Source organism: Gemmatimonadota bacterium (genome assembly GCA_009835325.1).
Lineage (GTDB): Bacteria > JAAXHH01 > JAAXHH01 > JAAXHH01 > JAAXHH01 > JAAXHH01.
This window is the reverse complement of record VXWP01000082.1, coordinates 1-57,671: the sequence shown is the minus strand read 5'-3', so window position 1 is coordinate 57,671 and position 57,671 is coordinate 1. Positions and strand designations below refer to the sequence as shown.

Here is a 57,671-nt window from a genome sequence, read left to right as displayed (position 1 = left end):
GCGGTTCACGGCCAGCATCACGCTCCGGTCGTAGCTCGCCAGGGCGGGATAGGCATCAACAAGCTCCGCAAAGGCCTCACCCACGGTGGTCCCCGCCGGGAGATCCACCTCGACCGACGCCGCGCCTACCGCGTCCTTGCATCCTGCGAAACATTTGACGATGATCCGCATGGCGGTCCTTTGCAGGCGTCAATCGTAGTCGGGAAAACCGTTACAGGATAAGGCAAAAACGCCCGAATGTCAAGCGGGGCGCACGTTTAGGATCGGGAAGACTCGCTGTCGCTGTAAGACTTAAAACGGAGTGTAGGCGAGGAATCGACACCGAGGGTTCGGGGGCGATCCTGAAGGCGAGGAATCGGAAATTCCGCCGGGTCTAATCCAACTTTCTTACCCGGTAAAAACAGACGGCGGTCAGGCCCGTGATTACAGTCCATGCGAGGATGAGAAAGACCCATCCGCCCGTGGTCAACTCGGTGGCTTGTTGTTCCATGGGAAGCAAACTCCAGGTTTCGTTCAGAGCATCAGGACCAACGGCGCTCGTGCGACGGCGTTCGTGCGAAGGCGCCGGCGCGAAAGCGGTGTGCAAGCTTACGCTAATCCAGGCGCCAGGCCGTGTCAAGTCTTTTGCCGGCGGGCCTCCCGGCATGGAACGCGGCTTCCCGTCATGGAACGCAAGGTGACCTTCAGTCGTCCTTCAGACGTACCAACAGGTATTGCGAGCGTCGCTCCCCAGGTTTATTTTCGTTAATCTATGAAACGCAATTTCACGATTTTCCTCAGCCTCGTGCTGGTATCCGCGTGGTCCTTCGCCGCGCAGGCGCAAGTGGAAGGCCCGACGATCCGGCTCGAAAGCGCAAGGCTGCACTTCGTAACGTTCGAAGAGGTTGACGAAATCGCCTACGGGCAAAGCAAGCCGCCATTGCGTACGCTTTCCGACACGCCGCGGCTATTCGGCGGCCGGACCGTCATCTATCCCGATCTACAGCTTCTGGCTTACATCGACGAGGAACGCGGACTCGGCCTGCGCGTGCCGCTGGTCCTGTCCTTTAACCAGTACTACCGGCTGCGCAGCGCGGCGCAATTCAGGGCAATGTGGCGGACGTCCGTGCTGTCCTACGTTTTCGACACCGAAACGCGACTCAGAGAGGAAGGCCTGCTGACCCTTGATGTGCCGGTGAACCTGCCTACTTTTCTCGGCGGCGGCTCGCCCGTCATCCGGATTCTCGGAAACCAGCGCATCGAAATGGACTTGGACAGCAGATGGACGGAGGGTAACGCGAGTACGGCGACGAACCGGGTGTCCCGGGCACCCAACGTTTCAATGAAGCAAAACCAGGAGTTCACCGTAACGGGGAACATCGGCGAGAAGATCGAGGTGAACATCAGGCAGAACAGCGAAGCGTTCACCGATCTCGACAACAGCCTCGCCATCCGTTACCAGGATGTCTTTGACGACGGACGGGAAGGAAACGGCATCCTGAAGAGTTTCGAGGCGGGCAACGTTTCCCTCGATCTGAAGAACACGGAGTTCACGGGCTATACGCAACAGCACACCGGACTGTTCGGGATCAAAACGACGGGCCAACTCGGCGGCTTCCACCTGACCGCGATCGCCAGCCAGGAGAAGGGGGAAGGTGAGTCGGCCACGTTCCAGGCGGGCTCGCAGGGTTCCAGGCGGGTGATCAGGGACCTCGACTTCAGGCGCAGGACCTACTATTTCATCGACGGCAATTTCCGTCGGGACTTCTCGCAGCGAGACGAAAACGGAAATCGCGTCGCGGCCGAGGACTCGGTCCGGTCGATCCAGGTCTTCGTGTCTGGGCAACTCACCCCGACCGACGAGCCGAAGCTTGTCCTTGCCAATGCCTATCCGGATCCCCCGGTGTACGACGCCGAGGGCATGCTCATCCAGGGATCGGAGGAAGGTGATTTCGTGAAAGGCAAGTTCAGGTACCTGGAATCCGACGAATACTACGTAAACGAACGTTTCGGCTACATCGCTTTGAATAAGCCGCTGCAGCAAGACGACATTCTTGCGGTTTATTACGAGACCGTTGGCCAGGACGGAGAAGTCAAGAGGTACGGTCGCCTGGACGGCGACACCCCACTGTTGCGCCTGCTCAAACGGCAACAGGAACGCGCTCCGGACAATCCGGACGATCCCGAGCAATGGGGTACCTGGCAGTACGAGTGGCGAAACGTGTATTACCTCGGTCAGACGGATATCGATCCGAATAGCTTCGACCTGAGGATCTACCGCATCGTGTCCGAAGGCGAACACAGTGAGATCGACGAGAACGGGACGCCCTACGTCCAGCTGCTGGGGCTCGACCGAAGGGGAGTGGACGCCCACTCAGAACCCGACCGGCGTGTCGATATCGACTACTCGCTGATCAATTTCGAGCGGGGCGAACTGATCTTCCCCGACCAGTATCCCTTCGCGCCGATGCTGACCCGGAATGCTGCCGGACAGCTGGCCTATCCGGATACCCAGGACGAAGGCCTTCCTGACGAAACGCCCGGGATATACAACCTGTCGAACGAACAGATCATCAGCGAGCACAGCAGGCTGCACAAGTACTTCCTGGAGGTCGAATACCGGAACCAGTTGTCCCAGTATGCGCTCGGTCGGACCAACATCATCGAGGGAAGTGAAATCGTCCGGTTGAACGGCCAGCAACTGCAGCGGGGAACGGACTACATCATACTGTACGAGGTCGGACAGATCCGCTTCACGAACGAGGAAGCCCTGACCCCGGATGCCGACGTGACCGTCCAGTTCCAGTTCGCCCCGTTCTTCAAGCCCGTGTCGAACACGCTGCTCGGGCTGCAGGGCGAATACCAGTTCAACGAACGGTCCTGGATAAAGGGCACCCTGCTGTACCGGTCCGACAAGTCCCTGGAACAGAAATCCCGGATCGGCCGCGAAACCGGACGCTACATGATGTGGGGGATCGATGCGCGCCTGGAATTCGAACCGGACTTTATGACTTCCTTCATGGATTACATCTCCCCCGCGGACCTCGGGGACGAGGCGTCCTCGCTGATCATCGAAGCCGAGCTTGCCCAGAGCGTGCCCAACCCAAATATCCTGGGCGACGGATTCATCGACGATTTCGAAGGGAGCAAGGAGGAAACCGACCTGGGCGTGCGCCGCAGCGGCTGGCGGCCGTCCAGTCCGCCTGATCGGCTCACGCACGGCCAGCGGGGCCGGTTGATCTGGTACAATCCCCTGGAGCAGGTCGACGTCCGCCAGATCTATCCGGCGCGTGAGGTCACGGGCCGCGACCAGCTGCAGCACGTGCTGATCATGGAATTCGATCCCACGGAACCGGACCTGCGCTGGGGTGGTATACACGCCGATTCCACCTTCAACGCGCCGGGGCAGCCAATGGGACCGGGTGACGTACTGAACCGTTGGGGCGGGTTGATGCATCCACTGGCCGGCGGCTACGTCGACCAGACGCGCAGCCGGTTCATCGAGTTGTGGGTGAATGGAAACCGGGGTGAACTGCACGTCGACCTCGGGGTGATCAGCGAAGACGTCAACGACGACGGGCGGCTGGATACGGAAGATGACCGGAGCGACGGTTTCGGTAACAATCTCCTGGAACCGGAGGAAGATATCGGGATGGACGGCCTGCGGGACGAGGACGAGACCGGTTTCGACCCGGTGACGAATCCGGACCCGCACGGGGACAACTTCGCCTTCGAAGGCACGCAGGGCGGCAACGTGCCGGTCGACCAGGTCGACTACAGCAAGATCAATGGACCGGAAGTCAATGCCAGCGATCCGGACCAGAACCGGCGTCCCGATACCGAAGACCTCGATTACTCCGGATTTCTCGATGTACAGAACGATTACTTCAAATTCGTCGTGAATCTGAGTCCGGACCACGAAGACACAATGTTCGTAGCCGGCGGCGACCGGGAGCGATCCAACTGGGAGAACCCGGACAGCTGGCGCCTGTACCGCATTCCGCTGGACACCGGACTATCCGAGGCGGATCCGCCCGGCACCGATCCGCAGGAGGGTGACGCGGGTGGCCAGGGCAGTGCGGAAACGATGGTGGGTGGTACCGCAACGACAAACCAGGCGTACGACGGTTCGGTAGGCATGCCGAGGTTCGACCGGATCGAAACGGTCCGGCTCTGGATCACGATGGTCAACGAACCGTTAAAAATGCGCATCGCCTCCATCAACATCGTGGGAAACCAGTGGCAGGAAGATTTTCAGGGGGCCATCACCGATTCCAGCGGTTTCCCGGTACCGGCCGAAAAGCTGGCGGAATACGAGGAGACTTTCGATGTGGCCGTGAAGAATACCTACGACAACCCTGGGGAATACACTACACCACCCGACGCGATCATCGAGTACGATCGGGTAACCGGCCTGCAAGTCAAGGAGCAGTCGCTGATCCTTACCTATACCAACCTGCAGCCACATCACAGCGCCCAGGCCTACCGAACGCTGTTTACCTTCCAGGACTATACGTTGTATAACACCCTGAGACTGTACATCCACGGTTCGGATCATTTCGAAGGAGGCGGGTCGCCCGACTTTTTTATACGATTCGGCAGCGGTGAAAACGACTATTACGAATACAGGACCCGTGTGGCCCCGGGCTGGGACGATGCGAATCATCTCAGGGTCGTTTTCGACGATCTGACGATTCTGAAAAGCGAAACAGAAGCCGCGCGGTTGACTGCGACGACGGCGGATACCACCTATTCGGTCATACTGAGCGATGGGAAGGAACGTCCCGTACGATTCAAGGAGGGACCGCCGGGCACGGGGCGCACGGTGGCCATTGCCGAGCTGGAAGGGAACAAGCAGTACAGGGTACTCGGAGCGCCCGCGCTGGCCCGGGTCCGCCATATTACAGTCGGGATCTACAACCCTTATGATAACGAACTCGAGGGAGGCGAACTCTGGCTGGACGAACTGAGGGCCGGTGACGTCAGGCGCGACCGGGGCCTGGCCGGCCGCTTGAAGATAGACGCCGATTTCGCCGACGTGTTCTCGCTGTTCGGGACCGTCAGAAGCGTGGGCAGCCACTTCCGCCGGATAGGCGGTCAAGAAGCGGGGAGCAGGACCACCGTGATGAACTTCTCCACCCTGTTGAACCTGGGAAACATGCTGCCGGAAAACTGGGGACTGTCCGTCCCGGTGCGACTCCGCTGGAGGAACGACCTCAGGCTGCCCAGGTTGCAGGTCGGCTCCGATATCGTACTGCTGAACAGTGAACAGCGCGAAGCCCAGCGCACGGAGAACACCGACCGGTCCTTCTCGACTTCAATCTCCAAGCGGATCGGTTCCACGAATCCCCTCGTCGCCTGGACCCTGGAACGCCTCCGGTTCGACTACACGTCGACCAACTATTTCCGGCACTCCGTTTCCAGGATCGATACGACCGGGGCCTACCGGGCCCGGCTGCAGTACAATCTGACTCCGCGTTCGAGGATCCAGTGGCCGATTCTCGGGTGGATGCCGCTGCCGGATTTCATATCGGGGCAGACGTTCAACCCGCTCCCCGTTCGACTGGAATTGTTCTCGGAGATCAACCGCGACAGGCGGATCTATCTCAACCGGCCGGGCCGGATCGTCGAAGTCGGGGATGCCAGTGAGACCCCTTTGGCCATTTCGGACCGGAGCGAACGCTTCACCCGGTATCTGAATCGGAATATCCGGGCGATCATGGAACCGTTCAGGTCCCTGAGAATGAACTACAACCTGGCCGTTTCCAACGACATGAAGTCCGATTCCACCGTATCCCTTTACCAGCCTGGAATTCGGACCGGAAACCAGCTTCCGACAGAACCTCGGTCTCGACTACCGGCCCGATATCACCACCTGGTTCCGGCCTTCCTACAACTTTACCACTTCATACGCGGAAAACCGGAATCCACAGCTTCAGCTTGTCGGCGGTTCTCCGGAAGCGAGGACCATCACGTTCAACAACCAGCAGGGCGTGCGTACCAACGTCAATATGGCCAGGATGGTATCCAACGTTTTCGGGAGCGCTTCCAGGCGATCGGAACCGGGAGATTCCGGATGGTTCAGGCGCAATGTGGCAGACCGATTTGTCACCGGCTTGGGCAATCTCTCGCCGGTCACACTCAATTTCACGGTCAGCCGCAATCAAAACTTCTTCAACGCGGTCGCCCGCCCGACCCTGCGGGAGCGCATGGGACTGTCGGACTATTTTTCCGTACCGTTCGACACCCTGGGGACCGGCGGCGGGGTTACCGGCATACAGCGCAACCAGGAATCGGAAGCGAACCGGTCGTCCTTCAACGTCAGCACGGGAATCAATTTCTTCGGAGCGTCCTTTTCCATCAGGCCTACATGGGTATCGACCCATAACCGATCCACGAACCTGAACCGGAAGCAGCGCAACACCACGTGGCCGGAAATGAACCTGCGCTGGAGTCCCAATCCCAGGAGCATGGGTGAATTCGGCCGGCTGTTTCGTCGGATCGAACTGTCCAGCGGTTACTCGAGACGCAACGGCAAGAGTACCGACCTGAAGCAGCAGGACCTGGCGGTCGCTCAGGGCGGCTTGACGGGTGATTCGGACCCCGGCGAATCCGGTATTACCCGGACGACCACGACGGCCCGGTCTCCACTGTTCGGTTTCGTTTTCGACCTGAACGCGGGCCTGGTGCTGAGAGGCAATTTCAATACGTCGGACGGACTGACCCAGTTCGGACGGAACGCGACCGATCAGAAACTGCAGACCAGGTCATTTACCGTAGCCGTAGACTACCGGCTCAGGCCCGGTGTCCGGATCTTCGGAAGAAGAACGAGCGGGGACATCAACGCCCGGCTGCAATTCACCCGGGACTCCAACAGGACACTGATTTCCCGGATAGGCGGCGATTTCCAGGCCAACAACGGTCAGAATCAGAACCGGTTCTCGGTTACGACGGATTACCGCTTCAGCAGGTATGTCCGCGGCGGCGTGACGCTCGAACTTACCAATACGCTGAACGTGATTACCCAGCAGAAGCGGCTTCGCCGAGGCGGCGGGCTGTGGACCGAGTTCGTCTTCAACTGATTGGCGCCGAGGATGATTATGACTAAAGGGGAGATACAGGCCGTCATCTTCGTCGCAGTCAGCATGCTGGCCGGCGCCGTTATTCTGTTGGTGAAACAGTATAACTCGGACTTCCTGCCCGATCTGGGACCGGCTCAGGCGCACGGACGGCTGAACGCAGGTATCGAGACGGCATCCGCCACGGCTAACGTGGACGATTCAAACGCGCGCGCCCCGTCCACCAGGGCGGACTCTGGACGCCTGTCCGCCGGGACAGACTCTGGACGCCCGGTCACCGGGGCCGCTGCGAAATCCGCTTCTTCCGCCGGCAACCTGCTGATACCGGTGAACACCGCCCCTGCGTCAGAACTTCAGAAACTGCCGGGGATCGGTCCGAAACTGGCGGAGGCGATCATCGAATTCCGGACACGGTCCGGACCTTTTGAGCGGGTCGAGGAGCTGCTCGAAGTGAAGGGGATCGGACCCGCCAAACTTGGCCGTATACGACCCCTGGTGAAGCTGAAGTGAATGGGCGGTCGCGCCTTGACGCGCCTGGACGCGCCTGGACGCGCCTGGACGCGCCTGGTCGGAAGCCATGCGACAACTTGCCGGAATACCCTGAAAACAGCCGGAAAACCGAGGTTTCCACACGGCCTTTTTTATTGACATGCACCCCCTGAAAATCTATTTTCGATGTGGTCCGAACGGTAATGGCCGGAGGTGGGGATCATGCTGCGAATCGGCACAGGAATCGCCAGGGGCCGTCGGCTGAAGTCCGTAACCGGAGACATCCGTCCCACCGGCAGCCGCGTACGCGGATCGCTGTTCGACATCCTGTCGGCACGAATCGTCGATGGTACTGTGCTGGACCTGTGCGCCGGCACAGGAAGCCTGGGTATTGAAGCACTTAGCCGCGGCGCGCGCTGCTGCCTGTTTGTCGACCGCGACCGGCGCGCCGTCCAATCGATAAGAGACAATCTCGCCCACTGTGGGTTTCGCGGAAGCAGCAGGATCTGGATGACAGACGCCGTTCGAGGTCTCGATCACCTCGCTGACCATACCTGCGCGGCGGACATCATACTCGCCGATCCGCCCTATGGCGATCCGGTTGCGCGGGAAATCGTCCGGACCGTCGGCGAACGGAACGCGTTGTCTCCGGGTGGCCTGCTCGTCCTGGAGCATCACAAAGACGATCAACCGGAATCCCGCGAAGGTCTCGACCTGGTGCGCAGCCGCACGTTCGGTGACACGGCGCTGTCTTTCTTTCGGGCCGATCAGCACGGTCCGGCGACAACCATGAGCCCGACGGAAGTCCTGCCCATCGATCTTCCACCTCCTTCATCGAGAACCCGGCGATGAAAGTTGCGGTGTATCCCGGTACTTTCGATCCTGTGACCAACGGACATCTGGATGTGCTGAGACAGGCGCAGACCGTGTTCGACCGGGTGGTGGTGGCCGTTGCGACCAACATGGAAAAGCACCCGATGTTTTCGGTGGAGGAACGCGTGGACCTTTTCCGGCAGGCCGTGGACGGCTGGACGGGAGTCGAGGTGATGTCGACGGATGGACTGACGGTCGACCTCGCCAAAAAGCTCGGCGCCCATGCTATCGTCCGCGGCGTTCGTTCCGCCGGAGACCTGGAAACGGAATCCCAGATGGCGCTCATGAACCGGCGCCTCGCCCCGTCGGTGACCACGGTATCGTTCTTTCCCGGTGAACCCTCGGTGTACGTGAGTTCTTCGCTCGTGAAAGAGGTCTTCCGCTTCGGTGGCGACGTAAGCCATCAGGTCCCGCCTCCCGTGTTAAAGGCGCTGTCTGAAAAGCGCGGCTCGATCGGCTGACCCCCGGTTATTCAAGGACTTCCCGACTCCACCCTCCGCCCCCTTCTCATGCCCGCTATTCGTCCACTTTCCCGAAAACTGGATCGCATCGCACCCTCCGCGACCACCGTACTCAACGAGCGGGCCATCGCGATGAAACGCGAAGGCGTCGAGGTTTTCAACTTCGCCGTGGGCGAACCGGACTTCCCAACGCCGGACCATATCAAGGAAGCCGGCATGGCGGCGATCCGGGACAACATCACCCGGTACACGCCCGCGACCGGCATCCTGGACCTCAAGGAAGCGATCTGCCGCAAGCTGGACAGGGACAACGGGCTCGAATACGCACCGAACCAGATCGCGACGACCTCCGGCGGCAAGCACGCCCTGTACAACCTGCTCTACGTGATCTGCGACGAAGGCGACGAGGTCCTCGTCCCGGCGCCTTACTGGGTCAGTTATCCCGAGATGGTCAAACTCGCGGGCGGCGTTCCGGTGGTGCTGGACACCGGACCGGGCGCTTCTTTCAAAGTGACGGCCGACCAGGTGCGATCCGCGATTACGCCGAAGACCAGGGCGCTTCTGCTCAACTCCCCCTCCAATCCCACGGGCATGGTGTACGCGCGGGACGAACTCGCCGCCATCGCCGAAGTGGTCGTGGATGCGGGGATATACGTCATAACGGACGAACTGTACGAGAAGATCCTGTATGACGGCCATCGCCACGTAAGCATCGCGGCCCTTCATCCGCAGATGAAGGAACAGGCGCTGGTGGTCAACGGTCTGTCCAAGGCGTACGCCATGACCGGCTGGCGCCTGGGTTACGCCGCCGGTCCCGCCGAGGTGATGGAGCTGGTCGTGAAATTCCAGGGGCAGACCGTCCTGCATCCGAGCGCCATTACCCAGCACGCGGCCATTGCCGCGCTGACCGGCCCCGAGGACTTCCTGCCCCCCATGATCAAGGCGTTCGACCGGCGGCGGAATTACATCATGGAAAGACTTCAAAACATGGAAGGCGTGGCGTGCGCCCGGCCCGGCGGCGCGTTCTACGTGTTTCCCGACCTGTCGGCGTATCTGGGCCGCACACGGCCCGACGGCAGCCCCATCGAAGGATCGCTGGACCTGGCCATGTACCTGCTCGAGGCGTACCAGGTGATTTCGGCGCCGGGCGCCGCTTTCGGGTCGGAGGGATGCCTGAGGTTTTCATACGCAACCACCCTGGACGTGATCGAAAGGGGCATGGACCGGGTAGAGGAGGGGTTGTCGTCCCTGGCGGGTTGACCGACCGCGAAGCTCAGCGGCAACCTGTCGAACGCACGCGAAGCTAAGCGGCAACCCGTCGAACGCACGGCGGAATCATGGAAAACTCGAAAACAGCCCTTGCGGATTACCGGCATCTTTTCAGCAGGATCGACGAAAAGGGGCTCGCCCGGGTCCTGGAACTCGCCCTCGACCGTCAACTGATCGTCAAGCTGCTGCACATCTGCGGACTGGTCCGGGACGGGCGGGACCTGGCGACTACGGCGATGCACACGCTCGCCGCGCAGCTCGCCGGGGACTGCTTCGAGCGGGAAGTCACGGCCGCGCAGGTCATCCGGACCCTGGTACAGACCAGTTCACGGGAGATCGAACAAATCGGTAGTTCGTCCCCCGAAGGCATCAACTCCCTGTTGAGTGACCGGACCGACGCCTATACCCGGGAGTGCGGACGGATGACCTTCGCCATGTTGCTGGACGAACGCGAGGCGGTTTACGCGCCGGCCATCGAACGCCTGAACCGGATACCGGCCTTTCAACCCCGGTCCGGCGTATCGGAGCAGACGGCGTCCCCCTACCTGCGGGACGATCCGGTCCTGAACGGCGGGCCGGAGGACGGGCGTCCGACGGAGGACGCGCGCCCGATGGAGGATACCGACCCGGCGTTGATCGAAGCCCGGCGGTACGGCGCGGACCTGGAAAAACGGAATCGGATCCTGGAAGACCGCGTCAGGGAGATGCAGCGGCGGATCGAACAGTTCAGCGAAGAAGGCGGCGCGGAATCTGAAAGGGTCGCTCTCTTCATCGACGTCCAGAACATGTGGTATGCCGCCCGGCAACAGCACGGCATGGCGGCGCGGGTGGATTTCGAGAAGCTCATGCAGGCCGCCGTGAACGATCGTCGGCTGATACGGGCCTACGCCTACGTGATCCAGACCCCGGAGGTGGACCAGAGCGGATTCGTCACCATGCTGGAACAGTTCAGCTACGAGGTGAAGCGGAAGGATCTCCGCAGGCGCAGCGACGGCTCGGCGAAAGGCGACTGGGACATGGAGATGGCCATCGATATGATCAGAATGGCCGAGAAGGTCGACGTCGTCATCCTGGCCAGCGGCGATGGGGATTTCGTGTCGCTGATCCAGTTGCTCAAGGAACTGGGCCCGCGCGTGGAGGTGTTCTCCTTTCCGCACAACACGGCGCGGGACCTGATGGAAACCGCGGACCATTACCATCCCATCGACGCGTCGCTGCTGATCGATATGGATCCGGCCCGCTAAAGTCGCAGGACATTCTAGACAGCGTTTATACATGGAGGAACAAATGGTAAAGATCGGCATTGTCGGTGCGGGAAACGTGGGCGCGACCGCTGCCCTGTACGCCGCGCAGAAGGAACTGGGCGACATCGCCCTGATCGACGTGGTGGACGGCATCCCGCAGGGCAAGGGACTGGACATGATGGAAGCCGGGCCGGTACTTGGCTATGATTCGGCGATCGAAGGCTCCAACGATTTCGCGGCCCTGGAAGGCGCGGCCCTCGTGGTGGTCACCGCCGGCCTGGCCCGCAAGCCGGGTATGGACCGGCTCGACCTGCTGAAGAAGAACGCGGAGATCATCACGTCCGTAACCGAAAACATAGTGAAGTACGCGCCGGATGCCCAGATCCTGATGGTCAGCAACCCGCTGGACGTCATGACCTATGTCGCCCTCAAGGTTTCGGGGTATGGGCGGAAACGCGTCTACGGACAGGCCGGCGTGCTCGACTGCGCCCGCTACCGCTCCTTCGTCGCCATGGAACTCGGCGTATCCATGGAAGACACGCAGGCGATCATTCTCGGCGGGCACGGCGACACCATGGTCCCCATTCCGCGGTACACCACGGTATCCGGCATACCCATCACCGAGCTGCTGTCCCGGGAAGCCATCGACCGCATCGTGCAGCGGACCCGCGACGGCGGCGCGGAGATCGTGAATTACCTCAAGACGGGCAGCGCCTACTACGCTCCTGCGGCCTCCGTCGTCCAGATGGTGGAATCGGTCCTGAAGGGCAAGAACCGCGTGCTGCCCGCCTCGGTCATGCTGGAAGGCGAGTACGGACTGCGGGACGTCTGCGTGGGGGTGCCCGTGAAGCTGGGCAGCGAGGGTATCGAGGAAGTGATCGAACTGGCACTATCGGAAGACGAACGGGCGGCGCTGCGTGCTTCCGCCTCGGTGTACCAGGAGAGCCTGGACGAACTGGGCATATAACATCCACATCAAATGAAAGAATGCATACGGAGGAGGAAGAACGCGACATGGCTGCAAAACCACCCGCTGGTGGAAAGCACATAACCATCGATGACCGGGGCGTGCTCAACGTCCCGGCCCAGCCGGTCATCCCGTTCATCGAAGGCGACGGCACGGGACCGGATATCTGGAGGACGGCTCAGCGCGTTTTCGACGCCGCGGTCGACAAGGCGTACGGCGCTGACCGCCGCATCGCGTGGCACGAGGTACTGGCAGGCGAAAAGGCCTTCAACCTTACGGAAAGCTGGCTTCCGGATGAAACGGTAGAAAGTTTCCGGGAATACCTGGTGGGCATCAAGGGGCCCCTGACCACGCCCGTGGGGGGCGGCATCCGCAGCCTGAACGTGGCGCTGCGCCAGATCCTCGACCTGTACGTATGCCTGCGGCCGGTACGCTGGTTCACCGGCGTGCCCAGTCCGGTGCGTCATCCCGATAAGGTGGACATGGTCATCTTCCGCGAGAACACGGAGGACGTGTACGCCGGAAAGGAACAGGAGGCCTACAGCGACGAGGCCGCCCGGCTGATCGCCTTCTGCAGGGAACAGTTCGCGTGGGACATCCGGTCCGATTCCGGTATAGCCATAAAGCCGGTGAGCGAAACCGGCAGCAAGCGGTTGATCCGCGCGGCGGTCGAGTACGCCATCGCGCGGAACCGCAAGAGCGTCACCCTGGTGCACAAGGGCAACATCCAGAAGTTCACGGAAGGCGCCTTCCAGAAATGGGGATACGAACTCGCGAAGGAGGAGTACCCGGACCGGCTGGTAAGCTGGGACGAATGCGGGGGCAACGTCCCGGAGGGCAAGATCCTGGTCAAGGACGCTATCGCCGACATCTTCCTTCAGCAGATCCTGACCCGTCCCGACGAGTTCGACGTCATCGCCACCATGAACCTGAACGGCGATTACATTTCCGATGCCCTGGCCGCCCAGGTGGGCGGTATCGGTATCGCGCCGGGCGGCAACATCAACTACAAGACCGGGCACGCCGTGTTCGAAGCGACCCACGGTACGGCGCCGAAATACGCCAACCAGGACAAGGTCAACCCGGGGTCCGTCATCCTCTCCGGCGAACTGATGTTGCGCTATCTCGGCTGGGACGAAGCGGCCGACCTGATTATCCAGGGGATCGAGAAAGCCATCGGGGGCAGGATCGTTACGTACGATTTCGCCCGCCTGATGGACGGTGCGCAGGAAGTCAAGTGCTCGGAATTCGGCACCGCCATCATCGAGCGGATGTAGTCTTCGGGTAACGCGGATCTTCGGGTATCCCTCATGTTCGTCGATTTCGCGAGAATCCACGTAAAGGCCGGACGCGGCGGCAACGGCTGCTGCAGCTTCCGCCGTGAGAAGAACGTGCCGCGGGGCGGCCCGGACGGCGGCCACGGCGGCGACGGGGGCCATGTCGTCCTGCAGGTCGACCCGGGCAAGCGCACGCTGCTCGACTTCCAGTACCAGCACCTGTACCGGGCCCGGAACGGCACGCACGGACAGGGCAAGGACATGCACGGCCGGAATGCCCCGGACCTGGTCATCGGCGTCCCTCCCGGGACCATCGTCAAAGACCGGGAGTCCGGCTCGGTGATTTCCGACATGGTCGGGGAGGACCAGACCCTGGTCATCGCCCGGGGAGGCCATGGCGGCCGCGGCAACTCGGCCTTCGCCACGTCCACCAACCGGGCGCCCCGGCGATGGGAGGAGGGCCAGCCGGGCGAGGAACGCCTGCTGGAACTCGAACTGAAGCTGATCGCCGACGTGGGGCTGGTCGGTCATCCCAATGCGGGCAAATCCACCCTGCTGTCCCGTCTCTCCGCCATGAGACCCAAGATCGCCGACTATCCCTTCACCACCCTCGAACCCAACCTGGGCATCGTCAAGCTGGGAGACTACGACCGCTTCGTCCTCGCGGACATCCCCGGCCTGATCGAGGGCGCCCACGAGGGCAAGGGACTCGGACACCAGTTCCTCCGCCACATCGAGCGGACCCGGATCCTCGTCTTCCTGCTCGACGCGAGCCAGCCTGATCCCGTGCACGATTACCAAGTGCTCGTCAATGAACTCCGCCAGTTCAATCCCGTACTCCTCTCCCGCCCCGCCCTGGTCGTCTTCTCCAAACTGGACCTGATCGTGGACCGTTCCGCCCTGGACGGCCTCGTCGTGGATCCCGACCGCGCTAAACACGCGGGCCAGCGCAACAACCCCGTGCTGGCGATCTCATCCGCCACCGGAGAAGGCATCCCCGACCTCCTCGGGGAAATCGGCCAGATTCTTCACGAGATCGGACCCGACTCGCCTGACTAATCTGTAAGAACCGCGTCGGACGGAGTTCCGTACCGACGGGTTCCCGGTTAGTCCCGTAACCTGCACCGAATGGCCGTCCCTCGAGGACCTGTCTATGGAGGACTCGCCTATGGCGGACCTGTCTCTGACGGACCTGGCATCCTGGCTGACCCTTTCGCGCGTGCCGGGCGTAGGCGCGTCGCGGTTCCACGCGCTGTTGAGCCGGTTCGGATCGCCCTCCTCGGCCCTGTCCGCCACCGTGGACGAACTGGCCGAGACCGACGGGGTGGGACCCCGGATCGCCCGGGCGGTGCGCGGCCACCGGGACCAGGCCTTCGTCGACCGCCAGTTACGCTTGCTCGATCGGCACGACGCGCGCATCGTCACCTACCGCGACCGGGACTATCCCGAACGGCTTCGCGATATCTACGATCCGCCGCCCCTGCTCTTCGTTTCCGGAGGATGGAAAGCGGAGGACGAACAGTGCATCGCCATCGTGGGGACGCGGTTCACCTCCGCCTATGGCCGAAAGATGGCCGAGTCCTTCAGCTCGGAACTGAGCGCATTCGGGTTCACCGTCGTGAGCGGCCTGGCGCGGGGCGTGGACACGCTCGCCCACCGGACCGCACTGCGCGGTAACGGCCGTACGGTGGCGGTGCTGGGCTCGGGCCTCGACCGGCCGTACCCCGCGGAGAACCGCAAGCTGATGGCGACCATCCGGGAACATGGCGCCGTGATGACGGAGCACCCCTTCGGAACCGGCCCGGACGCCGTGAATTTCCCCCAGCGAAACCGGATTATCAGCGGTTCGACGCTGGGAACGATCGTGGTGGAGGCCGGCAAGCGCAGCGGAGCGCTGATCACCGCGCGCTTCGCCCTGGACCAGGGCCGCGAGGTCTTTGCCGTACCCGGACCGCTGGACGCGGCGAGCAGCGAGGGGGTGAACCGGCTGATCAAGGACGGTACGGCCAAGTTGATCCAGCGGGTCGAGGACGTGATCGACGAACTGGCGCCCCGGTTGGGCTTCGACCCGATCCGGTCGGAACCGGAACCGGCCGGCCCGGCTTTCGAACTGCCGCCCGAAGAGGAATCCATGTACGGCCAGGTTACCTCGGATCCCAAACACATCGACCACCTGGCGTCCGCCCTTTCCCTTACGTCCTCCCAGGCGCTCGGCGTCCTGCTGGCGCTCGAACTGAAAGGCGCGGTACGGCAATTGCCGGGCATGATGTTCGTGAGATCCTGACCTCGTTCGTCCTGCCGCCTGCCCCTGGTTATTTAGGTTGACACGCCCCGCTCTCCCGATGTTACATCAAGGACAACTCGCTTGAATCGCCAATACGTACGCTGTGACCGGTTATGCACGATCAGCAGACCCGCGGTAAACTCCTCGAACGCGCTGAACTTGCGGCGGTCGTGGAGCGCGCGCGCCAGGAAGGCGCCACCGTCGTATTCACGAACGGTTGCTTCGATCTGCTCCATCCGGGCCATGTCCATCTCCTGCAGACCGCGCGATCGTTCGGCGACCTGCTCATCGTGGCCATAAACACTGACGCGTCGGTCCGGGCGATCAAGGACGAGGGCCGGCCGATCTACGGCGAAACGGAACGGGCCTACATGCTCGGCGCCCTGGCCTGCGTGGACCATGTGGTCCTTTTCAGCGAGCCAACGCCCATTCCGCTGCTCAACCTGCTCAAGCCGGACGTCCTGGTCAAAGGAGGTCACTACGGTCACGAGGAAGTGGTGGGCTGGGACGTGGTGGAAGCCTACGGCGGCCGCGTGGAGAGAGTGCCCGTGCTGGACGGCATGTCGACCACCGACACGATAGCACGCATCACCGGAAAGGGTTCTTAATGTCTGAAACACGCCAGAAACTGCTGGTGCTCTACCTGCGGACCCCCGACCTGCATGCCGGCGTCGTGGCCTGGTCCGAATTCGACGGCACCTCTGCCGCCGACGAACGCCATACATCGGGGGACGCCGCGGACTCGGGCGGCGCTACGGATCCGCCCTACGCGTCGGTAGTGGACGCCATGCGGGACGGCTGGCGGGTCGTCCAGTTTCCCCAGCAGTATCCTGCCTATCCGGGTACGGAATACCAGGTGTCCTATCTCAAGTACGAGTACATACTCGAAAAAATGGAGGTGGTCGATGGCTGACAGCACCCATCTGTTGAATTCGAAGCAAATGGCGCGGTTCGTCGCGGAGGGGTATCTCCGTTTCGACGAACTGGTGCCCGACGACCTCAACCAGGCCGTGAAAGCGGAAATGGATAACCAGGCCGTCCCCCGGGAAGAGGCGGGATTGCCGCTGAGCGCCATCTGGCCGGACGCGGCCGTGGGACGCGTTTTTCGGCTTCCGGAGATCGAAGGCATCATCCACAGCCTCGTGGGACCGGAACCGCTATACGACCACCACGCCGTGCACACCGTAGCGGCAGGCCACCATTTCGGACAGCACTGGCACGCGGACGCGATCATCGACACGCGGCTGCACTTCGACATCCAGTTCATGTATTTCGCCCATGACACGCCCAGGGAGATGGGGGGCACGCTGATCCTTCCCGGCAGCCACTACCGCCGCATCAGCGAATCCGACATCGCCCGCTACCACAATTTCGTGGGCCAGGTGCCGATGATCTGCAAGGCCGGGACGGTGATCGTGCTCCATCACGGCATGTGGCACTGCGCCCAGCCGAATCGCACCGACGAGATGCGGTACATGTTCAAGCTGCGCCTCAATCCGACCGTCAGGCAGCTCCGACTGTGGAACACGGAGGACATCGACGATCCGGAAGTCAGCCATATCCTGAGCACGAACCAGCCGTGGCATGGTAACGAAGAACGCATCGAACATGTCAACCGGATCCACTTCTGGCGGTTTCTGACCGGTGACGACCAGTTCGACAACCACTACTGGCTGAGCCGGATCGAAAACGAACCCGAACTGGTGTGAGACGAAAACGCGTTCATGACCACGGGTAACCTGCGCCGACAACTGGGAATCTGGCCGACCACGGCCATGGTGATCAGCGGGATGATCGCCGTGGGGATCTTCCTGGTGCCCGCCTGGATGGCCAAGTCGCTGGGATCGCCCCTGCTGCTGCTCGTCATCTGGCTGGCGATGGCCGGGATGGCGCTTTGCGGATCGCTGTGTTTCGGAGAACTGGCGTCAAGATACCCTCACGCGGGCGGCGGATACGTCTATCTCCGGGAAGCCTACGGCACGCCGACGGCCTTTATGTACGGCTGGATGTCCCTGATGGTGCTGGATCCGGGCATCACGGCGACCCTGGCGACCGGGTTGGCGAGCTACGCAGGCCATATCTATCCGATGGATACGGTCGCGATGAAGTTGCTGGCCATCGCCGTGCTGGCCGTCCTCACCGCCGTCAACATCTACGGCGTGCGCATCGGCGCCTGGATCATCGTCCTGCTGACCGTGTTCAAGGTCGGGGTGCTCGCGGTCATCTCCCTCCTGGGGTTCGGCCTGGGGCTCGGCGACTGGTCGAACTTCACGCCCTTCGTGGCGCGTCCTGCGGATTCCGGTCCGCTGTTCGGCGCCCTCGCCGGCGGCATCGTGGGCGCTTTCTTCGCCTTCGCCGGATGGTGGGACCTGAACAAGGTGGCCGGCGAGATCAAGGACCCGGCGCGTACCCTGCCCCGGGCGCTGCTGCTGGCCGTCGGCATCGTCGCGTTGACCTACATCACCACCAGCGCCGTCTTCATGTACCTCGTGCCCGTATCCCAGGTCACCAGCGACGAGACCTTCGCGGCGCAGGCCGGCGAGGTGCTCTTCGGCCGCAGCGGCGGCATCCTGTTTTCCTCCGTGGTCATCCTGTCCATCGTCGGCAGCCTGACCGGACTGCTGCTCATGGCGCCGAGGGTGTATTTCGCCATGGCCAGGGACGGGGTTTTCCTCCGCTTCGCCGGCGCGGTCCATCCCGCCTTCGGCACGCCCTACCGCGCGATCGCCATCCAGGGCGGACTGGCTTCGCTGCTGGTGTGGCTGGGGACCTTCAGCCAGATCCTGGATTACTTCATCTTCGTGGCCGTACTGTTCATCGCACTCACCGTGGCGGGCCTGTTCGTGGTTCGTCGCAGGTCGGCCGAGACACCACCCTACCGGACCCCCTTCTATCCCTTCACCCCGGTGCTGTTCCTGATCCTCGCCGCGGTCCTGCTCGTGCTGCTCTTCGGCAACAGTCCCGTGCAGGCCCTGCTCGGCGTCGGCGTGACGGTCCTGGGGATACCGGTGTACTTTCTCGTATTCAGAAACCAGACTTCGCAGCAAAGACCGTCAGGAGAAGCCCATGGCATGGATTAAGACCGTCTCCGCGTCGGATGGGGACGAACGGCTGCTCGCCGCCCTCGAGGCACAGCGCGCGCTTTATCCCGCGGAGTACGACACGCCGGTGCATCCCACCGACGACGGCACTTCCGGCATAGTAGCGTCGCATTCGCTGATCCCGGAGGCGCTGCATCACGCCTTCGCCACCTTCGGGGTGTTGATGTCGCCGGATCTCCCGTTGAGCCGCAGGCAGCACGAGATGATTTCGACCATTGTCTCGTCGAGAAACCGGTGTGTATACTGAATAGATTCGCACGCAGAGTTTCTGCGTCGGGTCACGTTGGACGGCGAACTGGTCGAAGCGATCAAGTACGACTACGACAAGGCGCCGCTGAACGCGCAGGACCGGGCGATGCTTGATTTCGCCATCCGGCTTACCGAGGATGCCACGCAGATCCGCAAAGACGATCTCGAAGGACTGCGGTCCGAGGGGTTCGACGACGTAGCGATCCTACAGATCACCCTGATCGCGTCGTGGTTCAACTACATCAACCGCGTCGCGGACGCCCTGGGGGTGGGACGGGACGCGGACGATTCGTAATAAGGCGACCGGGCCGATGGCGATCGTGACGCCGCCTTACGGGAGTATGGCGATGGCCCTTCCCGGTCCGCCGTGGTTGTTTTCGAGGTGTGGGCACAGGAAGATGAAGAAAGCGCCTTTCGGCGGAAGCTGCCCCACGCCAATCAGATACTCCGTGAAGATCATGTCGTGGTTCACCGCCGTCCAGTGCGTCTTCATGGATTCCACCGGGTCCACCGATCCCATGTCGGGCGTATCGATGCCCACGTGCTTCACGCCTTTCCCGGCCAGGTAGGCGATAACTTCCGCACCCGGAGCCGGCCATCCCTCGGACTGTCCGTCCAGGGGCGCTTTGACAGTCTGTTCCACCACAACCCGGATGAAGCGGCGGAAGTGGGTGTCCGTATGTCCCGTATGGAAGAGCACGACCTCACCGCCCTCGATCTCCCCGTACAGTTCCTCGTGTCTCCTGACATCGTCCAGCGTGATGGCCGGTGAGGCCGGCCAGTCATCCCGCGAGGTCCTCCCCACGCGGTGCTGCACGTTGACGACCCGGGCGGGCCCCATAAAGTGGTGCAACGGGACCTTTTCCGTCGTCATCTCCGTGCGCTTCAGCGGACCGTGCTCGGCCTCGAACTCCCTCAGCGCGGCGCGGACCGTTTCGTCATACCTGCCCGTGTCGAATCCGGGCGGAGGGCCGTAGTGCGCGGGCGGATCCACGTGGGTTCCGGTATGCGCATCCATGAAGTGGGTGTTGACCCAGTAGGGGCCGAAGGGACCATCGAAATAGTTCACCGGCTGCACCCTCGAATAGGGGAAGACGTGACGGCCCACGCCCCGGCCCGGCCACCAGACGGGGCGGTCCATGGACAGCGTTACGGAGAGGTCGACCACCCGTTTCGACTTTACGGCCTCGAGCAGACGGGCAGCCAGATCCGGATTGGTTATGGCCACCGCCCGCGTTTCCACCGTGGGTGAGTTCTCGTGTTTGACCGGCAAGGCAATGTACAGGGATCCGTTGGGCGTCCTGTCCAGGTTGATCAGTCCCTCCGTGTGCACGGCACCGTGCTTGAAATGGCCGAGATGGCTTTCCAGGGCGAGGGGATTTACGTACATGCCCTCTGGGCCCGACGCGATGTAGCGGGGCGGCCCCAGCCCACCCATGCTCGGACTGTCGATGCCCATGAGCCAGACTCCCCTGCTGCCCACGTATTCCGCCGCGTCGTAGTCCGGCGCGGGCCATCCAGGCGCCGTCCCCGCGACCGGTTCCACGATCAGGCGGCGGTCGTCCGGCGCGGGCCGGTCGTGAAGGTCGTCGTACCCGCTCCAGTACAGGACGGCGTCGCCCGGTCCCATGGGCCTGTGCGCCGCCTCGGCGGCCTTGACCACATCTATGGTGAAAAGGGGACTCACGCCCGGCGGGGCCTGATCCAGCATGGACCGGCCGTCGATCTTGTACACCTCGCCCACGAGTTGCCAGGCCGGGACTTTCTCCACCGTCAGGTCACCCCAGTAATGGGCGTTCGGCAGTCCGCTGTGCTGGGGCGGCATCATGTGGGCCGGCGTATCCGTCTGCGTCGCCGTGTTCTCGTCCAGGATGATCAGGTCCGACGCCCAGGGCCGGTCTCCATGGACGATATAGGGCACGACGAGGGGCTGGTGGTGTATCTGTCCGCCCGGCCAGTACTGGTAGTGGCGTCCGGAAATGACGGGCGAAAGATCGACCACGTCGTCGGGGCCCACCGGCGTGTACTGGGCGGCTGCCGTCAGGGTGATGCACTGGATGAGGACGATGAGGGCCAGGCCGCGGACCCGCCTGGACACGCGTGCTTGCTTACGGATCGGGTACATGGTGCGCTCCCTGGGATTTCGAATCTGTGTGGTCACGAAGTCAGGTGTGAATGGATGAAAAGAACACAGCATTCCGGGTGATATGTTCATGGTGATAGAAGTTTGGTGGTTTGTTTCCCTGTTGTCAACCTGTCAAAATCCTCTTGCTGAGTACGACGGGAGTAATGTCAAAGATGCCCCTTGATATACAGTTCGGTCCTGTGGTCAATGGTACAGTCGACCGCGAATAACGGTTGTCAACCAGCAGGCGACGAATTACCGTAATACAGTGACCGTTTAGTCTACCGTCGCGGTCTGAAGGCTCGCAACGCTGGGTGAATCGAGTAAGGCCGCCACGCCGTGTCTGGTAACAGGAAACCGGCGTTTGTCGTTCCTGTTGGAGGATGACATGGTGACTGATATCGACCACCGGGACCACTACCATTAGTGGTTTCGCTATCGGAATACGAGGAGAACGATGAAACTCAAAGTCATTGTACATCGAGCAGAAGAAGGTGGTTATTGGGCCGAAGTCCCCGCCATTCCTGGATGTGTGTCGCAAGGTGATTCGCTGGATGAGTTGCGCAGTAATATTCTTGAGGCGATTGACGGCTGTCTGTCCGTCGAAGTCGGTGACTTCGAAATCTCTGAGACCGATCGCATCATAGAAGTGGCCGTGTGAAAGCGATTACCGGGAAGCGCCGTTGCCGGTTGCTTGAATCTCACGGATGGCATCTCAAACGAGTAAGTGGCAGCCATCACATTTATGCCAAAGATGGGGAAGTCGCGCGCATTTCGGTACCGGTGCATGGGAATGCAACGCTCAAACGTGGATTGCAGGCACACCTGATGAGGATTGCACAGATTTCAGATAACGAATTGTGATCTAAAAGGCTAATCTCAAAGACAGACCCGACTGAAGGAGCCTCACCCGTGTCTAACTTGCGCGTCGGCATCATCGGACTGGGCGGCATTGCTCGTCCCCACTGCGAGGCCATAGCGAACCTGGACGGCGTGGAGATCGTGGCGGTTGCCGATCTACTCGAGGAAAAGCGCCGCGAATACATGGACAACTACGACATCCCCAGGGGGTATGCCACTCACACGGAACTGCTCGAGGACGACGAGATCGAAGCGGTGGCCATCGTCCTCGGCCACCAGCTGCACCACCGGCTGACCGTGGACGCCTGCAACGCGGGCAAGCACGTCCTGGTGGAGAAGCCCATGGCGATCAGCCTGGACCAGTGCGACGACATGATCGCCGCCGCCGCGGCCAACGACGTCAAGCTCATGGTGGGCCTGACGCAGCACTTCTACGGCACCAGCGTCAAGGCTAAGGAGATTCTCGATTCCGGCGTCCTGGGACCGGCCATCACGGGGGTGTGCTACATGTCCAAGAACTGGGGGTACGGCAGCCGCAGGCCCCAGTACCGCAGCCGGTTCCATGGCGGCGGCATGTGGATGACCAACGGGGTCCACGTGGTGGACCGGCTCTCCTGGGTCATGGGCTCGCAAGCGGTCTCGGTTTCCGCCACCATCGGCAACCGGGCGCACTACCAGGCCGCGGACGATTCAGCCACGGCCTTCATCCGCTACAAGAACGGCACGGCGGGCGTGGCGGTGGCCGTCGGGTACGCCGACGGCGGCCCCAATCACGAGTGCCAGGTGATCTGTGCCAACGGTTCGCTTCGCTTCAGCGAGTCCGGCGAGAAATACGTCAGGGTGGGCAAGGACAACCGGTGGGAAGACGTGCCCTTCGACGACCCGCCTAATCCCATGTACAACGAATGGAAGGGGTTCGTCGAGGCGATCTGCAAGGATATCGAGCCGCCCACCCCGGGCGAGTGGGGCCGCCACGTCATGGAGATCCTGTTCGCCGCGGAGCAGTCTTCCATTTCCGGCCGAGAGGTGCCGCTGGCCAGCGGGGGACAGTGGACCCACCAGCAGTCCGGCACGCCGGTGAACATCGATCACGGCTGGATCTGACGGATCTGTTGCCCCTATTCGCGCACCGTCGGACTGTCATCTCTTAAGAGGCGCACGGGGCCACGGCGCCGCACCGCCCCACGGCGGCTACTGCGTGCCGGTATGCTCCACCACGGCCAGGGTGACGTCGTCGCATTGCCTGGATCCCGCTGAAAACCCGAATACCGCCGCCATGACGGTGTCCTTCAATGCTCCCGCATCCTGGCCACTGTGCTTCGTTAGCAGGGATTCGAGTCTTTGTTCTTCGTACAGTTCGCCGTCGGCGTTGGCCGCCTCGGTGACGCCGTCGGTATACATGACCAGCTTGGTCCCGGGTTCGAACCGTACAGATTCCAACTCAAAGGCAACGTCGGCGATCCCCAGCGGCGGCGCGACTGAATGCAGCTTCTGAACCGGTCCATCCTGCGAAAGGAGCATGGGCGGGTTGTGCCCGGCGTTGCAGTACCGCAGGGTATTCGCCCGTGTATCGATATCGGCGTGGAAAAAGGTGATGAACTGGCTCACCGAGGAATGATGGAGTATGTACTCGTTCAGCCTGCCGACGCGTTCCACCAGCGGTACGCCGATGTCGATGAGGGTGGTCAGCATGGTCTTGCAGGCGACCATGAGCAGCGCGCTGGAAGGGCCGTGTCCGGTGACGTCGGCGATCGTCACCGTCAGGACGTCCTCTCCATAAGGAATGAAGTCGTAGTAGTCCCCGCCGATCTCCTCGCAGGAGACATGGGTGCCCGCGCAGGCCAGCGTGTTGAAGGCATAGCTTTCCCCCGGCAGCAGTCCGGCCTGGATCTCGCCGGCCAGGGCCAGTTCCTTGTCCAACGCGCTCTTGGCCACCGCGGCGTCGAAGAGGCGCAGGTTGTCGGTCTTGATGGCGGTCAGGTTGGCCACCGCGCTGGACAGGCCGAGATGGTCCACGGTAAACTCCACGGCCGGATCCGCGGAATCCAGGTATAGCAGGCCGAACACCCGGTCTTCATGCCAGAGGGGCACGCACAGGATGGACACCAGCCGGCGGACGATTACGCTCTGCCGGTCCCTGAACCGGTCGTCCCCCAGGGCGTTCGAGGTGATCGAGGCCATCCGGTTTTCCAGGGCCTGTTTCACCGCCGTCGTGCTGATCGAAATCGACCGGTCTTCGAATCCGGACCGGGAGGCCAGCGTCTGGATCTCGAAGTCGTATCCTTCCCCTGTTTCCATGGGATGGACGATCGCGCAGCAGTCCGCCTCCATCCATTCCAGCAGGCTCCGGGTCACGAGTGCACCCAATTCGGCCTCACTGCGGGCCGTCATGACTTCCTTGCTCAATTCCGTGAGTTTCAGCAGCCGTCCGTCGGTATCCTCGGGCCTCACGGCGGGTGTGCCGCCCGCCATGGTGTAGGGCAACTGGTCCGCCCGGAAGAGAGAGGCCGGCGCCTGCAGATCATCGGTGCGCTCTTCGGGTTCCCCCTCCTCGAAGACGAAAACCGATCGGCCGAGCCGGATACGGTCACCCGGCAGCAGCGGGGCGGGCTTGCCGCCGATCGGATGATCGTTGATATAGGTCCCGTTCCGGCTGCCCAGGTCCGCGATCATGAAGCCCGACGCCTCCGTTTCGATACGCGCATGAAGCTTCGAAACGCCCCGGTCGCCGCCTATGGCGATGTCGGCCTCGCCGGAACGGCCCAGGGTAGTGACATCCCTCGACAGGACATGGACTTGCGGGTCTTTTGCGTGCAACAACTTCAGGTAGGGCACGAGTGTGCTCCGATTCGCACGGTTACCGTTGAAACCTCGGCGCGGCCCCCACCGGACTTACGGCCCCGGCTCGTTTCTCAGGTCGAAGGCCACCTTGACGGCGCCGTGCCGGCCGGCTTCCAGGGCCCGGCCGATGGCCTTCCGGTATTCCTTCAGCGGGAAGAGGTCCGTCACGAGAGGCTTCAGGCCGACCTTCCCCGACGCGATCAGTTCCATGGCCAGGTCGAAGGTCCGGACGGACCGGCCTTCGTGCTTCTCCGTCCCGTAGGCGTAGGCTCCCTGCACCTTCAATTCCTTGTACCACACCGCCGTCCAGTCGATACCGGAAGGAATGCCCGGCATGCCCACGACGGTAACAGCGCCGCCGGAGCCGGTCAGCCGCAGCGCGTCGTCGATGGTACGCGACGATCCGACGCAGTCGAAGGTCCGGTGCACGCCGCCGATGAATACGGGCCGCCCGATCTCGGGCCGGTGGATCTCCGCTCCCGTCACTTCGCTGACCGTATCGTAGAGGTCTTCGCCCCGGCCGATGACGCGGTCGGCGCCGAGGGCGGCGGCCAGGGTCTGCTGATGGGGATAACGTGCGGCGGCGAGGATGCGGCACTTCCCGCCCAGTGCCCGGACGGCCGCTATGGTGAGAAGTCCGACGGCGCCGCAGCCGATCACCAGGATGGTCTCTTCGTCACCGGGGAAGGACTTGAGCACGGCGTGCAGGCAGCAGCTGAAAGGCTCGACCAGGACCGCTTCCTCGTCGGAAAGCCGATCGGGCACCCGGTGGACCTGGAAGGGGTGCGCCACCAGGGACGTACTCCATCCACCGCCCGTGTCCCTGCAGTACCCCGTCTGTATCCCTGGGGAAATGTCTCCGTGCATGACCATCTCGCACAGGCCGAAATCGCCTGCTGCGCACGACGGACAAGGAGGGTGGATGCCCCGGACGGCGCAGCAGAGGCCGGGTTCGATCACCACGCGGTCTCCCCGGGAAACGCTCCCGGCTGCCGAGCCGGTCTCCTCGACCTCGCCCACCACTTCATGGCCCAGGACGAATGGTGCCGAGATCATGGGCGAAAAATAGGGGCTGCCCTTCGCCCGTATGGTGGAAAGGTCCGATCCGCAGATCCCGCTCAGCAGCGGCCTGACCCGCATCCATTCAGGCGTCGGAAGGGCGGGGGGATCGACGTCTGCCATGCGGATGCACGACAGCGCGCCGGTGGCCGGGCCGGGCCGACGGTGGCCGAGGGTGCGGACAAACAGGTACCGGGGTACGCTCTTGATGTATTGTACGGCTTTCATACATGGGTCCAGTGCACGACTTCCCATCCGCCGGCTTCCGCGGCCTTCTTCAGCTTCCCGCCGGGGTTTACGGCGACGGCATGCCCTGCCACGCGCAACATGGGCTCGTCCGAACTGCTGTCGGCATAGGCATAGCACCGGGCCAGGTCGATGCCGCGGCGCTCGGCGTAGTCCCGGACGATTCGGGCCTTCGCCTCGTCACCGATAGGCGGCCCTTCCGTCTCGCCGGTCAGCCGGCCGTCCTCTTCCTTCATGGACAGGGCGATGAGGTCGTCCGCCTTGGTGTATTCCGCCAGCGGCTCCATGACGAAATCCAGGGACCCGGTGACCAGGACCACGCGCTCGCCCCGTTGCTGGTGCGCCCGAATGCGATCGACGGCCCCGGCGAACATGCGCGGCCGCATGACTTTCTCGAAAAGCTGCTCGCTCCTCGATACGCATTCCCCGCGACCGAAACCCCGGTACTGCCGGTAGAAAGACTGGATAAAACGGCTCCTGCTGATCTTGTCCAGTACGATGTAGTAGAGGACTTTCGGCAGGAATCCGATGGTCCAGAGGAGACGCCGCGGGGCGGAATACCCCCACGTCCGGTAAAAAGCGTAGTAGTGTACGATCGTCGCGTCCACGATGGTGCCGTCCACGTCGAAGAAGGCCGTCGCGCCGTGTTCCCGGCCACTACCGGCGCGTCCCGACCGCCGACCGGCCGCTCCTTCCGGTCCGCCTGGGCTTCCTTGCGCAGACCCGGCGGACACTACGGCTCCGGCGGACCCGGTTGCCTGGCCCAGGCGTTCGGAGATATACAGATAACCGTCCCGGTCGATGCGCCCGATGTCCCCCGTGTGAAGCCACCCGCCGCGGAGGCGGTTCTCCGTCGCCGTGGGGTTTCGGTAGTACCCCTGCATGACGTTGTTCCCGCGCACGATGATCTCGCCGTTGCCATCCGTGTCGGGGGCCTGGATTTCAACGTCTACCGCCGGCAGGGCCACGCCGACGGAGGAGGGCTTGCTTCGGTCCATGGGATTTACGGTCACGACCGGGGCCGCTTCCGTGAGCCCGTATCCCTCGTGGATCGTCAGGCCGATCTCCCGGTAGGCGTGGTACAGATCCGATTCGAGCGTGCCGCCTCCGCTGACCAGCAGCCGCATGCGGGAAACGACGCCTTCGCCGTTTTTTTCGGCCGTCTGTCGCAGTGACCCATGCAACAGCCCGAATAACCGGGGTGCCGCGATCAGGCAGTTGACCCCGGTTTCATCCATCAGGCCGACCAGGGACCGCGGCCGTACCGACGTGGTATAGGTAATGGTCGCGCCCGCGTAGAAGGGCATGAGAAATCCGCCCGTGAACTCCAGGGCCTGGCTCATGGGCAGCAGGGACAGGAAATGGTCGGTCCGGTAGGCGCGCAGGATCTCGGCGAGGGACAGCAGGTTGGAAACGAAGTTCCGATGGGTCAGCACGACACCGTGGGATTCGGCCGCCATGCCCCGGGTGAACATGATGGCGGCCGGAGAATCGGGTTCCACCGGCGCCCAGGGCGGCGGCTCCTCGTTCAGGGTGACAGGCGTCGCGGGCCGTTGCGGCGCGTCGAACGGCAGTCCGTGGTTTTCGATATTCCAGAACATGACGTCGCCGCCGGGCTCCGCCGGTTCGCCGCCGGGCTGCGACGGTGCGCCACCGGGCTGCGACGGTGCGCCACCGGCCTCCGCCGACGCCGTGAGCAATGCGTGACCGCCTTCCGTGCAGAGGATGGCCCTCGATTCGGTGAACCGGGCGATGCGCCAGACTTCCTGGGGCGTCGACCGGCGGTCCACGGGCACGAGCACGGCTCCGGCCACCATCCCGGCGAAACAGGCGATTCCCCATTCGGGTCGGTTCTCCGAGAAAAGCAGGACCCGGTCGCCCGGATGCAGGCCGCTGGACCGCCACTGCCAGCCGATGTGCCCGGCCAGGGCGAACACGTCCTTGTAGGAATAGCGGATCCAGCCATCGTCCCGCTGCATCTGCAGCGCGGTCTTGTCTCCGTACATGTCCGCGCTTTTGGCCAGTATGTCCGTCAGCGTATCGAGATGGGGCAGGGCGTCCTCCCCGGCCTGGGCGAACCCGGACCGTTCCGCCACCTCCTCTTCTTCTGTGACCGCGGGCTTCGGCTCATCGGTCTTCAGCACGTGGCGTTTCAGGCCGGGGATGTGGATTTCCTGGAAATACGTCTTCCAGTGGATCCTGGAGACATCGCCGTCGAAGAGCAGCCGGTCCTCCGGATCCAGGCTTTCGTGCAACTTTACCGTGCGGTCCGTCTCGAAGGTGCATTCCAGGGACGTGTAGGGACTGTAGATCGCGGCGTAGTACAGCATCCGCGAGATCGCCGACTGCATCACGGCGATTCTGCGCTTCAGGTTGTTCAGCAGGGTGATCCGTGTGAAGCGGTTGAGCGTCCACAACGCGGCGTTCAGGGGGTAGACGTAGCGCAGGTTGTACCGGCGCCGGAACTGGCCAAGCGTCGGGTAGGTCCATCGCTGGATCGGTATGGGTTCGTTGTTCCGGTTCAGGCGGGGGTATTTTTGAAAGTACTCGTATGAGTGCTCGAAGGCCTGATGGAAGAGGACGGGATTCCGGTCGCCCGTCGATACGTGGTATACGCCGATCCCGCCTTCCCGGGCTGTGCGCGCCATGGCCGCCAGGGTCGTATTGGCCACGATGTCCACCGGGATGATGTCCACGATCATGTCTTTCTGGCCGGGGAAGTCCGGCAGGCGCCCCTTGCTCACCGCGTCGATAAGCGGGTCGGCCACCTTGAGCCCCTCGATCCATCCCGGTTCGGGCTCGACCAGCGCGCTTTCCACGATGGACGGCCGAATGATGGCCGTGGGCAGGTCGCCCCGGTGCTTGACGATCAACTGCTCGCCCATGGCCTTCGTCAGGGTATAGCTGTCGTGCCACCCCCACTGCTGTCCCCGGCGCATGCCCTCCTCGATGAGCCGTTCCTTGAGCCAGCGCTTGCGGAAAGTCTCCATCTGGGCGTCCAGCCAGCGCTGCGTCGGGTTCGGGTTCTGCTGCAGCGCCATCTTCCTGAAACGATCCTGCTGTTCCGGCGACCGGGATTCGTCGTGGATCTCATCCGCCCTGGCGAGTATGTCCCGTATTTCCCGTTCCAGGTCGAAGGGCGCGTTGTTTCGCCCCATTTCCTGGGCCATGGACCAGTCCGGACGGGGCGGGGCTTCGGGTATGCGACCCTTGGTCTGGCCGTTGACGTAGGCCGTCGAGACGTGGACCAGCGTGGCGTCGCCGCACGATTTGGCGAATTCCAGCATGCGCCGCGCGCCGAGGGTGTTGAGCTGAAGCGCGGCGTCGATTTCTTCGTCGAAGGTCACGGACGCCGCGCAGGTGAGTACGACGTCGACTTCCGCCGCGAGCCGGCGGTACAGGTCCGGTTCCAGTCCGAGGTGGTCCAGGGTAAGGTCGCCCTCGACGGCGTGGACTTTGGCGCGCATGATATCAGTGAAACGATCGCCGTGGGTCTCGCGAAGCCGGGCGAAGGCGGCGGACTGGAGTATCTCTTCCTCCACCCGTTCCCGCGCCGTCAGCGTGGTACCGTCTTTCCTCCGGCGGGCCCGGACGACCAGGTAGATACGGCCGACCTCCGGGGCGCACCGCAGGATCTTCTCCACGACCGCTTTCGCAAGGAAACCGGTGGCACCGGTGATCAGCAGCGTCTTTCCCCGCAGGTAGGTGACAATTTCACTCATACCTTACCGTCTCTCGAAGCCATCAGTCGCTTGAACTGATCGACCCAGGGTATGGGCGACGGATCGACGTCGTTCATAATCGCCTGGTAGAAACTGGCGTAGGTACCGAGCAGGAGCAGGTCGCAGGCCTGCTCGAGCGCCGTCTCTCCCCGGGGCGTAACGACGGAACACGCGATCCCCTGCTTCTCGAGCAGCGTGCGGGTGATCTCGTGGCGGCGCCGGTTGCGCGAATCGTACAGGCCGGACTGGATGAGCACGGCGGCGAGTCCGTCCCGATGCTCCGCAGGGTGGGTCATCCCTTCGAGCAGATGGTGATTCAATTCGGGTATGGCGAACCAGACGGCCAGGTTCTTGGCGTTCTCGTTCCACTGGTTGGCCAGGATGTGGGCGTTGCCCGTGAGATGCTCGGAAGCCATGATCAGGATCGACTTCCCCCGCGTGGCCGAGGCCAACTCATGGGCGGGGTTCTCCTCACCGGGCGCAGTGTAAACCGGGTTGGTCTCCCGGAGCAGCATGAGGGCGCTCGTCACCTCGGTTTCGGCCAGCTCCACGAACCCCAGTTGCCGGAACATCGCCAGGAGGTAGGTGACCGCGTAGCCCAGGCCGATCCGCGGCTGCCCACAGGTGTTGAGCTCGCTGCCGAACACCACGGCCGGCAGTCCATGGCGCCCGGCGAACGCTTCCAGGTCGCCTCCCGTGGTGAGGGCGATCATCGGTATCCCCCTGGACAGGCCGTGTTCCGCCATAGCCATCACTTCCTCCGTGCCGCCGGAGTAGCTGGACAGCACGATGAGGGTCCGTTCATTGATCCACGAAGGCGCAGCGTAATCGGATACGACGGTCACCGGCACGCGCAGCCGGTCGCAGAAGACGTCCTGTATCAGGTGGGCGCCCAGGGCCGATCCGCCCATGCCCGACAGGACCACGTGATTGACATTCCGGCAGGCGTCGGGGAAAGTGCGACCAGCCATGGCCTCCCAGGCCGCCTCCATCTGGTCGGGTATCGATCCGATGGACCCGTGCATGTCGGATTGGTCCAGTCGTTCCATCTTCATTAGGGCCGCCTTCTATTCACTTGGGTCGCCGGTATGATGGGAGGTACGCATGGAATCGACCTGCCTGGTTCAGGAGGTGCCGGAGTCCGCCCGTACGGCTCCGATTTCCTTCAGATAGGCCACGCTTTCTTCGAACTCGCGCGTCTCGTATGTCTTCAGGACCTCGGTGGATTCGTCCTTCTCCCTGGGCGTACGCCAGTCTTCCCCGACGGGGCGGACGTGGGTCCAGTACAGCCGCAGAAACGGCAGCAGGTCCCTGATATCGCGATCAGGGTACTCCGCCCAGTAGTCATCCATGAGCATGCGCACGTGCCGGGCGTAGATGGCGCCCAGTTCGATGGTTTTCGTTACTCCGCCGCGCTGTCCTTCCGATCCTGGCTGGCCGGACTGGTCCGCCGGGCCTCGCTGGCTCCGGTATCCGTCGATCAGGGAAAGCAGGCCGGGGTAGTCGACTACGCCGCTGCCCAGCGAACACCGCGCGATGCGGTACCCCTCGTCGGACGGATGGATCGTGTAATCCTTGAGGTGGACATGCTTCAGGTAAGGGAGGATGCGTTCCGTGTATCCGAAGGGTTCCTCGCAGACCGCCAGCACGTTGCCCACATCGAGCGTGATGCCGATGTACGCACTGTCCAGTTCTTCGCAAAGCCAGCGCATGTCGTGGGACGTGGCGTCCGAATGGTTCTCCACCGCGATGGTCACCCCGTGTTCCTCGGCCAGGGGCAGCGCCTCGCGCAGGATATCCCTGCACGCGGCGAGATGGGCGTTCCACCGGCCCGACAGCGGTCGGCGGTCACCGCCGAGGACGCCGCTCATAACCACGCGCAATGTCGAAGCACCGAGCCCAGCGGCTGCGGGGATCAAGCGCCGCAACATTTCGCCCTCGACCTGGCCGCCGTCCGCCACGACGTACAACCCGCTCTCCGCGGCCCGGGCACGGGTCCGCTCCAGCGAGGCCGGGGACAGATCGGGGAGGCAGTCGTCGGGTGGAAACTCCACGCCGGCGAGGCCGTGTTCGACGGCCATGTCCATGAGCTCAAAGGCGTCATATCCCGTATTGAACGAGTACGCGCAAACCCCTACTGACATAGGTTCTCCTTGCCGCTGGTGCTCCTACCGCTGGTTCTCTTTGCCGCCGCTTCCTGTCGCTATTCCGTCGGCTGTCGTCCCTGGACTGCGTAGCCGCCGTCGCACCGGATATCCGTCGCCGTGATGTCGCTGGATTCGTCGCTAGCCAGGAAAACGAAGACGTTGGCGACCTCCCCGATGGTGGCGACCCGGCCGATGGGGTGCAGGCGGTCGAAAGCCCTGAGCGCCGCCTCCGGGTCCCCGGCGTTCTCCTTCACGAAGTTGTGCAGCATGGGCGAATCCACCGTGCCGGGCGAAACCGTGTTGACCCTGATCCGGTCCTCGGCCAGTTCCATGGCCTGGCCCCGGGCCAGGGCGATCAGCCCGCCCTTCGTCGCCCCGTAGACGGCCACGCCCGGATGGCCGTTATGGCCCGTCACGCTGGCCATGTGGATGATCGATCCGCTGCCCGCGGCACGCATATGCGGAATGCAGTACTTGCTGAAGACGGCCGGCGCCAGGAGGTTTACGGAGAGGATGCGGGACATGGTCTCCTCATTCTGGTCCTCGATGGGGCTTACGGGCATGATGGCGGCGTTGTTGACCAGGACGTCGATCCTGCCGAACCGGGAGGCAGCGTCGTCCACGAAGGACCGGACCCGGTCATGGTCGGTGATGTCCAGCGCTTCCGCCAGGACGGGCCGGCCCATGTCGGCGACCAGGCGGCCGGTCTCCGTGACGGTTTGGGCGTTGATGTCGCACACCGCCACCGCGGCGCCTTCCCGGGCGAGCGCCAGCGCGATGCCCCGTCCTATTCCGTCCCCCGCGCCCGTCACGATCGCGGCCTTTTTCGCTAGTCGCATGGCCACTCCGTCGGCGACACGACGTGCTCGTGGTGGTTAGTTGTACAATTGTACAAGTCCATGCGAATCCCCACGAATTGCATCCCCTTAAGGTCAGCTACTCCGCAACCGTTGCTCCAGCCAGTGCGTCATGGGCGCCGGGGCGGGATCGCATACTTCCACCATCCGGCCGGGGAGGGGCTGGCCCAGGACCGCCTCCACGTCGCTTCGGCGCGCCGCGACGACGTCTGGATGCTGCGCGGCGACGTTCCTCCGCTCTTCCGGATCGCGCTCGAGGTCGAAGAGTTCATCGCCGTCCGCGTCTTCGTAGCCCACCGACGTGCAGAAGTTCCAGCGGTCGTCCCGCACGCTAGCCCGGCCCACGGCGTTGCCCGTGATGAAGGACGCCCACCCGGTCACGATCCGATCACGGACGGCGGCCTTCTCACCCGTGACCAGCGGCCACAGGTCCTCGCCGTCCGTCCAGTCCGCCCGTACCCCGAGCCGTCCGAGCAGCGTGGGCATGAGGTCGTGGTTCTGCACGAAGGCGTCCACGTCCACGTCTGTCGGACCGCCGGGTACGCGCATCATGAGGTTGAGTTGGGTATTGAAGGGATGCAGTTCGTTTGGTCCCTTGCCGAAACTACCCTGGTCGAGCAACTGGGTACCATGGTCCGACAGGATCACGATCAGGGTGTCATCGAGGAGATTCAGGTCCGCCACCGCATTCAGCAACCGGCCCACGTACTCATCCACCAGGGTGACCTCCCCCAGGTACAGCGCCTCGATGCGACGGAGTTCCGCTTCCGACGGACCGCCCGGTTGGCCTGGTCCGCCTGGCTCGCCTGGTCCGCCTGATCCGCCTGGTCTGCCTGATCCGTCACGGGCGTATGCGGGACCGGGTACGATGAAATCGAGACCGTCGTGCTCGAAATACCGGTCGGCGTATTCCGTCGGCGGGTCCCAGGGCTCATGGGGATCAAAGCTGTCGACCCACAGGAAGAAGGGCCCCGCCGTATGGTTGTCCGCGAGCCACGCGCTGGCCGAATTGAACACCCGGGCGCACTGGTAGTCGTCCTTATCCTTCCTGTGGCGCTGGTTCAGCAGGTAGTTCACCAGTCCCGCATGCTTCAACATGTCCACGGGCTGCCTCACGTGCCGGGCGAGTTGCGCTTCGACCAGTTTCGGATCGCCACTCTTCCAGTTGTCCGATTCCTGTCCCCGCACGAAATCCAGATGGGCGAACCCCCGGGAGAAGTTCATGGTGGGCTTGAACATGTGGTACGTGTCGGCGATGAGGGCAGTAAGGTACCCCCGTTCCAGCAGGACCTCCGCGATCGTGTCCTGCTCCGGCGGGATCTTGTGCCAACCGGGCGCATGGTGCCAGTGTCCGCGCCGATCGAAGTTGTACCGCCACGGGAAACTTCGCATCCCGGTGAACAGCGCCCGGCGTACCTGAAGCGTGGGCTGTCCCTCTCCGAAGGCGCGGTTGAACCGGATGCTGCTGCGGTGAAACGCGTCGAGATTGGGTGTGTACGCGTGGCTGTACTTCCTGCCCGGGCCGATGATGTCGGCGCGAAAGGTGTCCAGGCAGACGCAGATGACGTTCACGGGAGCTCCACAGGGAAACGGGACGTTACTTTTACACTGGGATCCGGTTTTTCAAATAATGGGAAAACTATGCGGAGGAGGCCGTTTCGTCAACGGAATTGCGGGCGAAGCGCATGGACCTGCGGGCCGTGTAAACCGCTTCTGAATGAGACAATGGAACTTGAAACACTGTTCTGTTCAGGTATAATGTGAGAGGCAAAGCAAAGGGAAACATATATGACGCAACCAGCCAAATCCGAATACGACGCCATCGCCGGGGCCTACAAAGACTCCAAGCAACTGTCCTTTCGGAAATACATCGAGGAATACACGCTTTTCGAAACGCTTGGGGTCATCAGCGGGAAGAAAGCGCTCGACCTGGCCTGCGGCGAGGGGTTTTATACGCGCAAGCTGAAACAGGCCGGCGCCGGTGAGGTGCTCGGCGTCGACGTCTCGGCCGAAATGATCCGGCTGGCGGAGGCCGAGGAACGCGCGCGCCCCACTGGTTGCCGGTATCTGAACCGCGACGCGGCGGCCTTGGTCCTGGACGAACCGGTCGATCTCGTCGTGGCCTTGTACCTGCTGAACTACGCCCGAGACGCGGACGAACTCCTTCGTTTCATCCGGGCGGCCCACGGCGCGCTGAAACCGGGCGGGCGGTTCGTGGGTTTCAACGACAACGTCCTGAATGCACCCGGCGGCACGGTCTCATACGCCCGGTATGGATTTGAGAAGGTATACACGAGGAGGGCCGAGGCGCCGAACGAAGGCGACCCCATTGTCTACCGGTTCACGAACGACGATGGCACGCGGTTCGAGTTCAACAACTACTATCTGTCGCCAGGAACCTACTGCAGGGTCTTCGAGGAAGCTGGCTTTACGGGTTTTCGCTGGGTCGACCCGCAGTTGCATCCGTCCGAGCGGAACAGCAAGTTCTGGGACGAATTCATGGCCGCGCCCCCCATCATCGGGTTCGAGGCGGTCAGGGAGTGACTGTACGGGGTCCAGGAGAGACCACCTAGTGCGCCTCCTCCTTCATCTCATCCGCCGCCTTGCAGTTGCGGATCCAGATCTCGTCCTTCGTGGGTTCGAAGCCCTTCCAGGCATAGGGGTCGGTGCCGGAGACCGGGACGATGGCGCGCCGGTCGGCCGTGGCGGGGCGTTCGCCTTCCTGTATGCCCCAGGGCAGGAGGCTCCATGCGTTGCAGTAGTGGTTCACCAGCACGCGACGGGGCTGGTCGCTCCGGTTCTTGTAGGACCGGTGCAGGAGATAGCCGTTGAAGAAGACCAGGGCGCCGGCGCCGACTTCGACCGGCACTTCCACTGATTCGTCGAAGCCGTAACTCTCGGGGGCGAAGTCGAACTCATCTGGGTTCTCGTGAGCCCGCTGGGGGTAAAGGTAGCCGTTGCGATGGGAACCGGGGATGACGTACAGGCACCCGTTTTCGATGGTGGCGTCGTCCACGGCGATCCACGCCCCGATCAGGGACCGGTCCCGCGTGGGGATGAAGATTTCGTCCTGGTGCCACGCCTGGCCCTGGAACCGGGGCGGTTTGATGAAGTACATGGACTGCATGCACTTGACACTACCGTCCCAGTAGGGCAGGTGGGCCGCGGTAATCTGGCTCAGCACGCCGCAGATCTTCGGATGGCGCACGTACTTCTCGATCACCTGGCTGACGAAGTGCGGCTGGTGTATACAAAGGATGCGTTGCAGCACGTCCTCGTCGGTGTCGTCGTGCTTCGGCGGCTCGAGTCCCCGGCAGGGATACTTCCCCCGCGCCACGTCCACCAGGTCGTCCTTCAGTTCCTGCAGTTCCTCGCCGGTCATCAGGTCGGGAACGACGAGATAGCCGTTGTCCACGTAGAACTGGATCTGCTCATCGTCCACGATCCGGGGGACTTCGATCGCGGGTTCGGTCTGCTGGGAAAGGTCGGTCATGGTCATGGCTGGCCTCGGCGACATTCGGTTCAGGGCGGTGAATACGAGCGCGGAACGGAGTCGTTCCTGGCGTTATTCATAATGAAACGCGGGGGTTTTGTCAACCGCCCATTGCCCGGCAGGGGATATTTCACCGCTCACTTCACCTCTAAGGGATTATTGCTGTTTTCGTACGCGCATTCCTTTATATTATCCCAAACCTATTTACGTACCCGCGCGGCGTAAGCGGCGCGGTCCCGTTCGAACGAAGCCGCGGAGTAACCCGTCGCGGTCCCGTTTGAAATCCAAACCGATTCAGATGGCATACGATTCGAGTCCAACAGCGAGGGGGATATTGTGCTGAAACCCGTAAACGGCACGCCGGGAGACGTGACCGATTATTGCTATACCCGCATCGAATACGACCTGGCCGAAGGCCGAAAGTTGAGCGTCGAGGACCACCGCGTCCAGGACGACATGGATTTCCTGGGCGGCATCGGCCGGTCCTTCAAGATCCTTTCGGGTTACGACGTGAGCGATCCCTTTGCGCCGGATGTCCCGCTGGTCATCAACACGGGCTGCTTCACCGGCACGCAGTTCATGACCGGTCTGCGGGCGTATTTCTCCGGCTATTCTCCCCTGAAGCGCACCCGGGCCGGCATGCCCATGCCCGTATGGTCGGCCATGAGCGGGAGTTTCGGCCGCAAGTTCTCCTATACCGGCATCGGCGACCTGATCCTCACCGGCCGCGCGGCCGTACCGAGCTTTCTGGTGATCAGGCAGATCGACGACGGCCCCGATATTACCCTGGTCGAAGCCCCCGCACACCTGGTCGGCGCACGGGTCAGGGACAAGATGGTCTACCTGGACGAGCGCTACAACGATGGCGACAAGAACTACCACGCCCATTTCGCCGTCCTCGGGCCCGCCGGCGAACACTGGGAAACGGTCTGGTACGCGGCCGTGGTGGGGTCGACCCAGGAACAGCTCATGAGCGGGGAAGACAAGTGGCGTTTCGCGGGCCGGCTCGGCATGGGATCCGTGCTCGGTTCCAAGAACATCCTCGGCATCGTGGCCAGGGCGGAGAACGACTATTACCGCAAGGGCGATGACCGGCTCAAGGTCATCAACAACGAGATCGGAAGAGGTGAGCAGAGCCGGGGATACCGCCATCCGCACAACCGGAACGGGCTGGGCGGCACGGGCAAGAACAGCAAGATACTCGACGGATTCGGGGTGCTGCCTTACCGAAACTTCGAGCCGCCCGGCGAGAACGTAGCCGTCCCCGTACACCTGGAGACCATGCGGGAATCGGACGATTTCATCGTCATCGACAAGAGTTGCTACGGCTGCCAGATTACCTGCCACCAGGACTTCTACGACGTCCCGGAAGGCGGCAAGGATCCCGACTGGCGTAAGGCCCGAAGGAACCACGGAGAGTACCTGGGCCGATTCGAGTTCGAACCCATGGAACTGTCCGGCGCCAACCTGGGCATTCTGGATCCCCATGACAACCTGGAGCTTGCCCGGCTGGACGACGACCTGGGGTTCGATACCATTTCGGCCAACGTCGTGATCTCCTTCCTGATGGATTACAATGCCCGGGGCAACGGAACCGTCGCGGGCGGCGTCACCTTCGGCGACGCGGAAGGCGCCCGGCGACTCAAGGAGGATATCGCCTACGGACGCGAACCTCTCTTCGGCAAGGGCGTCCAGGCGATCGCCGAAGAGATCGGCGGAAAGGCCTTCGCCATGCATGCCAAGGGGGTCGAGTTCTCCGCCTACCTGGGTCAGACCAATCCGGGCTATCCCTTCGCCGTGGCCGGCGGCCACATGTCCATGCGCACCTTTCTGCTGTACGTGATGGACCCGGACTGCAAGCCCGATTCCGCCGATTACTGGGTCCACAACATCACCGAAGAAGGCTGGAAGATGGTGAACAAGGACCTGCACGGGGGCTGCCTGTTCACCATGGCCCCGCCGGACCAGGTCAGCGAAGGCATAGAGTCCGTCTTCGGGGTGCCCTTCTCGGCCGAGCGGGTGTTGGACGCCACCTACCGGGCCCATATCCTGGGTTTCGCCCTTGAGCAGAAACAGGGGATCACCCCGGACGAATACGACATGCCGGCCGACGTCTTCATTGGTCAGGGCAAGGGCGATCTGCCCGGTGTGCGTTTCCTGACCCGTGAACTCTTCGAAGAGGTCAGGTCCCGGGTACTGGAACGCCTGCACCGGGACGTGGAGACCCTTGGCTACGGTGGTCACGCGGCGCCGGCCTCCTCATAGTCCCTGCCGCAGGGACCGCAGAAACCGTTCCATGCCGTTGACGGCGTAATCGAGGACGTTGGCGTTGTCCGGCACGCTGTGGTACCAGTCGCGAACGACCTCTTCCGCGGGTTTACCCGCGAAATTGTATCCCCGGTCCTGCCCACCCCGCTTGTCCGGTTCCCAGATCCAAAGGTACAGGCCGGCAAACCGCTCTTCCCCTTCCCAGGCCAGCCGCAGGGCCTCGTAACAACGCCGCTGCGCCTCCAGATCGAGGGGCTTCTCCGACACGTAGTTCCACGGATGGGCGGCGACACCGGACTGGCTCATGTATCCGACTTCGGTGAACAAAAGGGGTTTGTTCCACCGGGCCTGCCAACGCAGCAGGTCCGCCTTGACCGGACGCCAGGCGGAGACCAGTTGTTCCACCGTGGGATCCTCGGATTCCGATAGTTCGTAGTAAGCCGATATCCCCGCGAAGTCGAGGTCGTCCCAGAAAGCGACCCGGTCGTACCGGTCCCAGTTCGCGGAATAGGTGAGTTGTCCCGGGAAGATCCCACGCACCTCGGCGATGGTCTCCCTCCATTGCCCGGTGAACCTTTCGGCCGATACGAGCTCGGTACCCACGCTCAGATACTCCACATCCATTTCCGCGGCCAGCCGGGCGTAATGGCGGACCATTCCGCGGTAACTTTCAAACCACGCCTCCCAATCGCCCGGTGCTATGGTGCCACGCCATTCCCTCTCGCCGGGGCGGTCCAGGTTGACGATGGGCGTCAGCATGACCTTCAACCCCATCCGGTGGGCGTAGTCGATGACTTCCCGGATCACGCGTTCGTGCTGTTCCCCCGTGGCGCCGTCCGACGGGCGGGTGAAATGGGTGACGGAATCCACGGAATCCTGCAGGATGAATACGGGGACGGAAAGGTGGGAAGCGCCCAGGGCCGCGATGTCTTCCAGGGAGGACCGGTAGTAGGACATCCCCTCCGAGGCCTTGAACACCCCCAGGGCGACACCCTTCTGCATCACGGGGCGTATGGCGGTGCGCCCCGACCACAGAATGGTCAGGTCGAACAACAGCAGGCAGATGGCGAGCAGCAGGCCGAGGAAGGGGAGGACGAGGCGGCGCATGTTATCTGCGCGGAGGGGCCTTCCGCTTCCGGCGGCCGAACTCGGCGGGAGGCGGCGGGGCCTCCTGCAGCACATCGATGAACTCGGAGGGCACGCCCGTGGTCAGGATGACCGGAGAGCGATCGTAGAAGTTCACGCCGGCTTCGGTGGCCTGCCGCGCATTGATGCGGAAGACGACCGGCGTATCCGTCTGGTTCCTGGCTACCTGTGCGGCGATATCTTCGGAAAGGGAAAGGTGGACGTACTGGCGGTCGCTGGGCGTCAGTCCGCCATTGGTGATGACCGAGGCCCGCGCGGGTACGGTCGCGTAATAGAGGTACTCGGGCGGGTCCGCGGGAGGCAGCCCCAGGTCGATGGGAAAACTATGTCCGTAACGCGCCCGGATGCGGTCTTCCTCCACCTCGAATCTTCTCTTCTCGGCGCCGTCGGCGATCTCGAGGATTTCATCCCTCGCCAGCAGATCGAACTTCTCCTGGATGGCCTCCACGATCTCGTCGATCGAAGCGTATCCCCTTTCGTCGAGCGTTATGTCGAATCTTTCGGGTTTATGCCGGAGTATCAGGGAGAGGAGCTTGGAGAGTCTTTCGCGTCTTCTTGGATCCATTGATGGTGTCTTTCTGATGGAGTCTTGCCTGTGCGGGTTATGGCGGCCACGATGGCTATGCAGGCTGTACAGGCCATGCCGGCCGATGCGATGTACCTGAACTGGCTGTAAAAAGGAACCTACCGAGTATACGGCGGGCGGTGCGCACTGTCAAGATCAAACCCGGACGGCTGCTTTGCTGCCGTCCTGCAAGCGCCGTCCCCGGTTTCAGTTCATTTCCATGCCGCCGTCGACATTGATCGCCTGGCCGGTGATCAGCGTGTTCTCGTCGGAGGCGACGAAGACCGCGGCAGCGGCGATCTCCTCCGGCTCGGAGACCCGTTTGAGGGGGATCTTCTCCACGAGCCGGGCCCGGGCCGTCCCCCGCTCGTATCCGAAAAGGCGGGCGCGGTCCTCGTCGATGTGGTCCCACATGGGCGTGGCCACGACGCCCGGGCACAGCGCGTTGACCAGGATCCCGTGATCCGCCAGCGCCAGGGCCGCGGACTGCGTGATGCTGATGACGGCCATCTTGCTGGCGGCGTATGCGCTCGAATCGGCCCGGCCGTGTCTGCCCGAGATGGAGGACATGTTGATGATACGGCCGCCGCCGCCCTGCCGGATCATCTGGCGGGCCCCCGCCTGCATGCAGAAGTACGTCCCTTTCAGATTGAGATCGATGACCTGGTCCCATTCCGTCTCGGTCAGATCGAGGAAGGGCTTGATTTCAACCCGTCCCGCGTTGTTGACCAGGATATCCAGCCTGCCCAGGGCGGAAACGGCTTCGTCGATCATGGGTACGATGCGGTCGACCTGGACCAGGTCGGCGGTCAATGCCGCCGCGGTGCCGCCGCCGTCACGGATCCGGTCCGCCGTAGCTTCAGCGCTGTCGCGATCGATGTCCACGGCCGCCACGTGCGCGCCTTCCTGCGCGAGTCTCAGCGCGATGGCGCGGCCGATACCGCTCCCCGCTCCGGTGACGACCGCCCGCTTCTCCGCCAGACGTCCTGTCGCACTCATGTACGGTCTCCTGGTGCTCCTGACTCTGCTGATTCTCCTGGTTCCAGCCGCGCCCGGAACTACTCGGCGACCTGAACCGGTTTTCCTGCTTCCACCGACCGGTAGGCCGCCTCGCTGACCTGGGAAACGGCCAGGGCGAAATGGGGAGGCTCATACCCCTTCCCGCCGTTGCGGATCATGCGGAAGAACGCGGCGTCCGGCGTGTCCTCCCGGATCCTCGCCGGGATCTTCAGCGGCTCGTCGTTCAACAGGACCGACTTGACTTGCCACTGGTGCAGGTGGAAGACGAGGCTTCCTTCGCTGCCGTGTATCGCGATGCGTTCGTCATGGCGGGAAGCGTTTCCGAAGGTATTCAGCGTGCCGTATGCGCCGTCCCTGAACCGTACCGCCACCACCATGTTGATATCCACGTCCCTCCCGGCCTTGTCCAGGAATGCGCTCACCTCGAGGGGCTTGAGATCCGTAATCCACAGCGTGGAAGCCACCAGGTGACTGCCCGTATCGAGGAACATGCCGCCGCCCGACAGGACCGGGTCGAGCCGCCACCCGCGCGTGCCGCCCCAGTTCTGCGTGACGTAGGCCACGACGCCGCGCACCTCACCAATGGAGCCCTTCCGAATCAGCTCCCGGGCATAGACATGGGGCGCCATGAAATTGCGCTGGTAGCTCACCAGCAGGATCCGGCGCTTTTCTTCCGCCTTCCCGATCAAGGCGCGCGTATGGCTGGACGAGATGGTGAGCGGCTTCTCGACGAGTGCGTGCAGACCTTGATCCAGGGCATAGTCCACCTGCTCGTAGTGCAGGGCATGGGGTGAACTCACCATGACCGCGTCGAGCCGGTGACCCTCTATCATGTCCCGATAGTCGGCGTAGCAGGGCACCGGGCGGCCCCATCGGTCCATCAACGCCCGGGCGGCTTCTTCCGAGGTATCCGCAACCGCCGCGATTTCGACCTCCCCGTCAGCCTGAATGCGCGGCACGTGGGCGGCCCGCATGTTGCCTCCGCAGCCGATCAGGACGACGCGCAGACGCTTCTTTGCCATGTCAGGATCTCCGATCGCGGACTGCCTGTATTTTCGCATTCTTCTCCGATTCCAGGCGTTCCCGCTCCTGGACCAGTTGTTCCCGCAGGGCGTGTACCTGCTGCTGGAACTCGTGGCCCTGCGCCTGTGCCGCCAACGCCTTGATTTTCGATTCGACCATGATCTCCTGTTCCGCGATTTTGGCCTGGTATTCCTTCTCCAGGTCGGCGATCCCCTTACGCTGCTCGTCCGTCAGCTTGCCGCCCTGCTGTGCGCCGGCGGTCTTCTCCATGGCGATTTCCAGTGCGCTTTTCATGTTATCTCCGGTTCGATGGCGGACGCCGCTCGGTATTGATGGCGGACGCCGCTCAGTTTCCCGCGCTCAGTTTCGATCGCTTCCCCGGCTCGGTTTCCCGCGCTCAGCTTCCCGCGACCAGGCGTCGGATACGCCGGCCCGTCTGTTCTATATATCCGTCGAGCACCAGGTGGCTGGCATAGGCCGAGACCGATACGATGTAACAGACGATCGGAAAGGACTCAACGGACCCTTTCAGGTACATGGGGACGAGCAGGAACAGCGCGGGCACCAGCAACATGGCCAGCCAGGTATGGGTCCATCCCCTGTGCTTTCCGAGCAACGGCAGCATGGCGCCGAGTCCCAGCAGGGCCGCCGTCCTGTAATCCCCGATCAAGATAAACCAGATGTCCAGCAGAATCAACAGGCGGTAGAACAGCCGCTGCGATTTACTCTCGGTGTCCACGTCCGGAAAACAGGCCGACAACAACCCGATGAAAAGCAGCAGAAGCACCTGTGGCCAGACGTCCAGGGTCCAGTAAGGATCGAGCAGCTCCATCCACCACAGCCCGGCGACACAGAGCGCCAGGGAGATGAGCGTGGCGAAGAAACCACCCCAGACGTGTCCTCTGAAATCGGCCATGGCGTTACCCGGTCGGTTCTAAGCCTTTGGTGGCGTCCCCAATCACGACGATACGACCCATGTTACGGCGATGCGACCCTGGTCACGTCGCCAGGTCATCGAAGTTTTTAAGCGTCATCAGCAATCGGGCGAGGGGAAGGCCGATCACGTTGTAGAAACAGCCCTCCACGCGGGTGATGAGACCGGCGCCCAGGGCATGAGCGCCATAGGACCCCGCCTTGTCCAGGGGTTCGCCCGTATCCACGTACGCGCGGATTTCGGTGTTGGTCAGTTCGCGCATGGAGACCGCAGTCCACTCGTGCGCCGTCACCGCCCGGTTCGTCCGCGGATCCAGCAGGGCAAAGCCCGTGAGTACCCGGTGAGAACGGCCGGCCAGCTTTTGCAGCATGGCGCAGGCGTCCTCCGCATCTTTCGGCTTGCCGATGATCTCGTCCTCGAACAGGACCACCGTGTCGGCCCCGAGTACCAGTCGGTCACGGGCATCGACCCGGCCGGCGGCGCTCTTCGCCTTGGCCAATGCGAGCCGTTCTGCGGTACCGGAAGGGTCGCCTTCAAAGGAATATCGGGATTCGTCGACGTCCGGCGGCACGATTTCAAAGGTTATCCCGATCTGCCGGAGCAGGCTGGACCGACGGGGCGAGGAAGAGGCCAGGACGATCTGCTTCATCGGCGGGACTCGACGGTCAAGGTCACGGGCCCGTCGTTGACCAGCGACACTTCCATGTAGGCGCCGAAACGGCCGGTGGCGACCCGTATGCCCTGTTCCCTGAGGCGTTCGACCGCCAGCTCGTAGAGCGGTTCGGCGTGTTCGGGCGGCGCGGCGCTTTCGAAACTGGGCCTGCGGCCCTTGCGGGTATCTCCGAACAGGGTAAACTGCGAAATGGCCAGCACTTCGCCCCCCACGTCGAGCAGAGAACGATTCATCTTCCCCTGATCGTCGCCGAAAATCCGGAGTCCGGCGCATTTGTTGACGACGTACTCCACGTCCTCCGGCGCATCGTCCTTCGCAATACCGAGGAGCAGTACGAGACCGGGACCGATTTCTCCGGTTACCGCGCCGTCGATTTCAACGGAAGCGCTGGAGACGCGCTGCAATACTACCCGCATCGATTCATACCCCCCCTAGATCTTTATCCTCTTCCACCGTCCCCGCCGGAACAGGAACCAGGCGATCACCAGCCGGATTCCCCAGTCCAGCGCCGTACCGTACCAGACCCCCGGCAACCCCCATCCCAGTTCGATCACCAGCACGTACATCATGCCGATCCGCAGGAAGATCGCGCCGAATATGCTGATCAGCATGGGGCTAACGGTGTCTCCCGCGCCCCGCATGGCGCCGGTATAGATCATCAGCAAAGCCGACGTCGGCAGTTCGAGGGCGGCGACACGCACGCAGAGCACGGCCAGGTCATACACTTCCGGCGACGGGCTGTAGATGCCGACGAGCAGGCCGGGCACGGCGACGAAGATGAGGCCCAGGGCGCTCATGGCGATCAGGCCGATTCGTGCGGCCTTCTTCACGGCGAGCTCGGCGATTTCAGGGCGCTCGGCGCCCAGGCTCTGTCCGACCACGGTGGCCACGGCCATGGAAAGTCCGAATACGGGCATGAAGGATACCATCTCCACCCGTATGGTCATGAAATGCGCCGTGAGCGCCGTCGTACCCAGGCTGGTCACGATCCACATGAACGAGAAATAGGCGCATTGCATGACGGACTGCTCTCCGAGATTCGGCACGGCGATCCGTATGATGGTCCGCAGGTGCTCGGATCTGATATTCCCGATGTCGCTGCCGCACAGCCTGAATCTCGCGTGACGGCGGAACAGCCTGTACATGAGCAGGGCGGCGCCCAGGACGTAGGCCGTGCCCGTGGCCAGGGCCGCGCCGGTTATGCCCAGTTCCGGGAAGGGCCCGATGCCGAAAATCAGCACCCAGTCGGCGAAGATGTTGTATACGTTCATGATACCCGTGATCCACATGGGCGTCTTGGTGTCGCCGGCCGCGCGCAGGATCCCGCTGCTGGTGTAGATGAAAAGACGCAGCACGCTGAAGGCGAAGACGATCGGCATGTACTCCTGGGCACGTTCGACGACGTCCGGCTCGGTACCCAGGAACACCATGAGATCCTCGCCGAACATCAGGCCCAGCGCGGCCACCATCAATCCGATGGATGTTCCGAGAATGATCCCCTGGCCGGCGGCCTCGCAGGCCGTCTTCTGGTCGCCCCGGCCCAGGTTTCTCGCCACGACGGCCCCCGTCGCCACCCCGATCCCGTAGAACACGAAAACCACGGTAAAGAGGATCATGGAACTCTGGCCGACGGCGGCGAAAGCCAGCGTGCCGAGGGTACCGATGAAGATGCTGTCGACGATGTACACCGTCGTGTGCATCAGGTTTTCGAGAATGGCCGGCCATGCGAGGGTGAGGATGGTACGGTTGAGTCGTTTTCTGGAGAGGTCGAGCATGGGGTATCCGAACGATCGGAGGATAGGAAGAACGGTCCGTGTAAAACGCTAAAAATCAGTCACTTACCGTGAATTGAAATCTCACCATGTTAGTCGTTTAAGTCCCTTGATGTCAAGGGCATATGGAGGCGCCGCGGCAGGGGGTCTGATTTGTATCAAGTAAATAAAGTAACACGAATATTTGCTTTCTGTAATAACCTTGACGCGCTATACGCCGGAAGCCATAATGACAGTAGCCATGGAATCTGACATCCGCGATCCCGATCTCGCCGAAGCCGGCGCGGCGCGCATGGCATGGGATGCCCGCCAGATGCCGGTCTTGCGCGCGATAAAAGACCGGTTCGAGCGGGAACAACCTCTTCGCGACCTGTGCGTCGGCGTGTGCCTGCACATTTCGACCAAGACGGCCAACCTGGTCACGGCGATCAAGGCGGGTGGCGCGGAACCCATCGTCTGCGCATCCAATCCCCTGAGCACGCAGGACGACGTTGCGGCCAGCCTGGTCGCGCATCACGGGGTGCCCGTATTCGCGAAAAGGGGGGAAGACTCCGGTACTTTCAACCGGCACCTGCACACCGTGCTGGATGCGCAGCCGGATCTCCTGCTGGACGACGGGGCCGACCTGATAACCACGGCGCATCGGGACCACCGCCGGGAACTGGATCGCATCATCGGCGGAACGGAAGAGACGACCACGGGCGTAAACCGGCTCCAAAGCATGGTCCGGAACGGCGATCTGACCTTTCCGGTCATCGCGGTCAATGATTCAAAAACCAAGCATCAATTCGACAACCGGTTCGGCACGGGGCAAAGCGCGCTCGACGGCATCCTCCGGGCCACCAACACGCTGATCGCGGGCAAAACCGTGGTGGTGTGCGGCTACGGCTGGTGCGGACGGGGCGTGGCGTCCCGGGCCAGGGGGCTGGGCGGTCAGGTCATCGTAACGGAAGTGGACCCCGTCGCGGCCCTGGAAGCTGTCATGGAAGGATTCCGGGTACTGCCCATGGCCGAGGCGGCCGCCCTGGGCGACCTGTTCGTCACCGTGACCGGAAACCGCGGGGTCATTCGCCGCGACCACCTGGAAACCATGAAAGACGGCGCCATGCTGGCCAACGCTGGACATTTCGACGTGGAGATCGACGTGCAAGCCCTGGACGCCCTCGCGGTCGAGCGACAGTCCCTGCGTCCATGGGTGGAGGAGTACGTACTGGCGAACGGCCGGAGACTGTATCTCCTCGGCGAGGGCCGGCTGGTCAACCTGGTGGCCGGCGAGGGACATCCCGCCGCGGTCATGGACCTGTCCTTCGCCAACCAGGCCCTTGCGGCGGAGCACCTGGCCGCCCGGCACGAGGAGATGACACCCGGCGTACACACCCTGCCGGATGAGATCGACCGCGAGATCGCCGGCCTGAAGCTCGCGAGCATGGGACTGGCCCTCGACGAGTTGACGCCGGAACAGAGGGCGTACCTGAATTCGTGGCACTGAACGACATGTGGCACTGAGCGATAAGCAGCATCGAGCAATACGGGAATCAGAAGAGGTCGAAAGTGGCTCGGGAGAATCTCGAAAATCAGCAGGCGGCATCAAGTGCGGACGCGTCCAACAGCCTCCAGATGGACCCGGACGCCATGCTCGAGCTCGCGACCAGGACTGCGGAACTCATTATAGAACGTATCAGGAATCTTCCGGATGAACAAGCCTGGGACGGCGAGTTCAAGAAGGAACTGGAAGATCAGCTCATGGAGGATCCGCCCGAAGGCGGCAGTCCCGCGCTGGAGGTCCTGGGGAGGGCGGCAAAGGATATCCTCCCCCTGGGCGCCCGCCTCGATCACCCCCGATCCTTCGCGTTCATCCCGTCGGCGCCGACCTGGCCCGGCATACTGGCTGATTTCATGGTCTCCGCATACCACGTCAACCAGTGTACCTGGCTCACATCCAGTGGTGCGAGCCAGATGGAACTGGTGGTCATGGACTGGATCCGACGCTGGCTGGGGTATCCGGACACCGCCGGAGGCCTGATGACTTCCGGAGGCTCCGCGGCCAGCCTGGAAGCCCTGGTCGCGGCACGGGAATCCGCCGGCGCTCCCGAACGCGGCACGGTCTATATGAGCGACCAGAGCCATAGCGCGCTGGTGCGGGCAGCCAGGATCATGGGCATACGATCCGAATACGTGCGATTGATCCCTACCGACGGGCTTTTTCGGATGGATCCGGAGGCGCTGAAGCGTACGGTGGCGGAGGACCGGGCCGCGGGATTCAACCCAGTGGCGGTCTGCGCCAACGCCGGGGCGGCCAGTACAGGCGCGATCGATCCGCTCGAATCCCTGGCGGATTTCTGCGAGGCGGACGGCATCTGGCTCCACGTCGATGCCGCCTACGGCGGTTTTACGGTGATCACCGAACGAGGGAAGGACCTCCTGCGCGGCATGGAACGCGCGGACTCCATCGGTCTGGACGCGCACAAGTTGTTCTTTCAACCCTACGAAGCCGGTTGCCTGATGGTGAAGGACCTGAGAAACCTCGAGCGCGCATTCGCCGTACGGCACGATATCCTCCAGGATACGATATGGGGCGCGAATCATCCCAACTTCTCGGACCGGGGCTTGCAATTGAGCCGGTCGGTACGGGCCCTGAAAATCTGGGTGTCCGTGAAGACCTTTGGAATGGCTGCATTCCGAAACGCCGTATCCAAAGGCATGGAGCTTGCCAAGCAGGCCGAGGCGTATATCCGGAACAGCGGGACCATGGAGTTGTTGTTGCCGTCTTCCCTCGGTATCGTGTGCTTCCGCGTCAATCCCGACGCTACGGACCTCGATGAGGGATCGCTCGAGAAGATCAACCGAAAAGTGCTCGTCCGCGTCTTCTGGGAGGACCGCGCCCTCATGTCATCGACCCTGTTGCGCGGCAGGTTTACACTCAGGCTTTGCATCGTCAACCATAACACGACCTGGGACGATGTGCGCGAAACCCTGGAAGCCATCGAACGTTTCGGAAACGAGGCGATTTCGGAAACAACCCCGGTTGGCGTGTAGGCCATCTTCCGCTTGACTATGGAAGCCCGGGTTGGTCATAGTGCACATACCTGCCGGTCCGCATGCGTTTCAGACACCGAACGAACCAGCAAAAATCCTCCACAGATAATCTCCACAGATAAAGGACTTCCAGAAGATGACTTTGACAAGCGACGAAGTCGCCCATTTCAGCACCCACGGCTACGTGGCCAGACCGGGATTCTTCTCGGACCGGGAAACCCGGGCCCTCCAGGCCGAGATCGATCGTCTCATGGAAGACGGCGCCCTGCGCAACGTCGCCACGGAGGGCGACGGGAAGACGACGTCCACCACGCAGCGCAATCTGCAACTGTGCCCGATGTACCGGCACAGCGACCTGTTCAGGGCTCTTCCGTTCCAGCCCGACGTGGCCGGTGCCATCTCCCAGTTGATCGGAGATCCTTTTATTCTCCACCTGGACCAGGTCTTTCTCAAGCCGGGCGGAGACGGCATGGGCACCCACTGGCACCAGGATAACGCCTATTTCAAGATCCGTGATCCGCTCATGGGAACGGCCATGTGGATCGCAGTGCACGACGCCACCGTCGAGAACGGCACCATGCAGGTGATTCCCGGCAGTTACCGGACACCTTACGAGCACCGCCGGGACCCCTACAGCGATCACCACATCCGCTGTTATCCGCCGGAGGAACAGGCGGACACCATCGAACTAAAAGCGGGCGGCGCCCTGTTCTTCTGCTACGGAACCGCGCACTGTACCGGCCACAACCGGACGGACCGGTCCCGCGCAGGCATCGCCTTCCACTTTCTGCGCGCGGACTACGCGCCGGAGCAACTCATCGCGGACGGCCGCGACTACCGGCCCTATGTCACCGGACCACGGGCAACGGGAGGGGTGGCGGAGTACGGCGTTCGCGTGGACGGCACGTGGGAATCCGAAGTGGAGAAGGCGCTTGGAGGTGTTACAATATGATCCAGCGGATATCCGCGTCCCTGCGCCTCGTCCTCGCCGCCGGCTTCATCGCGACGGCTGGCGGTACGGTAGCCCAGCAGCCTCCTCCCACGGCCTACCAGGCTGCCCGCACCGGCGGCAACTACATGCACAACTTCTACCTGCCGCCGCCTTCCACGACCACGCCCCGCCGGCCGGCATGGTCCCCCGACGGCGAGACACTGGCCTTCGCGCTGCACGGATCGATATGGCGTATGCGACTGGGCGAACGCACGGCTTACGAACTCACGGACAACGAAACCTACGACTCCTCACCGGCCTGGTCGCCCGACGGCGCATGGATCGCCTACACGGCGGAAACCGACAACCGGACGATCGATCTCATGGTCCTGAACGTCGAAACCGGGGTTTCCCGGCCGCTGAAGACGGGGGATCACCTTTACCTCGATCCCACATGGTCGCCCGACGGTTCCAGACTGGCCTACGTGTCCACGGAACCCAACGGCTATTTCAACATTTTCGTGCAGGACATGGCGGACGGCGGCGCGGCCGGAGACCCGATCCAGCTGACCCGCGACAACGACTATGGCAGGAGCCGCCTGTACTTCGGCGCCTATGACCTCCACATCGAGCCGAGCTGGTCGCCGGACGGCAGTGAGCTGATGTTCATCGGCAACCGCGGCATTCCCCTCGGATCCGGCGCCGTCTGGCGGATGCCCGTCGAACCGTTCGGCATCGACCGGGCCCGTATCGTACTCGAAGAACAGACGCTGTACCGGACCCGGCCGCACTGGTCGCCGGACGGGTCGCGCTTCGTGTACGCTTCTCACCGAGGCGGCCAGTACACGAAACTCTACCTGCTGCCCGCCGATGGGGGCCATCCCTACAAGATCACCTTCGGAGACTGGGACGATTTCTATCCTCGCTGGTCGCCGGACGGGTCCAGAATTGCCTACATCACCAATGAAAACGGCCTGCCGGGCTTGCGTATCATGGAGACCGTGGGCGGCAGGCTGACCGACATCGTCATCGAGGAGAAGCGCTGGCGCGGTCCCCACGGCCGGGCGGCGGTCACCGTGCTGGACGGCGACTCGGGTAAACCGGTCACGGCCCGCGTATACGCCCGGGCATCCGACGGCAAGTCCTATGCCGCGGAAGGCGCGTACCACCGCGTCGGCCGGCTCCGGGAATACTTCTTTCACGCACCCGGATCTTTCATCCTGGACGTCCCGACCGGACCGCTGACCGTGGAAGCCATGAAGGGCTTCGAATTCCATCCCGCCAGCGCGACCGTCCAGATCGAGGACGGGAAGACCACTGCCGTGGCCCTGACGCTGCGGCGCATGACGGATTTGCGGAAAAAGGGATGGTACAGCGGCAGCACCCACATTCACATGAACTACGCGGGGGACCTGCACAACACGTTGGAGAACCTGATGCACATGTCGGAGGCGGAGGACCAGTCCGTGGTCAACGAGCTCGTGGCCAACAAGGACAACCGCATGCTCGACTACCAGTTCTTCACGGGCAAGCCCGACGCCCTTTCCACGCCGGACCACATCCTGCACGTGGGCGAGGAGTACCGGCCCGCTTTCCACGGGCATGTATACTTCATCGGGCTTTCGGACTTCCTCCTGTCGCCCTTCGCGTCCGGTTACGAGGGCACCGCGATATACAGCCTGTACCCGTCAAACACGGATATGCTGAGGCTTGCCGGTGAGCAGGACGCATTCAGGGCATACGTCCATCCCTATTTCGGCGAGGCCGATCCACTGGGCGGCGAGAACCCGACGCTCGGCAGCGCCAAGGCCTTTCCCGTGGACGCGGCGCTGGGTACCGTGGAAGCCCTCGAGATCTCGGGGGCGGGCCACGCCGTACTCGACGTGTGGCATCACCTGCTCAACAACGACATCAACATCGTGCTGACGGGCGGGGAGGACTCCATCAGCAGCATGTACCGCACCGCCATCGTCGGACAGGTGCGGTCCTACGTCTACCTGGGCGACAAGATCCTGTCTTGGGACGCCTGGCTGTCGGCGCTGCGGGCCGGACGGACCTTCGCCACCAATGGACCGCTGCTTGAATTCACCATCGACGATGCGATGCCCGGCGAGGTCATCCGGCTTCCGAAGGAGGGCGGTGCAATCACGCTGCGGGGCACCGTCCGGAGCATCGTACCCCTCGAGAAGGTTACGGTCTACCGGAACGGCCGGATTCTGAAGGAGATCCCGCTGTCCGGGGAAGGTACGGAAGCGGTTTTCGAGGATGAGATGACCGTTCGAGACAGCGGATGGTACACCCTCCAGGCCGAGGGCGCCCCGTGGACCCATCCCATCGACGACCGCTATCCGCTGGCCACCACCCAGTCCATTCGGGTCTACGCGGGCGACGACCCGATCCGCAACCCGGATTCCGCCCGGTACTTCGTCCGGTGGATCGACCGGCTCATCGAAATGGCCGAAGCACATCCAGGCTGGCGTTCGCAAGAGGAAATCGATCACGTGATCGGCCAGTTCCGGGAAGCCCGCGCAATCTACGAGAACCTCGCCCGGTGACCGGCCGGGTGACCGGGGTTCAAGCCGCGCCGGCGTCCAGTAACCGGCTCGAGGCAATCACGCTCCCAGGCTGTTCAGCACGGCGTCCCAGGCCAGTTCCGAGGCGATCATCCCGAAATCGGTCGTGCTCTTCAGGCGCCTGTTCTCCACCTCGCCCGTCGTCGCCGTAAACAGCACGTCCCCGTCCCGCGTCGTGTGAAAGGGCTGGATCGCCCGGGCCATGGACGCGTGGACCTGCCTGCCGATCTGGTTCAGTTCCCCCTGGGTCCATTTCTGGTTGGTCACGACCAGCGTCAGCGTGGTATGCCTGCCCATCTGGTCGGACCTGGATTTCGAGCCCCTGGCGAGGCGCGCTTCCAGCTTGTCGTAGGGATGACGATGATCCCGCGTGCGGACCCGGCCTTCGCGGTCCACGATGTCACCCAGGGCGTTCACCACAGTGAAAACGGCGATCTTCGTCGCGCCGATCTCGCGAAAAGCGCCTCCCTGGCCGACGCCCGCCCAGCGTCCCGCGCCGCGCCGGCCGTAGAAGAACCGGTCCGGTGACGCCGCCTCCGCGGCCGCTTTGCCGAGCGCCTTGTCCGGATACACAAAACCCTTCCGGTTGAACCAGTCGAAGATGATCGCACCGGCGACGAGCGGGAGGGGCGGGGGATTGCTTGGCGCCGCTGCAGCGGTCAGGGCGGCCCGCACGCCGGACACGGCTTCCAGCCCGTGCAACGAACCCCCTGCGAAGCAAATGGCGTGGTGGAACTGGTACTCGAATTCGACCACGCCGGGCATGCCGCCGCGCACGTCGACGGCCGTGACGAAGCCTTCGTCGAAAAGGAAGAGGGTACATCCGGTCGGGCCTTCGTCGTACTCGGCGAATCCGATGCTCAGGCGGGGGAAGTCAAACTCGAGGGAGGGCGTGTCGAAGTCGGTTACCGGAACAGGCGAGTCTCTGCCGGGCATACTGGCATCTCCTGAGCGCCCGGCGTTCGGGCGGGTCCGTAAGGGGTCGGTCCGTTGGCAGCGCGTCCTTCGATACACAATAGCCCGTGTACTGTGCGGATCAGTTCACGGGCTATCACACTTGCGTGCTGTGCTGTGCAGGCGTCTCTAACCGGACACCTTGGTTACGTTAGCGGCCTGGAGTCCCTTGGGACCTTCAGTAATGTCAAAGGTGACTTCATCGCCTTCATTCAGCGTCTTGAATCCCTGCGCGACGATCGCTGAATAGTGAACGAACACATCGTCCCCATCGTCTCGCGCGATGAATCCGAACCCCTTGCGTTCGTTAAACCACTTTACCGTGCCGCGTTCCATACTGACACTCCTGCCCTTCATAGGAAGAAATGGTCTCCCTGACAACCTCAATGAATACACGGCACCGGCAAAGACGGTGGGATGCCTGGTCGGTGGTCGCGCATAGGTTGTTGGGGATGAGGATTAAAGGATTTGCTCCTTCGGGCAAATATACGGAAGGGGGGTGCCTTGTCAAGTGATTTCTTAGCCTTCGAATCAAAAACAGGTTGCTTAAAATCGGGCCGTGACGCATAAATAAGAGTATCTCTTCCCCAGCTTATCATGACCGCCTTCAACCGGATGAATACCGTGCTGGAACCACCCGGTGCAGCGCCGGTTGCGGACGGCGGATTCGGAGGTACTCCCATGAACCCCCTCTCACCGGATCTGAACTTCGATCCGAGATTCGAAGATCCCAGGGAACTGGCGGCGCTCAACCGCAGAGGTTTCCTGGGCCGCTTTCTCGGCGGCACGCTGGCAGGCGCCGCGCTGCTGTCGCTGGGAACGAAATCCGCCCGTGCGTCGGTGGACATGAACGACATGGGCGCGGCGGCCGCGCCCGATGACGAGCAGTTCTGGAAACTGGTCACCAAACAGTTCCTGATCCGCCCGGACCTCGCCTACATGAACACCGGGACGCGGGGACCTTCGCCGCGCAGCGTCCACATGGCGCAGATCGACGCCTTGAATCGCCTCAACAACGATTACGTGGATTTCAGGCTAAATCACTATACCATGGACTTTGCCGACGCGTTCATGGCCAAATTCGCCGCGTACGTCGGCTGCAAACCCAACGAACTCGCCCTGGCGAACAATACTACGGACGGGATGATCACGGGTACTTTCGGACCCGTTCTCGAACCTGGGGACGAGATCCTCTATACCAACCACTGCCACGGTGCCGGCACGAACCCCGTGCTGAACCGGGCGCACCGGGACAAGCTGAAGGTAGGCGTCATCGACCTTTCCGACCCGAAGCTTCACCCGCCGAAGTCGCCGGACGACCTCCTGAAGGCCTTCGAAGCCGCGATCACGCCACGGACCAAGCTGCTCAGCTTCTGTCATACGAACTACACGGACGGACTGTTCATGCCGGTCAAGGAGATCTGCGAGATGGCGCGGTCAAAGGGCGTCATCACGCTGGTGGACGGCGCCCAACCACCGGGCATGGTCAAGCTCGACATGCACGACCTCGGATGCGACATGTACGCCGGCCCGTCGCACAAATGGATGCTGGCCTCCATGCAGTCCGGTTTCTTCTATGTGAAAGAGGACATGTTCGACCGGATTCAGCCCGTCACCTCGACCACGCCCTTCGCGGGCAAGAACATGTACGGCGAAGATCTCTCCACGAACGAGCGGTGGCTCGAGCGGATGAACTCGGCCGGCCAGTATACGCGGCGGGGTTCCAGCTGCTATGCGAAGTGGACAGCCGTCAACGCGGCGCTCGATTTTCACAACCACCTGACCCCTGAAGGGATCGAAGCCCGCATCCGCTACCTGGCCGGCAAGCTGGCCATGGGGCTACGCAACATCGACGGCGTGGAGGTATTCGCTTCCGAGGACCCGAGGTTACACGCGGGTCTGATCCCCTTCCGAATCAAGGGGGTGCCGACGCGGGATCTGAATACAAAGCTGTTGGAGGATTACAACATCTACATCCGCAGCGTGACCCACCTGCAGGTCGGCTGGGACGCCAACCGCGCCTCGATGCACATCATGGTCACGGCGGCCGAAGTGGATAAGATACTCGGCGCGGTCGAAGAGATTTCGAAATCGGTGAACGGATAGACGGAGCAGGATTCGGGGCGGGCTTCAGCGCAGACAGGACTTCATGGTCCTTCCTCCCCGCCCGTCCTTTCGGTCTTCTTCGTGTCAAGCCGCATCCAGAGGTGCTTCATGATCCATTCCAGGAGGCGGGGCGACAGCCAGTGGAAGAAGACGAAGAACTTGCCGTAGAAGGAGACCACGACTTCCCGGCTTCCCCGGCGGGCGGCGCGGACGATGGCCGCGGCCACGTATTCGGCGGAGATCGAAGGAGCGCTCATCCGCTGCCCCTTCTGTCTCATCAGGGGCGTGTCGTGGAAGGTCGTGTCGACCCGGGGCGGGCACAGGACCGTAACAGTGATCCCGTGTTCGGCCACTTCCATGCGCAAACTGTCCGAAAAGGCCTGCACGGCGAATTTGCTCGCACAGTAGGCCGAGATGTGAGGCAGTGCCCGCTTGCCGGCGACGGATGAGATATTGACGATCCGGCCGCTTTGCTGCCTGATCATGTGGGGCAGTACCGCCTGCGTGCACCAGATCAGGCCGAAGAAATTCACCTCGAAGATCCGCTTCAATTCCTCCGGATCCATACCGTCCACCGGACTCAGCAGGCCGATTCCCGCGTTGTTGACCAGCACGTCTATACTTCCCTGGGAAGCCGCGATCTCTTTCATCTTTTCGAACACGGCGGTCCGGTCCGTGACGTCCACGGCCATGGGGACTGCCCGTCCACCCGCCTTCTCGATGTCCGCGGCGATGCGTTCCAGTCTGCCCTCGGAACGGGCCGCCAGGACGACCGTGGCGCCTTCGCGGGCAAAGGCCTCGGCCGCCGACTGCCCGATACCGGTCGATGCACCGGTAACCACCACCACTCTGTCACGCATCGAAGCCATGAGCGCCTAACCCTCCCGGTCCTGTTCCAGGGAAACCATGCGGCCCGTTTCGCTGGACCGGTACGCGGCTTCGATGATCCGCAGCACGCGCAGGGCGTTCTCACCGTCATCGTACGGGCCGTCCGGGCCGTCCGGCTCGTCCGGGCTTTGCGGATTGCCCGAACCGTTCTCCATGGCCGAGGCGATGAACCGGCCGACGAAATCCTGACCGTACCTGCCCCCGTATGCTTCGGATTCCGCGACGACGTACTTCAGTTCACGTCGAGGCGTGGCATTCCAAACCTTCGATGTACTCTCGACGACGACGGGTCGGTCCTCCGCGGTGGGATACCAGGTAATGTTGCCCTCCAGACCGCGGAAACCCAGGTAGGTGTCGTAGCTGCCCGACAGGTACCCGGCCTGGCTGATGGGCAGGAGATATCCGGCGTGAAGCGTGGCGATCGCGCCGCTGCCCATCCGCATGATTACCCCGGCCGTATCCTCCACGTCGATGGGCTGCTCGTTCAACGTATCCACCATGGCGGTAACGGCCGTGACCTCTTCCCGCGTGATGTACCGGATCGCGTCGATCCAGTGGCAGCCCAGCCAGCTTAAGATGCCGCCGCCGGCAATCCCCTTCTGGAACAGCCAGTGCGTGGGGTCGCGGAATCGGACCTGGGACGTCACCATCCTGCCTTCCACGGACAACAGCTTTCCGATGACGCCCGCGTCGATCAACGCCCTGAGATCATTGACGATGGGGTGAGACCGCCAGGTGTAGTAGACCCCCAGGCGAACCCCGGCGCCGCGAACCGCGTCGAGCAGGGATCCCATATCCACGCTGCTGGCCGCGACCGGCTTCTCAGTCAGGATATGCTTTCCCGCCTTCGCCGCCCGGATCACCCATTCGGGATTCCGGTCGTTCGTTGCCAGCGATACGACGATGGGTATGTCCTCCCGCTCCATGATCCCGTCGAAGGTGGACCGTCCGGGCTCCAGCTTGGGATGGTCCTCGCGCCGCAATCGTTCCAGCGCTTCGTTATCATCGTCCCAGGCTACGATACCCGTCACCTCGTCCAGCAGCTCCAGGGTGCGGAAATGGGGACGGGCATGCGGATGAGTCACTCCCAGGAAACCGACCTTGACTTTCATCGAACCGTTCCTTCCCCGTCGAGGTCCTGTCCCGAGCCGTACAGGTA

At 62.9% G+C, this 57,671-nt stretch carries 49 protein-coding genes (1 of these 49 running past the window's edge); 26 read left to right on the top strand and 23 right to left on the bottom strand.

Annotated features, from left to right (window positions below; translation table 11 throughout):
* On the bottom strand, window positions 1-171 hold the 5' portion of the coding sequence (locus F4Z81_10840) for a MoaD/ThiS family protein (protein MXW05551.1). It extends 96 nt beyond the left edge of the window; only the first 171 of its 267 coding nucleotides appear in the window; its start codon is at window positions 169-171; its stop codon lies beyond the left edge, outside the window.
* A gap of 580 nt (window positions 172-751) precedes the next feature.
* Between F4Z81_10840 and sprA the strand changes: the two genes are divergently transcribed.
* From sprA to F4Z81_10760, 16 genes are all read left to right on the top strand, one after another.
* Window positions 752-6,367, top strand: coding sequence for a cell surface protein SprA (gene sprA, locus F4Z81_10835; protein ID MXW05550.1), 5,616 nt, complete (start codon window positions 752-754; stop codon window positions 6,365-6,367).
* 706 nt (window positions 6,368-7,073) lie between these two features.
* Complete coding sequence (locus tag F4Z81_10830) at window positions 7,074-7,568, top strand: helix-hairpin-helix domain-containing protein (GenBank protein MXW05549.1); 495 nt, start codon at window positions 7,074-7,076, stop codon at window positions 7,566-7,568.
* Between the two features lie 201 nt (window positions 7,569-7,769).
* A complete protein-coding gene (rsmD, locus tag F4Z81_10825; GenBank protein MXW05548.1) occupies window positions 7,770-8,399 on the top strand; it encodes a 16S rRNA (guanine(966)-N(2))-methyltransferase RsmD in 630 nt (209 codons plus the stop codon).
* Window positions 8,396-8,881, top strand: coding sequence for a pantetheine-phosphate adenylyltransferase (gene coaD / locus F4Z81_10820; protein MXW05547.1), 486 nt, complete (start codon window positions 8,396-8,398; stop codon window positions 8,879-8,881). The genes rsmD and coaD overlap by 4 nt, the downstream gene beginning before the upstream one ends.
* 48 nt (window positions 8,882-8,929) lie before the next feature.
* Window positions 8,930-10,141 (top strand): pyridoxal phosphate-dependent aminotransferase, encoded by a 1,212-nt coding sequence (locus F4Z81_10815; protein ID MXW05546.1) that lies wholly within the window; start codon window positions 8,930-8,932, stop codon window positions 10,139-10,141.
* Between the two features lie 713 nt (window positions 10,142-10,854).
* Complete coding sequence (locus F4Z81_10810; GenBank protein MXW05545.1) at window positions 10,855-11,394, top strand: NYN domain-containing protein; 540 nt, start codon at window positions 10,855-10,857, stop codon at window positions 11,392-11,394.
* A gap of 43 nt (window positions 11,395-11,437) precedes the next feature.
* Complete coding sequence (mdh, locus tag F4Z81_10805) at window positions 11,438-12,361, top strand: malate dehydrogenase (protein MXW05544.1); 924 nt, start codon at window positions 11,438-11,440, stop codon at window positions 12,359-12,361.
* Window positions 12,362-12,408: 47 nt separating this feature from the next.
* Window positions 12,409-13,638, top strand: coding sequence for an NADP-dependent isocitrate dehydrogenase (locus F4Z81_10800; protein MXW05543.1), 1,230 nt, complete (start codon window positions 12,409-12,411; stop codon window positions 13,636-13,638).
* A gap of 33 nt (window positions 13,639-13,671) precedes the next feature.
* The gene (gene obgE / locus F4Z81_10795) at window positions 13,672-14,697 is read left to right on the top strand and encodes a GTPase ObgE (protein ID MXW05542.1); all 1,026 of its coding nucleotides are present in this window, start codon (window positions 13,672-13,674) and stop codon (window positions 14,695-14,697) included.
* A gap of 94 nt (window positions 14,698-14,791) precedes the next feature.
* Window positions 14,792-15,922, top strand: a complete 1,131-nt coding sequence (dprA, locus tag F4Z81_10790; protein ID MXW05541.1) for a DNA-protecting protein DprA — start codon at window positions 14,792-14,794, stop codon at window positions 15,920-15,922.
* A gap of 113 nt (window positions 15,923-16,035) precedes the next feature.
* Window positions 16,036-16,530 (top strand): D-glycero-beta-D-manno-heptose 1-phosphate adenylyltransferase, encoded by a 495-nt coding sequence (gene rfaE2 / locus F4Z81_10785; GenBank protein ID MXW05540.1) that lies wholly within the window; start codon window positions 16,036-16,038, stop codon window positions 16,528-16,530.
* Window positions 16,530-16,835 (top strand): hypothetical protein, encoded by a 306-nt coding sequence (locus tag F4Z81_10780; GenBank protein MXW05539.1) that lies wholly within the window; start codon window positions 16,530-16,532, stop codon window positions 16,833-16,835. Before rfaE2 ends, F4Z81_10780 begins: the two co-directional genes overlap by 1 nt.
* Window positions 16,828-17,631, top strand: coding sequence for a phytanoyl-CoA dioxygenase family protein (locus F4Z81_10775; GenBank protein ID MXW05538.1), 804 nt, complete (start codon window positions 16,828-16,830; stop codon window positions 17,629-17,631). The genes F4Z81_10780 and F4Z81_10775 overlap by 8 nt, the downstream gene beginning before the upstream one ends.
* Window positions 17,632-17,646: 15 nt before the next feature.
* Window positions 17,647-19,002 carry an amino acid permease gene (locus F4Z81_10770; protein ID MXW05537.1) on the top strand — a complete coding sequence of 452 codons (1,356 nt, stop codon included), beginning with the start codon at window positions 17,647-17,649 and terminating at the stop codon, window positions 19,000-19,002.
* Window positions 18,989-19,270: a hypothetical protein gene (locus tag F4Z81_10765; GenBank protein ID MXW05536.1), complete on the top strand. Its 282-nt coding sequence runs from the start codon at window positions 18,989-18,991 to the stop codon at window positions 19,268-19,270. The genes F4Z81_10770 and F4Z81_10765 overlap by 14 nt, the downstream gene beginning before the upstream one ends.
* A gap of 36 nt (window positions 19,271-19,306) precedes the next feature.
* Complete coding sequence (locus F4Z81_10760; GenBank protein ID MXW05535.1) at window positions 19,307-19,567, top strand: peroxidase; 261 nt, start codon at window positions 19,307-19,309, stop codon at window positions 19,565-19,567.
* A 36-nt stretch (window positions 19,568-19,603) separates the two neighbouring features.
* Here F4Z81_10760 and F4Z81_10755 read toward each other — a convergent pair whose 3' ends face one another.
* Window positions 19,604-21,487, bottom strand: a complete 1,884-nt coding sequence (locus tag F4Z81_10755) for a hypothetical protein (protein ID MXW05534.1) — start codon at window positions 21,485-21,487, stop codon at window positions 19,604-19,606.
* A 367-nt stretch (window positions 21,488-21,854) separates the two neighbouring features.
* Between F4Z81_10755 and F4Z81_10750 the strand changes: the two genes are divergently transcribed.
* Genes F4Z81_10750 through F4Z81_10740 form a run of 3 tightly spaced genes read left to right on the top strand, consistent with a single transcriptional unit; the run spans window position 21,855 to window position 23,362 of the window.
* Entirely contained in the window at window positions 21,855-22,058 is a 204-nt protein-coding gene (locus F4Z81_10750) for a type II toxin-antitoxin system HicB family antitoxin (protein ID MXW05533.1), read from the top strand.
* Window positions 22,055-22,261, top strand: a complete 207-nt coding sequence (locus F4Z81_10745) for a type II toxin-antitoxin system HicA family toxin (protein MXW05532.1) — start codon at window positions 22,055-22,057, stop codon at window positions 22,259-22,261. Before F4Z81_10750 ends, F4Z81_10745 begins: the two co-directional genes overlap by 4 nt.
* 48 nt (window positions 22,262-22,309) lie before the next feature.
* A complete protein-coding gene (locus tag F4Z81_10740) occupies window positions 22,310-23,362 on the top strand; it encodes a Gfo/Idh/MocA family oxidoreductase (GenBank protein ID MXW05531.1) in 1,053 nt (350 codons plus the stop codon).
* Window positions 23,363-23,449: 87 nt separating this feature from the next.
* On the opposite strand, the gene F4Z81_10735 is transcribed toward F4Z81_10740, so the two are convergent.
* From F4Z81_10735 to F4Z81_10705, 7 genes are all read right to left on the bottom strand, one after another.
* A complete protein-coding gene (locus F4Z81_10735; GenBank protein ID MXW05530.1) occupies window positions 23,450-25,093 on the bottom strand; it encodes a SpoIIE family protein phosphatase in 1,644 nt (547 codons plus the stop codon).
* 57 nt (window positions 25,094-25,150) lie between these two features.
* On the bottom strand, window positions 25,151-26,413 hold the full coding sequence (locus tag F4Z81_10730) for a zinc-binding dehydrogenase (protein MXW05529.1): 1,263 nt from the start codon (window positions 26,411-26,413) through the stop codon (window positions 25,151-25,153).
* A complete protein-coding gene (locus tag F4Z81_10725; protein ID MXW05528.1) occupies window positions 26,383-30,126 on the bottom strand; it encodes an HAD-IB family hydrolase in 3,744 nt (1,247 codons plus the stop codon). The genes F4Z81_10730 and F4Z81_10725 overlap by 31 nt, the downstream gene beginning before the upstream one ends.
* Complete coding sequence (locus F4Z81_10720) at window positions 30,123-31,181, bottom strand: hypothetical protein (protein ID MXW05527.1); 1,059 nt, start codon at window positions 31,179-31,181, stop codon at window positions 30,123-30,125. Before F4Z81_10720 ends, F4Z81_10725 begins: the two co-directional genes overlap by 4 nt.
* Before the next feature lie 69 nt (window positions 31,182-31,250).
* Entirely contained in the window at window positions 31,251-32,270 is a 1,020-nt protein-coding gene (locus F4Z81_10715; GenBank protein ID MXW05526.1) for a sugar phosphate isomerase/epimerase, read from the bottom strand.
* Between the two features lie 59 nt (window positions 32,271-32,329).
* Window positions 32,330-33,112: an SDR family oxidoreductase gene (locus tag F4Z81_10710; GenBank protein MXW05525.1), complete on the bottom strand. Its 783-nt coding sequence runs from the start codon at window positions 33,110-33,112 to the stop codon at window positions 32,330-32,332.
* Between the two features lie 93 nt (window positions 33,113-33,205).
* The gene (locus F4Z81_10705) at window positions 33,206-34,702 is read right to left on the bottom strand and encodes a sulfatase-like hydrolase/transferase (GenBank protein MXW05524.1); all 1,497 of its coding nucleotides are present in this window, start codon (window positions 34,700-34,702) and stop codon (window positions 33,206-33,208) included.
* A gap of 216 nt (window positions 34,703-34,918) precedes the next feature.
* Between F4Z81_10705 and F4Z81_10700 the strand changes: the two genes are divergently transcribed.
* Window positions 34,919-35,674, top strand: coding sequence for a class I SAM-dependent methyltransferase (locus tag F4Z81_10700; protein ID MXW05523.1), 756 nt, complete (start codon window positions 34,919-34,921; stop codon window positions 35,672-35,674).
* 25 nt (window positions 35,675-35,699) lie between these two features.
* Here the strand turns inward: F4Z81_10700 and F4Z81_10695 are convergent, their stop codons facing one another.
* Complete coding sequence (locus F4Z81_10695) at window positions 35,700-36,623, bottom strand: phytanoyl-CoA dioxygenase family protein (protein MXW05522.1); 924 nt, start codon at window positions 36,621-36,623, stop codon at window positions 35,700-35,702.
* A 336-nt stretch (window positions 36,624-36,959) separates the two neighbouring features.
* Between F4Z81_10695 and F4Z81_10690 the strand changes: the two genes are divergently transcribed.
* Window positions 36,960-38,888, top strand: coding sequence for a hypothetical protein (locus F4Z81_10690; protein ID MXW05521.1), 1,929 nt, complete (start codon window positions 36,960-36,962; stop codon window positions 38,886-38,888).
* On the opposite strand, the gene F4Z81_10685 is transcribed toward F4Z81_10690, so the two are convergent.
* From F4Z81_10685 to F4Z81_10645, 9 genes are all read right to left on the bottom strand, one after another.
* Window positions 38,883-39,998, bottom strand: coding sequence for a hypothetical protein (locus tag F4Z81_10685; GenBank protein MXW05520.1), 1,116 nt, complete (start codon window positions 39,996-39,998; stop codon window positions 38,883-38,885). The genes F4Z81_10690 and F4Z81_10685 overlap by 6 nt on opposite strands.
* A gap of 1 nt (window position 39,999) precedes the next feature.
* Window positions 40,000-40,602 carry an RNA 2'-phosphotransferase gene (locus F4Z81_10680; GenBank protein ID MXW05519.1) on the bottom strand — a complete coding sequence of 201 codons (603 nt, stop codon included), beginning with the start codon at window positions 40,600-40,602 and terminating at the stop codon, window positions 40,000-40,002.
* 207 nt (window positions 40,603-40,809) lie between these two features.
* Window positions 40,810-41,601 (bottom strand): glucose 1-dehydrogenase, encoded by a 792-nt coding sequence (locus tag F4Z81_10675; GenBank protein MXW05518.1) that lies wholly within the window; start codon window positions 41,599-41,601, stop codon window positions 40,810-40,812.
* Window positions 41,602-41,660: 59 nt separating this feature from the next.
* Window positions 41,661-42,683 carry a Gfo/Idh/MocA family oxidoreductase gene (locus tag F4Z81_10670; GenBank protein ID MXW05517.1) on the bottom strand — a complete coding sequence of 341 codons (1,023 nt, stop codon included), beginning with the start codon at window positions 42,681-42,683 and terminating at the stop codon, window positions 41,661-41,663.
* Window positions 42,646-42,939, bottom strand: coding sequence for a hypothetical protein (locus tag F4Z81_10665; GenBank protein MXW05516.1), 294 nt, complete (start codon window positions 42,937-42,939; stop codon window positions 42,646-42,648). The genes F4Z81_10670 and F4Z81_10665 overlap by 38 nt, the downstream gene beginning before the upstream one ends.
* Window positions 42,940-43,042: 103 nt before the next feature.
* Entirely contained in the window at window positions 43,043-43,561 is a 519-nt protein-coding gene (locus F4Z81_10660; GenBank protein ID MXW05515.1) for a hypothetical protein, read from the bottom strand.
* 82 nt (window positions 43,562-43,643) lie between these two features.
* The gene (maf, locus tag F4Z81_10655) at window positions 43,644-44,228 is read right to left on the bottom strand and encodes a septum formation protein Maf (GenBank protein MXW05514.1); all 585 of its coding nucleotides are present in this window, start codon (window positions 44,226-44,228) and stop codon (window positions 43,644-43,646) included.
* Entirely contained in the window at window positions 44,225-44,668 is a 444-nt protein-coding gene (locus tag F4Z81_10650; GenBank protein ID MXW05513.1) for a D-tyrosyl-tRNA(Tyr) deacylase, read from the bottom strand. The genes maf and F4Z81_10650 overlap by 4 nt, the downstream gene beginning before the upstream one ends.
* 15 nt (window positions 44,669-44,683) lie before the next feature.
* On the bottom strand, window positions 44,684-46,027 hold the full coding sequence (locus F4Z81_10645; GenBank protein MXW05512.1) for an MATE family efflux transporter: 1,344 nt from the start codon (window positions 46,025-46,027) through the stop codon (window positions 44,684-44,686).
* Window positions 46,028-46,265: 238 nt separating this feature from the next.
* On the opposite strand from F4Z81_10645, the gene F4Z81_10640 reads away from it, so the two are divergent.
* From F4Z81_10640 to F4Z81_10625, 4 genes are all read left to right on the top strand, one after another.
* Window positions 46,266-47,513, top strand: a complete 1,248-nt coding sequence (locus tag F4Z81_10640; GenBank protein ID MXW05511.1) for an adenosylhomocysteinase — start codon at window positions 46,266-46,268, stop codon at window positions 47,511-47,513.
* A 62-nt stretch (window positions 47,514-47,575) separates the two neighbouring features.
* On the top strand, window positions 47,576-49,060 hold the full coding sequence (locus tag F4Z81_10635) for an aminotransferase class V-fold PLP-dependent enzyme (GenBank protein ID MXW05510.1): 1,485 nt from the start codon (window positions 47,576-47,578) through the stop codon (window positions 49,058-49,060).
* 136 nt (window positions 49,061-49,196) lie between these two features.
* Window positions 49,197-50,012: a phytanoyl-CoA dioxygenase family protein gene (locus F4Z81_10630; GenBank protein ID MXW05509.1), complete on the top strand. Its 816-nt coding sequence runs from the start codon at window positions 49,197-49,199 to the stop codon at window positions 50,010-50,012.
* Window positions 50,009-52,546, top strand: a complete 2,538-nt coding sequence (locus F4Z81_10625) for a hypothetical protein (GenBank protein MXW05508.1) — start codon at window positions 50,009-50,011, stop codon at window positions 52,544-52,546. Before F4Z81_10630 ends, F4Z81_10625 begins: the two co-directional genes overlap by 4 nt.
* 57 nt (window positions 52,547-52,603) lie before the next feature.
* Here F4Z81_10625 and F4Z81_10620 read toward each other — a convergent pair whose 3' ends face one another.
* Complete coding sequence (locus tag F4Z81_10620; GenBank protein ID MXW05507.1) at window positions 52,604-53,500, bottom strand: 6-aminohexanoate hydrolase; 897 nt, start codon at window positions 53,498-53,500, stop codon at window positions 52,604-52,606.
* A 147-nt stretch (window positions 53,501-53,647) separates the two neighbouring features.
* A complete protein-coding gene (locus F4Z81_10615) occupies window positions 53,648-53,854 on the bottom strand; it encodes a cold shock domain-containing protein (protein ID MXW05506.1) in 207 nt (68 codons plus the stop codon).
* 261 nt (window positions 53,855-54,115) lie between these two features.
* On the opposite strand from F4Z81_10615, the gene F4Z81_10610 reads away from it, so the two are divergent.
* Window positions 54,116-55,624: an aminotransferase class V-fold PLP-dependent enzyme gene (locus F4Z81_10610; protein MXW05505.1), complete on the top strand. Its 1,509-nt coding sequence runs from the start codon at window positions 54,116-54,118 to the stop codon at window positions 55,622-55,624.
* Between the two features lie 41 nt (window positions 55,625-55,665).
* On the opposite strand, the gene F4Z81_10605 is transcribed toward F4Z81_10610, so the two are convergent.
* Window positions 55,666-56,493, bottom strand: coding sequence for an SDR family oxidoreductase (locus tag F4Z81_10605; protein MXW05504.1), 828 nt, complete (start codon window positions 56,491-56,493; stop codon window positions 55,666-55,668).
* 6 nt (window positions 56,494-56,499) lie between these two features.
* Window positions 56,500-57,624, bottom strand: coding sequence for a Gfo/Idh/MocA family oxidoreductase (locus F4Z81_10600; GenBank protein ID MXW05503.1), 1,125 nt, complete (start codon window positions 57,622-57,624; stop codon window positions 56,500-56,502).
* Window positions 57,625-57,671: the final 47 nt, after the last annotated feature.

Bases quoted from the DNA above. Each gene is read 5' to 3' on its own strand.
- sprA (MXW05550.1), top strand. From the start codon at position 752: ATGAAACGCAATTTCACGATTTTCCTCAGCCTCGTGCTGGTATCCGCG.
- F4Z81_10830 (MXW05549.1), top strand. From the start codon at position 7,074: ATGATTATGACTAAAGGGGAGATACAGGCCGTCATCTTCGTCGCAGTC.
- rsmD (MXW05548.1), top strand. From the start codon at position 7,770: ATGCTGCGAATCGGCACAGGAATCGCCAGGGGCCGTCGGCTGAAGTCC.
- coaD (MXW05547.1), top strand. From the start codon at position 8,396: ATGAAAGTTGCGGTGTATCCCGGTACTTTCGATCCTGTGACCAACGGA.
- F4Z81_10815 (MXW05546.1), top strand. From the start codon at position 8,930: ATGCCCGCTATTCGTCCACTTTCCCGAAAACTGGATCGCATCGCACCC.
- F4Z81_10810 (MXW05545.1), top strand. From the start codon at position 10,855: ATGCAGCGGCGGATCGAACAGTTCAGCGAAGAAGGCGGCGCGGAATCT.
- mdh (MXW05544.1), top strand. From the start codon at position 11,438: ATGGTAAAGATCGGCATTGTCGGTGCGGGAAACGTGGGCGCGACCGCT.
- F4Z81_10800 (MXW05543.1), top strand. From the start codon at position 12,409: ATGGCTGCAAAACCACCCGCTGGTGGAAAGCACATAACCATCGATGAC.
- obgE (MXW05542.1), top strand. From the start codon at position 13,672: ATGTTCGTCGATTTCGCGAGAATCCACGTAAAGGCCGGACGCGGCGGC.
- dprA (MXW05541.1), top strand. From the start codon at position 14,792: ATGGAGGACTCGCCTATGGCGGACCTGTCTCTGACGGACCTGGCATCC.
- rfaE2 (MXW05540.1), top strand. From the start codon at position 16,036: ATGCACGATCAGCAGACCCGCGGTAAACTCCTCGAACGCGCTGAACTT.
- F4Z81_10780 (MXW05539.1), top strand. From the start codon at position 16,530: ATGTCTGAAACACGCCAGAAACTGCTGGTGCTCTACCTGCGGACCCCC.
- F4Z81_10775 (MXW05538.1), top strand. From the start codon at position 16,828: ATGGCTGACAGCACCCATCTGTTGAATTCGAAGCAAATGGCGCGGTTC.
- F4Z81_10770 (MXW05537.1), top strand. From the start codon at position 17,647: ATGACCACGGGTAACCTGCGCCGACAACTGGGAATCTGGCCGACCACG.
- F4Z81_10765 (MXW05536.1), top strand. From the start codon at position 18,989: ATGGCATGGATTAAGACCGTCTCCGCGTCGGATGGGGACGAACGGCTG.
- F4Z81_10755 (MXW05534.1), bottom strand. From the start codon at position 21,487: ATGAACATATCACCCGGAATGCTGTGTTCTTTTCATCCATTCACACCT.
- F4Z81_10750 (MXW05533.1), top strand. From the start codon at position 21,855: ATGAAACTCAAAGTCATTGTACATCGAGCAGAAGAAGGTGGTTATTGG.
- F4Z81_10730 (MXW05529.1), bottom strand. From the start codon at position 26,413: ATGGGAAGTCGTGCACTGGACCCATGTATGAAAGCCGTACAATACATC.
- F4Z81_10725 (MXW05528.1), bottom strand. From the start codon at position 30,126: ATGAGTGAAATTGTCACCTACCTGCGGGGAAAGACGCTGCTGATCACC.
- F4Z81_10720 (MXW05527.1), bottom strand. From the start codon at position 31,181: ATGAAGATGGAACGACTGGACCAATCCGACATGCACGGGTCCATCGGA.
- F4Z81_10715 (MXW05526.1), bottom strand. From the start codon at position 32,270: ATGTCAGTAGGGGTTTGCGCGTACTCGTTCAATACGGGATATGACGCC.
- F4Z81_10710 (MXW05525.1), bottom strand. From the start codon at position 33,112: ATGCGACTAGCGAAAAAGGCCGCGATCGTGACGGGCGCGGGGGACGGA.
- F4Z81_10700 (MXW05523.1), top strand. From the start codon at position 34,919: ATGACGCAACCAGCCAAATCCGAATACGACGCCATCGCCGGGGCCTAC.
- F4Z81_10695 (MXW05522.1), bottom strand. From the start codon at position 36,623: ATGACCGACCTTTCCCAGCAGACCGAACCCGCGATCGAAGTCCCCCGG.
- F4Z81_10685 (MXW05520.1), bottom strand. From the start codon at position 39,998: ATGCGCCGCCTCGTCCTCCCCTTCCTCGGCCTGCTGCTCGCCATCTGC.
- F4Z81_10680 (MXW05519.1), bottom strand. From the start codon at position 40,602: ATGGATCCAAGAAGACGCGAAAGACTCTCCAAGCTCCTCTCCCTGATA.
- F4Z81_10675 (MXW05518.1), bottom strand. From the start codon at position 41,601: ATGAGTGCGACAGGACGTCTGGCGGAGAAGCGGGCGGTCGTCACCGGA.
- F4Z81_10670 (MXW05517.1), bottom strand. From the start codon at position 42,683: ATGCGAAAATACAGGCAGTCCGCGATCGGAGATCCTGACATGGCAAAG.
- F4Z81_10665 (MXW05516.1), bottom strand. From the start codon at position 42,939: ATGAAAAGCGCACTGGAAATCGCCATGGAGAAGACCGCCGGCGCACAG.
- F4Z81_10660 (MXW05515.1), bottom strand. From the start codon at position 43,561: ATGGCCGATTTCAGAGGACACGTCTGGGGTGGTTTCTTCGCCACGCTC.
- maf (MXW05514.1), bottom strand. From the start codon at position 44,228: ATGAAGCAGATCGTCCTGGCCTCTTCCTCGCCCCGTCGGTCCAGCCTG.
- F4Z81_10650 (MXW05513.1), bottom strand. From the start codon at position 44,668: ATGCGGGTAGTATTGCAGCGCGTCTCCAGCGCTTCCGTTGAAATCGAC.
- F4Z81_10645 (MXW05512.1), bottom strand. From the start codon at position 46,027: ATGCTCGACCTCTCCAGAAAACGACTCAACCGTACCATCCTCACCCTC.
- F4Z81_10640 (MXW05511.1), top strand. From the start codon at position 46,266: ATGGAATCTGACATCCGCGATCCCGATCTCGCCGAAGCCGGCGCGGCG.
- F4Z81_10630 (MXW05509.1), top strand. From the start codon at position 49,197: ATGACTTTGACAAGCGACGAAGTCGCCCATTTCAGCACCCACGGCTAC.
- F4Z81_10625 (MXW05508.1), top strand. From the start codon at position 50,009: ATGATCCAGCGGATATCCGCGTCCCTGCGCCTCGTCCTCGCCGCCGGC.
- F4Z81_10620 (MXW05507.1), bottom strand. From the start codon at position 53,500: ATGCCCGGCAGAGACTCGCCTGTTCCGGTAACCGACTTCGACACGCCC.
- F4Z81_10615 (MXW05506.1), bottom strand. From the start codon at position 53,854: ATGGAACGCGGCACGGTAAAGTGGTTTAACGAACGCAAGGGGTTCGGA.
- F4Z81_10610 (MXW05505.1), top strand. From the start codon at position 54,116: ATGACCGCCTTCAACCGGATGAATACCGTGCTGGAACCACCCGGTGCA.
- F4Z81_10605 (MXW05504.1), bottom strand. From the start codon at position 56,493: ATGGCTTCGATGCGTGACAGAGTGGTGGTGGTTACCGGTGCATCGACC.
- F4Z81_10600 (MXW05503.1), bottom strand. From the start codon at position 57,624: ATGAAAGTCAAGGTCGGTTTCCTGGGAGTGACTCATCCGCATGCCCGT.